The sequence below is a fragment of the Pseudomonas sp. CFBP 8770 genome (genome assembly GCF_014841705.1).
Lineage (GTDB): Bacteria > Pseudomonadota > Gammaproteobacteria > Pseudomonadales > Pseudomonadaceae > Aquipseudomonas.
Window position 1 is genome coordinate 1 of sequence record NZ_JACYUL010000004.1, and the last position, 56,117, is coordinate 56,117.

The 56,117-nt window shown below is 63.1% G+C and carries 53 protein-coding genes and 1 tRNA gene (1 of these 54 running past the window's edge); 30 read left to right on the forward strand and 24 right to left on the reverse strand.

Annotated elements, in window-relative coordinates:
* Positions 1 to 555: 555 nt before the first annotated feature.
* Entirely contained in the window at positions 556 to 930 is a 375-nt protein-coding gene (locus IFT98_RS09635) for a c-type cytochrome (RefSeq protein ID WP_122795191.1), read from the reverse strand.
* A gap of 113 nt (positions 931 to 1,043) precedes the next feature.
* On the opposite strand from IFT98_RS09635, the gene ampC reads away from it, so the two are divergent.
* Positions 1,044 to 2,204 carry a class C beta-lactamase gene (gene ampC / locus IFT98_RS09640; protein ID WP_244650925.1) on the forward strand — a complete coding sequence of 387 codons (1,161 nt, stop codon included), beginning with the start codon at positions 1,044 to 1,046 and terminating at the stop codon, positions 2,202 to 2,204.
* Between the two features lie 73 nt (positions 2,205 to 2,277).
* A complete protein-coding gene (locus IFT98_RS09645; protein ID WP_192048271.1) occupies positions 2,278 to 2,838 on the forward strand; it encodes a hypothetical protein in 561 nt (186 codons plus the stop codon).
* A gap of 250 nt (positions 2,839 to 3,088) precedes the next feature.
* Here the strand turns inward: IFT98_RS09645 and IFT98_RS09650 are convergent, their stop codons facing one another.
* From IFT98_RS09650 to IFT98_RS09685, 8 genes are all read right to left on the reverse strand, one after another.
* Complete coding sequence (locus IFT98_RS09650) at positions 3,089 to 4,381, reverse strand: sensor histidine kinase (protein WP_192048273.1); 1,293 nt, start codon at positions 4,379 to 4,381, stop codon at positions 3,089 to 3,091.
* A 146-nt stretch (positions 4,382 to 4,527) separates the two neighbouring features.
* Positions 4,528 to 4,604, reverse strand: a tRNA-Val gene (locus IFT98_RS09655).
* A gap of 104 nt (positions 4,605 to 4,708) precedes the next feature.
* A complete protein-coding gene (locus tag IFT98_RS09660) occupies positions 4,709 to 5,377 on the reverse strand; it encodes a UPF0149 family protein (protein WP_122714275.1) in 669 nt (222 codons plus the stop codon).
* 80 nt (positions 5,378 to 5,457) lie between these two features.
* A complete protein-coding gene (locus tag IFT98_RS09665; protein ID WP_192048275.1) occupies positions 5,458 to 6,444 on the reverse strand; it encodes an asparaginase in 987 nt (328 codons plus the stop codon).
* Between the two features lie 13 nt (positions 6,445 to 6,457).
* Positions 6,458 to 7,648 carry a hypothetical protein gene (locus IFT98_RS09670; RefSeq protein WP_192048277.1) on the reverse strand — a complete coding sequence of 397 codons (1,191 nt, stop codon included), beginning with the start codon at positions 7,646 to 7,648 and terminating at the stop codon, positions 6,458 to 6,460.
* A 12-nt stretch (positions 7,649 to 7,660) separates the two neighbouring features.
* The gene (locus tag IFT98_RS09675; protein WP_192048279.1) at positions 7,661 to 8,554 is read right to left on the reverse strand and encodes a nitrilase family protein; all 894 of its coding nucleotides are present in this window, start codon (positions 8,552 to 8,554) and stop codon (positions 7,661 to 7,663) included.
* A gap of 129 nt (positions 8,555 to 8,683) precedes the next feature.
* Complete coding sequence (locus tag IFT98_RS09680) at positions 8,684 to 10,624, reverse strand: flavin monoamine oxidase family protein (RefSeq protein WP_192048281.1); 1,941 nt, start codon at positions 10,622 to 10,624, stop codon at positions 8,684 to 8,686.
* 206 nt (positions 10,625 to 10,830) lie between these two features.
* A complete protein-coding gene (locus tag IFT98_RS09685) occupies positions 10,831 to 11,814 on the reverse strand; it encodes a 2-hydroxyacid dehydrogenase (RefSeq protein WP_192048283.1) in 984 nt (327 codons plus the stop codon).
* 218 nt (positions 11,815 to 12,032) lie between these two features.
* Between IFT98_RS09685 and IFT98_RS09690 the strand changes: the two genes are divergently transcribed.
* Both IFT98_RS09690 and IFT98_RS09695 read left to right on the forward strand, forming a co-directional pair.
* Positions 12,033 to 12,914, forward strand: a complete 882-nt coding sequence (locus tag IFT98_RS09690) for an alpha/beta hydrolase (RefSeq protein WP_192048285.1) — start codon at positions 12,033 to 12,035, stop codon at positions 12,912 to 12,914.
* A gap of 104 nt (positions 12,915 to 13,018) precedes the next feature.
* Positions 13,019 to 13,930: a formate/nitrite transporter family protein gene (locus IFT98_RS09695; protein ID WP_192048288.1), complete on the forward strand. Its 912-nt coding sequence runs from the start codon at positions 13,019 to 13,021 to the stop codon at positions 13,928 to 13,930.
* Between the two features lie 12 nt (positions 13,931 to 13,942).
* Here the strand turns inward: IFT98_RS09695 and IFT98_RS09700 are convergent, their stop codons facing one another.
* Positions 13,943 to 15,022, reverse strand: a complete 1,080-nt coding sequence (locus IFT98_RS09700) for an MBL fold metallo-hydrolase (RefSeq protein WP_192048290.1) — start codon at positions 15,020 to 15,022, stop codon at positions 13,943 to 13,945.
* A gap of 186 nt (positions 15,023 to 15,208) precedes the next feature.
* Between IFT98_RS09700 and IFT98_RS09705 the strand changes: the two genes are divergently transcribed.
* From IFT98_RS09705 to IFT98_RS09720, 4 genes are all read left to right on the forward strand, one after another.
* Positions 15,209 to 17,341: a putative bifunctional diguanylate cyclase/phosphodiesterase gene (locus IFT98_RS09705; protein ID WP_192048292.1), complete on the forward strand. Its 2,133-nt coding sequence runs from the start codon at positions 15,209 to 15,211 to the stop codon at positions 17,339 to 17,341.
* A gap of 118 nt (positions 17,342 to 17,459) precedes the next feature.
* Positions 17,460 to 18,650, forward strand: coding sequence for a GAF domain-containing sensor histidine kinase (locus IFT98_RS09710; RefSeq protein WP_192048850.1), 1,191 nt, complete (start codon positions 17,460 to 17,462; stop codon positions 18,648 to 18,650).
* Positions 18,651 to 18,737: 87 nt separating this feature from the next.
* Entirely contained in the window at positions 18,738 to 19,139 is a 402-nt protein-coding gene (locus IFT98_RS09715) for a YidH family protein (protein ID WP_122474951.1), read from the forward strand.
* Positions 19,136 to 19,465 carry a DUF202 domain-containing protein gene (locus tag IFT98_RS09720; RefSeq protein ID WP_192048293.1) on the forward strand — a complete coding sequence of 110 codons (330 nt, stop codon included), beginning with the start codon at positions 19,136 to 19,138 and terminating at the stop codon, positions 19,463 to 19,465. The genes IFT98_RS09715 and IFT98_RS09720 overlap by 4 nt, the downstream gene beginning before the upstream one ends.
* A 4-nt stretch (positions 19,466 to 19,469) precedes the next feature.
* On the opposite strand, the gene IFT98_RS09725 is transcribed toward IFT98_RS09720, so the two are convergent.
* Positions 19,470 to 20,105 carry a DUF998 domain-containing protein gene (locus IFT98_RS09725; RefSeq protein ID WP_192048295.1) on the reverse strand — a complete coding sequence of 212 codons (636 nt, stop codon included), beginning with the start codon at positions 20,103 to 20,105 and terminating at the stop codon, positions 19,470 to 19,472.
* 119 nt (positions 20,106 to 20,224) lie between these two features.
* On the opposite strand from IFT98_RS09725, the gene IFT98_RS09730 reads away from it, so the two are divergent.
* Entirely contained in the window at positions 20,225 to 20,641 is a 417-nt protein-coding gene (locus IFT98_RS09730; protein ID WP_342214148.1) for a GNAT family N-acetyltransferase, read from the forward strand.
* A gap of 7 nt (positions 20,642 to 20,648) precedes the next feature.
* Here IFT98_RS09730 and IFT98_RS09735 read toward each other — a convergent pair whose 3' ends face one another.
* Both IFT98_RS09735 and IFT98_RS09740 read right to left on the reverse strand, forming a co-directional pair.
* Complete coding sequence (locus tag IFT98_RS09735) at positions 20,649 to 21,623, reverse strand: YihY/virulence factor BrkB family protein (RefSeq protein WP_192048297.1); 975 nt, start codon at positions 21,621 to 21,623, stop codon at positions 20,649 to 20,651.
* A 221-nt stretch (positions 21,624 to 21,844) separates the two neighbouring features.
* A complete protein-coding gene (locus IFT98_RS09740) occupies positions 21,845 to 22,036 on the reverse strand; it encodes a CsbD family protein (protein ID WP_122474959.1) in 192 nt (63 codons plus the stop codon).
* Positions 22,037 to 22,253: 217 nt separating this feature from the next.
* Between IFT98_RS09740 and IFT98_RS09745 the strand changes: the two genes are divergently transcribed.
* Positions 22,254 to 22,634 (forward strand): hypothetical protein, encoded by a 381-nt coding sequence (locus IFT98_RS09745; RefSeq protein WP_192048299.1) that lies wholly within the window; start codon positions 22,254 to 22,256, stop codon positions 22,632 to 22,634.
* 21 nt (positions 22,635 to 22,655) lie between these two features.
* On the opposite strand, the gene IFT98_RS09750 is transcribed toward IFT98_RS09745, so the two are convergent.
* Positions 22,656 to 23,492: a CvfB family protein gene (locus IFT98_RS09750; RefSeq protein WP_192048301.1), complete on the reverse strand. Its 837-nt coding sequence runs from the start codon at positions 23,490 to 23,492 to the stop codon at positions 22,656 to 22,658.
* 215 nt (positions 23,493 to 23,707) lie between these two features.
* On the opposite strand from IFT98_RS09750, the gene IFT98_RS09755 reads away from it, so the two are divergent.
* The 3 genes from IFT98_RS09755 to IFT98_RS09765 all read left to right on the forward strand — a co-directional run bounded on the left by IFT98_RS09755 (position 23,708) and on the right by IFT98_RS09765 (position 25,705).
* On the forward strand, positions 23,708 to 23,896 hold the full coding sequence (locus IFT98_RS09755) for a hypothetical protein (protein WP_177327984.1): 189 nt from the start codon (positions 23,708 to 23,710) through the stop codon (positions 23,894 to 23,896).
* A 161-nt stretch (positions 23,897 to 24,057) separates the two neighbouring features.
* Positions 24,058 to 24,777: a TorF family putative porin gene (locus tag IFT98_RS09760; protein ID WP_122795208.1), complete on the forward strand. Its 720-nt coding sequence runs from the start codon at positions 24,058 to 24,060 to the stop codon at positions 24,775 to 24,777.
* A gap of 67 nt (positions 24,778 to 24,844) precedes the next feature.
* Positions 24,845 to 25,705 (forward strand): DUF6279 family lipoprotein, encoded by an 861-nt coding sequence (locus IFT98_RS09765; RefSeq protein ID WP_192048854.1) that lies wholly within the window; start codon positions 24,845 to 24,847, stop codon positions 25,703 to 25,705.
* A 9-nt stretch (positions 25,706 to 25,714) separates the two neighbouring features.
* On the opposite strand, the gene glcC is transcribed toward IFT98_RS09765, so the two are convergent.
* The gene (glcC, locus tag IFT98_RS09770; protein WP_192048303.1) at positions 25,715 to 26,467 is read right to left on the reverse strand and encodes a transcriptional regulator GlcC; all 753 of its coding nucleotides are present in this window, start codon (positions 26,465 to 26,467) and stop codon (positions 25,715 to 25,717) included.
* A 199-nt stretch (positions 26,468 to 26,666) separates the two neighbouring features.
* Between glcC and glcD the strand changes: the two genes are divergently transcribed.
* From glcD to IFT98_RS09805, 7 genes are all read left to right on the forward strand, one after another.
* Positions 26,667 to 28,166, forward strand: a complete 1,500-nt coding sequence (glcD, locus tag IFT98_RS09775; RefSeq protein ID WP_192048306.1) for a glycolate oxidase subunit GlcD — start codon at positions 26,667 to 26,669, stop codon at positions 28,164 to 28,166.
* Entirely contained in the window at positions 28,166 to 29,227 is a 1,062-nt protein-coding gene (gene glcE / locus IFT98_RS09780; protein WP_192048308.1) for a glycolate oxidase subunit GlcE, read from the forward strand. Before glcD ends, glcE begins: the two co-directional genes overlap by 1 nt.
* Positions 29,228 to 29,245: 18 nt before the next feature.
* Positions 29,246 to 30,466: a glycolate oxidase subunit GlcF gene (gene glcF, locus IFT98_RS09785; protein ID WP_192048310.1), complete on the forward strand. Its 1,221-nt coding sequence runs from the start codon at positions 29,246 to 29,248 to the stop codon at positions 30,464 to 30,466.
* Between the two features lie 59 nt (positions 30,467 to 30,525).
* Positions 30,526 to 30,927, forward strand: a complete 402-nt coding sequence (locus IFT98_RS09790) for a heme-binding protein (RefSeq protein WP_122714292.1) — start codon at positions 30,526 to 30,528, stop codon at positions 30,925 to 30,927.
* Between the two features lie 30 nt (positions 30,928 to 30,957).
* Positions 30,958 to 33,138 (forward strand): malate synthase G, encoded by a 2,181-nt coding sequence (locus IFT98_RS09795; protein WP_192048312.1) that lies wholly within the window; start codon positions 30,958 to 30,960, stop codon positions 33,136 to 33,138.
* Positions 33,139 to 33,250: 112 nt separating this feature from the next.
* Entirely contained in the window at positions 33,251 to 33,997 is a 747-nt protein-coding gene (locus IFT98_RS09800; protein ID WP_192048314.1) for a response regulator transcription factor, read from the forward strand.
* 29 nt (positions 33,998 to 34,026) lie between these two features.
* The gene (locus IFT98_RS09805) at positions 34,027 to 35,355 is read left to right on the forward strand and encodes an ATP-binding protein (RefSeq protein WP_192048316.1); all 1,329 of its coding nucleotides are present in this window, start codon (positions 34,027 to 34,029) and stop codon (positions 35,353 to 35,355) included.
* A 13-nt stretch (positions 35,356 to 35,368) separates the two neighbouring features.
* On the opposite strand, the gene IFT98_RS09810 is transcribed toward IFT98_RS09805, so the two are convergent.
* From IFT98_RS09810 to cysK, 3 genes are all read right to left on the reverse strand, one after another.
* Entirely contained in the window at positions 35,369 to 37,321 is a 1,953-nt protein-coding gene (locus tag IFT98_RS09810; protein ID WP_192048318.1) for a TonB-dependent receptor domain-containing protein, read from the reverse strand.
* A gap of 110 nt (positions 37,322 to 37,431) precedes the next feature.
* The gene (locus IFT98_RS09815) at positions 37,432 to 38,370 is read right to left on the reverse strand and encodes an aspartyl/asparaginyl beta-hydroxylase domain-containing protein (protein ID WP_192048320.1); all 939 of its coding nucleotides are present in this window, start codon (positions 38,368 to 38,370) and stop codon (positions 37,432 to 37,434) included.
* Positions 38,371 to 38,589: 219 nt separating this feature from the next.
* Positions 38,590 to 39,564: a cysteine synthase A gene (cysK, locus tag IFT98_RS09820; RefSeq protein ID WP_192048322.1), complete on the reverse strand. Its 975-nt coding sequence runs from the start codon at positions 39,562 to 39,564 to the stop codon at positions 38,590 to 38,592.
* Between the two features lie 123 nt (positions 39,565 to 39,687).
* On the opposite strand from cysK, the gene IFT98_RS09825 reads away from it, so the two are divergent.
* The 3 genes from IFT98_RS09825 (at position 39,688) to IFT98_RS09835 (ending at position 42,988) form a co-directional block, all read left to right on the forward strand.
* On the forward strand, positions 39,688 to 40,764 hold the full coding sequence (locus IFT98_RS09825) for a DUF748 domain-containing protein (RefSeq protein WP_192048324.1): 1,077 nt from the start codon (positions 39,688 to 39,690) through the stop codon (positions 40,762 to 40,764).
* Positions 40,765 to 40,933: 169 nt separating this feature from the next.
* On the forward strand, positions 40,934 to 41,779 hold the full coding sequence (locus IFT98_RS09830) for an AAA family ATPase (protein ID WP_056844259.1): 846 nt from the start codon (positions 40,934 to 40,936) through the stop codon (positions 41,777 to 41,779).
* 30 nt (positions 41,780 to 41,809) lie between these two features.
* Positions 41,810 to 42,988: a vWA domain-containing protein gene (locus IFT98_RS09835; RefSeq protein WP_192048325.1), complete on the forward strand. Its 1,179-nt coding sequence runs from the start codon at positions 41,810 to 41,812 to the stop codon at positions 42,986 to 42,988.
* A 63-nt stretch (positions 42,989 to 43,051) separates the two neighbouring features.
* Here the strand turns inward: IFT98_RS09835 and IFT98_RS09840 are convergent, their stop codons facing one another.
* Genes IFT98_RS09840 through IFT98_RS09850 form a run of 3 tightly spaced genes read right to left on the reverse strand, consistent with a single transcriptional unit; the run spans position 43,052 to position 44,929 of the window.
* Positions 43,052 to 43,591, reverse strand: coding sequence for a DUF2937 family protein (locus tag IFT98_RS09840; RefSeq protein ID WP_192048327.1), 540 nt, complete (start codon positions 43,589 to 43,591; stop codon positions 43,052 to 43,054).
* 42 nt (positions 43,592 to 43,633) lie between these two features.
* Positions 43,634 to 44,416 (reverse strand): class II glutamine amidotransferase, encoded by a 783-nt coding sequence (locus tag IFT98_RS09845; RefSeq protein ID WP_122795224.1) that lies wholly within the window; start codon positions 44,414 to 44,416, stop codon positions 43,634 to 43,636.
* A 30-nt stretch (positions 44,417 to 44,446) separates the two neighbouring features.
* On the reverse strand, positions 44,447 to 44,929 hold the full coding sequence (locus IFT98_RS09850; RefSeq protein ID WP_192048328.1) for an MFS transporter: 483 nt from the start codon (positions 44,927 to 44,929) through the stop codon (positions 44,447 to 44,449).
* Positions 44,930 to 45,049: 120 nt separating this feature from the next.
* On the opposite strand from IFT98_RS09850, the gene IFT98_RS09855 reads away from it, so the two are divergent.
* Entirely contained in the window at positions 45,050 to 47,104 is a 2,055-nt protein-coding gene (locus tag IFT98_RS09855) for a S9 family peptidase (protein ID WP_192048330.1), read from the forward strand.
* Between the two features lie 147 nt (positions 47,105 to 47,251).
* Here the strand turns inward: IFT98_RS09855 and IFT98_RS21235 are convergent, their stop codons facing one another.
* The gene (locus IFT98_RS21235; RefSeq protein WP_442962774.1) at positions 47,252 to 47,380 is read right to left on the reverse strand and encodes a hypothetical protein; all 129 of its coding nucleotides are present in this window, start codon (positions 47,378 to 47,380) and stop codon (positions 47,252 to 47,254) included.
* 234 nt (positions 47,381 to 47,614) lie between these two features.
* On the opposite strand from IFT98_RS21235, the gene IFT98_RS09865 reads away from it, so the two are divergent.
* The 5 genes from IFT98_RS09865 (at position 47,615) to IFT98_RS09885 (ending at position 53,674) form a co-directional block, all read left to right on the forward strand.
* Entirely contained in the window at positions 47,615 to 48,295 is a 681-nt protein-coding gene (locus tag IFT98_RS09865; RefSeq protein ID WP_192048332.1) for a spermidine synthase, read from the forward strand.
* Positions 48,296 to 48,545: 250 nt separating this feature from the next.
* Entirely contained in the window at positions 48,546 to 49,205 is a 660-nt protein-coding gene (locus IFT98_RS09870; RefSeq protein WP_192048333.1) for a DUF1120 domain-containing protein, read from the forward strand.
* Between the two features lie 235 nt (positions 49,206 to 49,440).
* Complete coding sequence (locus IFT98_RS09875; protein ID WP_192048335.1) at positions 49,441 to 50,166, forward strand: fimbria/pilus chaperone family protein; 726 nt, start codon at positions 49,441 to 49,443, stop codon at positions 50,164 to 50,166.
* Positions 50,166 to 52,565 (forward strand): fimbria/pilus outer membrane usher protein, encoded by a 2,400-nt coding sequence (locus IFT98_RS09880; RefSeq protein ID WP_192048337.1) that lies wholly within the window; start codon positions 50,166 to 50,168, stop codon positions 52,563 to 52,565. The genes IFT98_RS09875 and IFT98_RS09880 overlap by 1 nt, the downstream gene beginning before the upstream one ends.
* On the forward strand, positions 52,562 to 53,674 hold the full coding sequence (locus IFT98_RS09885; protein ID WP_192048339.1) for a DUF1120 domain-containing protein: 1,113 nt from the start codon (positions 52,562 to 52,564) through the stop codon (positions 53,672 to 53,674). Before IFT98_RS09880 ends, IFT98_RS09885 begins: the two co-directional genes overlap by 4 nt.
* Before the next feature lie 7 nt (positions 53,675 to 53,681).
* On the opposite strand, the gene IFT98_RS09890 is transcribed toward IFT98_RS09885, so the two are convergent.
* Positions 53,682 to 54,332 carry a DUF1120 domain-containing protein gene (locus IFT98_RS09890; RefSeq protein ID WP_192048341.1) on the reverse strand — a complete coding sequence of 217 codons (651 nt, stop codon included), beginning with the start codon at positions 54,330 to 54,332 and terminating at the stop codon, positions 53,682 to 53,684.
* A 198-nt stretch (positions 54,333 to 54,530) separates the two neighbouring features.
* Positions 54,531 to 55,187 (reverse strand): DUF1120 domain-containing protein, encoded by a 657-nt coding sequence (locus tag IFT98_RS09895; protein WP_192048342.1) that lies wholly within the window; start codon positions 55,185 to 55,187, stop codon positions 54,531 to 54,533.
* A 226-nt stretch (positions 55,188 to 55,413) separates the two neighbouring features.
* On the opposite strand from IFT98_RS09895, the gene dapE reads away from it, so the two are divergent.
* On the forward strand, positions 55,414 to 56,117 hold the 5' portion of the coding sequence (gene dapE / locus IFT98_RS09900; RefSeq protein ID WP_192048344.1) for a succinyl-diaminopimelate desuccinylase. The gene runs 448 nt beyond the window's last position; only the first 704 of its 1,152 coding nucleotides appear in the window; it begins with the start codon at positions 55,414 to 55,416; the stop codon falls past the right edge of the window.

The following is a 56,117-nucleotide window of genomic DNA, read 5'->3' on the forward strand; positions in this document are numbered from 1 at the left end:
ATTCTTTCGTCTCAACCGAGGCGCGCATTCTACGCTAGCCTCACATCCTGTCAAGCGTTTATTTTGAAGTGTTTAGTTAATCTCTAACAACTTCAACCGCTTGCGCTTTCGATTGCTCGTCAGCGGGAGGCGAATATTACTAGATTCTACGGGTGAGTCAACACCTCTTTGCAAAACTTTTCACGCCATCGACACCCTTCACGCCATCGACATAGTGCCGTCATGGACCTGGCAGCGCGCACTCAGGTCGATGGGGCTCGATCTGGCATACGTGCTGCCGCTTGGGATCGCCTATGGGCAGCTCGCGCTGCGAGGCCGGCCCTTTTCGCCAGGGGTCTGGCGAATTCGTGGGGTCTGTCATATAGACACGACTCGAAGCGCATCCCGCCAGACACATCACTATTGCCAATATTACCTTCGACATCCAATGCCCTCTTGAAAAGGGTTGGAGAATACGAAGGCAAACCAGCCCGTCAAAGAGGCTGGTTCCGAGATTATCGTAGGATGCTGCCTTGAGATCCAAACCGCACGTGTGCTGACCGTGTCGCTCCAGCTTCAGGGATTGCTCTTGAGGTACTCAAGAAGGTCGGCCATCTTTTGATCGTTGCCGAACCACCACAGACGCATTTTGGTACCAGGTACCACATCGCTGGGTGCCTCGACGAAGGTAGCGATCTTCTCGGCCGTCCAGACGATGCCCGAGTTCTTCATCTCTGCTGAATAGCTGTAGTCACTGGTGCTTCCCGCCGCGCGGCCGATCACGCCGTTGAGCTGCGGACCGAATGCGGCCTGGGCACCGCGACCTACCTTGTGGCAACCGCCGCAATTCTTGTCGAATGCCGCCTGGCCTGCTACGGCGTCTCCCGCAGCCAGGGCGTTGGCCTGCAGCGGGACCAGTAGCGCGAAAAGCGCGCAGGTTACTGATTTCATGTTTCCTCGGGGGTGTTGTTACAGACGCTCATCATAACGGCTGACACAGCAAAGAGAGATGCCGGGATAATGCAGGGTGATCACTGCCGATAAAAACGGAAAAGGAGTCACTCATGCGCAGATCCAGCACAGCCATGGTCATTGCGGGTTTCGCGGCAATCACGACTGCATGGGCGGGCGACGGCACCTATGCCGCGCAGCCTGCAGTCGAACGCCTGGTAAAGGCTCGGGCCGAATCATTGATGGAGCAATACAACATTCCGGGCATGGCGGTCGCCATCACTGACGGTCGCCAGCAGCTCTTCTTCACCTATGGGCTGGCGTCGCGCGAGACGAAGGCGCCCGTTACCGCAGATACGCTGTTCGAGCTTGGCTCGATCAGCAAGACTTTCACCGCCACCCTCGCTACCTACGCGCAAGCCAATGGGCAGTTGTCCCTGAGCGATCATCCCGGCCAGTATCTGCCTACATTGCGCGGCACACCGCTGAACCAGGCGTCCCTTGCCGACCTGGGCACCCACAGCGCCGGCGGATTCCCTCTGCAACTGCCGGACGACATCCAGAACACTGCACAACTGATGACGTATTTTCGCGACTGGCAGCCCACTTATGCACCGGGTACCCGGCGCAGCTACGCGAACCCCAGCATTGGGTTGCTCGGTATGATCGCAGCCACGAGCATGAAGATGCCGTTCGGCCAAGCCATGCACGACAAACTGCTTCCTGGTTTGGGCCTTGCTCACACTTACCTGAATGTCCCGACTGCGCAGTTGCCGCGCTATGCGCAGGGTTACGACAAGAACGACCAGCCGGTGCGGCTGAACCCTGCGGTATTGGCCGAGGAAGCCTATGGCTTCAAGTCCAGTGCGCGGGACATGCTTCATTATGTTCAGGCACAGATCGGAGCGGTGGCCTTGCCTGCGAAGCTGCGCGAAGCGCTGGACGCCACGCAAAGGGGCTACTTCAAGGTAGGTGGCATGACGCAAGCCCTGATCTGGGAACAGTACGGCTACCCCGTCGCGCTCGATACCCTGGTGCAAGGCAATTCCAATGCAGTAGCCCTGACCACCCAACCCACAAGCCCGCTGGAGCACCTGGACGAGGCATGGGTCAACAAGACCGGGTCCACCAATGGATTTGGCGGGTATGTGGCGTTTGTACCGTCACGTGGAATCGGCGTTGTACTGCTTGCGAACAAGAATTATCCGAACGAAGCGCGGGTCAGGTTCGCCCATGAGCTGGTCCAGGCACTGGACCAGCGACTGGACAAGTAGGGCGTTCACGCACGTTCTCAAGCCCATGGGTCTGGAGTAGGATCCGAGTCCTGACCTTATTGGAGTTTCGTCGATGCGCCGCACTTGCCTGTTTCTCGCTCTCACGCTCGGCCTGGTCAACGTAGCCTGGGCTGCCAAGCCAGCACCGAGCGCCCCGAAAGTGCAGACCGTCAAGACGCTCGACGGCAAGTTCATGTTTACCCTGCCTGCGGGGTACACCGCCAACCCGCTGCCACCTGCCGATCCGAAAAGCGAAGCTGCAGGTGCCAAGGGGATGATGTACATGAATGAAAGGGAAAGACGCGTGGTGGTGACCACTGAGCTGCCCATTCCCAAGGGTGGGCATGCTGCCGACAACGATGATGAGTTCCTGACGGGTGCTACTGCAGGTTTCATCAAGCAACAGGCGACTGCACTGCCTGACTTCAAGAAGACTGCGGAAAAACGCATCACCTTGCGAAAGCTGGGCGTGGAGCAGATCGACAGCACAGCGACCATGGGCGGCGGCGCAACCATGACGACTACCTTCGTGGCCGGCTCGGGACCGACCATGTCGGTTGTCCAGGTGATCTCGCGCGCCAGTGACCAGACGGGTCATGCGGCCATGGTCAAGCATATCGTGACGGGCAAGTAACGGAATCGGCCCACCCTGCCCCGCTGTGGCAGGGGGTTTGCTGTGCGCAGGACAAAACAGCGCCCAACAAAAAACCCGCCGAAGCGGGTTTTTTGTCTAGCCATTCCAACATCCTGTCAGCAGCTTCCTTGCAATGGCCGGTCGTCCCTGACCCTGAGTCGCATCCTTCGTCTCAGTTAGTGAGGCTAGATTACTGTGATGACGGTGATCGCAATAGAGGCGATTGGAGCCACGACGTGTAAGTGATTCGCTATACCGCTGCTGCCCGGCGCAACCAAAGGGTCACAGTGGTGCCCTCCCCCGGCCGGCTCTCGATCCGTGCGATACCGTCTGCGCTCGACGCGAAACCGTACACCTGCGACAACCCAAGCCCCGTACCCTGTCCGGCAGCCTTGGTGGTATAGAACGGTTCGAAGACCTGGGCCAGTACCTCTTCCGGGATGCCCGGCCCGTCGTCCGCAACGCTCAGGCAAAGGTATGTACCGTCGGCCAGTTGGGCGTCACCGCAGACGACACGTTCACAGGTGGCCACGCGGATCTGCCCGGCACCGCGTAGCGCATCGCGCGCATTGACCAGCAGGTTGAGCAACGCAGCGTCCAGTTGATGGGCGTCGCACATCACCGCCTGTGCTGGCGCCTGCAGATCCAGCTGCACCTTCGTCGCCGTACCGAGCGCGCGACCGAACAGGTCACTGTTGTGCTCGATCCGCTCGTCGAGTACGACCGCCTGCACGCTGGGCTCCTCGCGACGGGCGAAGGCGAGCAGGTGATGAATCAATTGCGCGCCCTGCCGAACCGCCTGCAGACCAATTTCGGTAAGGCGTTCGACTTCCAGGGGCTTGCGTGCCTTGAGGCGAGTCATCTGCAGGCTGGCACTGACGGCCTGCAACAGGTTGTTGAAATCGTGGGCGATACCAGCAGTAAGTTGACCCAGCGAGGAAACCCGTTGGGCGTGGCGCAGGGTCTGCAGGGTTTGCTGGTGCTCGCCCAGCACGCTGTCGAGCTGACGGGACAAGGCGAGGGTCTGTTGCTCGCGCTCGGCACTGAGCAGGCGCAACTCCAATTGCGCAGCCGTTTGCCGTGCCAAGGCCTGCAAGGCGCTGCACTGCGCCGCATCCAGCGTACGCGGCACGGTATCGATGACGCATACCGTCCCCAGTGCCAAACCCTGACGCGAGATGATCGGCGCGCCGGCATAGAAGCGGATGTAGGGAGGGCCCAACACGAGCGGACTGCCCATGAAGCGCGGATCCAGGTGAGTGTCGTGCACGATCATCACGGCATCAGGCGCGAGGATGGCATGGGCGCAGAACGCCAGGTCGCGATGGGTTTCGGATACGTCGAGCCCCACACATGCCTTGAACCACTGACGCTCGCGATCCACCAGAGAAACCAGGCCGATGGGCGCCTTGCACAGCTGAGTCGCCAACTGGACGATATCGTCAAAACCCGGCTCCGGGACACTGTCGAGCACACTCAGATGTTCGAGCGCAGCCAGGCGTTCGGACTCGTCGATAGGCGATGGGGCCGGGCTGTGAGACATGCAAAAGGCCAGGTGAAGGAATTGATCGGCGATAATGCGCGCGGTGAGCCATGGCGGCAAGCATGTGCGGGCATATTGCGCATGAACGAAAAAGGGCGACCCTTCCGGATCGCCCTTCTGCACCGCCCAGCAGAGCGGATTTTGTTTGGTAGGCGCGATTGGACTCGAACCAACGACCCCCACCATGTCAAGGTGGTGCTCTAACCAACTGAGCTACGTGCCTGCTGTGGCGCGCAATTTTACGGATTGGTGCGCCACTGTCAACGGCAATTTGCCGTCACTGGTAAAAAAATCGCTCACTTGCAGTGGATGCATTCGATGCGTCCGTCAATGCAGGCAGCATTGCTTGAACTTCTTGCCGCTGCCACACGGGCAGGGATCGTTGCGACCCGTCTTGGTGTCGGCAGTGACGGGCGTCTTGCCCGGACGACGCTCGAACCAGTACTGGTGCAGACGGATGGCGGCCATCTGAATCATTTCCATGGCCTCCTCGGCGTCCAGTTGCTCGCCTGATGCGTCATGCTTCAAGAGGTCGACACCTTGCGTGTGCAGCGTGATCAACGCCAGCAGGTCCTGTTCCTGATCAGGCATGTCGAGCCAGCTGCCACCGACCACGACCCCACGCTCATAGCCATAGCACCAGTCCTCGACACTGACGACGTCTTCGTCGTCGAACAGATTGAAGATCGGCGCGAAGTTTTCGAAGTCTTCCTCCAGCAACATGGCCAACTGATTCATGTGCTGGATGAGGAGGTCGAAGAATTTCTCGAACTGCTTGTCGTCCTTGAAGACCGGCAACTGATCAGGCCCACCCCACAGCGCTGCGTACCAGTCGTCGAAAGCGATTGCCTGAGGGCACGAAACGATAGCTGTGAAAAAGCCATCGAGCTCGGAGATGCTGCCGACCGATTTCTCGCTGGCGTATTGCCCCAGTACGTCTTCTACGTAATCCAGTTGTGCGTCGGTCAGCGCGTCATTGCTGATGTTGTAGGCCATGGTCTGCTCGGTCGGGTCATCAAAAAGAATGCCCGCATTGTAGCCGCCAGCGTGCACGATGTCCCCGGATCTGCTGCTGATCAGTTGTCCGACGGGCTCAGGTAACGCCTGATGTCTTGCTCTTGGCCGCTGCCAACCAACAGCCAGAGCAGGATCCTGCATTTGCGCGGGCAGAGAAAGCCGCCCATCACGGCGCCTTTCGCCTGCAAATCCACCTCGCCGCCTACAAAACCGTAACTGCCGCTGGCCGTTGGCCCACTGCCCGTGCGAGTGGCCACTATGACCGGCATATGCTGGCCAATGACTTGCAGGCTGGCGGCCCAGCACTGCGAGACATGCCCGGCGCCGAAACCGGCAATGACCACGCCCCGATACCCGGCGTCGACGACCCTGTCGAGCAACAAGGTGTCTGCATCCAGTGTGGCCTCCAGCAGCAACACGGTGTGATCGGTTCGGATGGGATACGGCAGGCAGCAGCGCGCTGCAGGCGCGGCGGCGTAGTGCACCCGACCTTCGATCATCAAGCCGATCGGCCCGTAGGGTGCCGAGACGAAGGCATCCATGGCCAGTGCCGCTACCTTGCGCACCCGGGACGCCGAGTGCACCTGATCGTTGATAACTACCAACACCCCACGCCCGCGACTGTGTTCGGCCAGCGCCACCTGACTTGCAGCCAGCAGATTCGCCGGGCCATCGGCACCGCAGTGCGATGCCGCACGCATGGCGCCCGTCAGTACCAGAGGTTCGTCGAGATCCCACAGCAGATCGAGGAAGAAGGCGGCTTCTTCCAGGGTATCGGTGCCTTGGCTCAAGACCACGCCGACGGCTCCGGCCGTGACACAGCCACGGGCCCATTCCAGGGCCTCGAGCAAGGCCTGGAAACTCAAGGAGGCGCTGGGCAGCAGGCTCAGTGTGTGCACCTGAACCTCGGCCAGCGACGTCAACTCGGGCAGCAGATCCACCATGCCCTGCCCGCTCAAGCTGGGCTGCACACCCACCCCAGTGGCCTGGGTCTGCATGCTGATGGTGCCGCCCAGGGCACCTACGGAAATTCTGGGTAGAGCCATGGGCGGTACTCCGTCAAAGGTTCGAGCTGCCGATGATCAGGCCGATCAGCGGAAGGATGAGCACGGTGCTGATTGCCATGGACAGCACGTTGCCGATGTAGCCATGCATGTAAGAAGGCAGCCGCTGGCTGATGGCCACGGCAAGCGGCGGGGCCAGCAGTGCGCCCAACGCGGCACTGAGGATGATCACGGACAGGCTGCCACCATGGACGAGAATGGCGGCGGGGGCTACCGAGACGACAGGAATGTAGGTCGGATACCAGCCGCGGGCAATCCATTGGTGGCGCCAGATCAGCACTCCCAGCGCTGAAGCCAGGGTTTGCGCCGCCAACAGTTGCAACAGCCAACCGGAACCGTAGAACGGACTGGCCGGATTCAGCATCAGCGCCAGCAGCGCGCCCAGCACCAACCCCAGGCTTGCCCATTCATTGCCGAAAAACGGTGCCTCGGAGAAGTCCGCAAGAATGCGGCGCAAGGTCCAGCGCACACCGTAATCCGGCGTCGGAGTCATTACCGGTGGCGCTGTCGCCGGTGCCGCATCGGGCCTGACCAGCACCGGGAAACGCTTGCACAGCAGGAAGCCGATCACGCTGCCCACTGCCATGCCGGTGACATTGCCGATCACCACTGGCAATGCCAGCGGGGTACACACGTACTTGACCATCAGCAGGCAGGCCGGGGTGATCAGCACGGCGCCCATGACGGCTCCGGTGAGCGCCACGCGCCAGCCACGCCCGAACAACAGCACCGTGGCTGCTGGCATGGACACGAAAGCGACGAAGGTCGGCTGCCAGGTATCGGCCGACAGCGTCCAGCCCCAGAGCAGATTGCCCAGACCCAGGCCGAGCAGCGAGCTGGTCACCACCCACGGCCATAATCCGGTGCCGTAGCAGATGGCGAAGCCCTGCCAGCGCTTGCCGGTGCGATTGGCCCACCAGCCCAGCCCTGCACCCGCAAGCAGGCCGATGGAGGCGAACTCATGTTTGTAGAACGCGACTTCGCTGATATCACCCACCACCCAGCGCCACCAGGCCGCGGGATGGTGCAGATTAGCCATCATGTCGCCATAGCTGGGCCATAGCGCATCGACGGCCAGCAGCTTGCCGCTGATCACGGTCAGGGTAATGGCCAGCGACAGTATCAACAGGCCAGTGAGGGTTCCGCTGGATGTGCGGGCTTGCGTGTCGTGCAGAGAAGTTTGCATGGCCAGACCTCCTCAGCGCGGCAGCGCGGCGTGACGGTCATAGCCCAGCATCGAGCCATAGAGGTCGACCCGGCGGTCACGCGGCAGATCGTTGAGGCTGTTCCAGATCGGTGCACTACGTGCAGAGACGAGGTCGATGTCGGCATAAAGGATGGTTTCCTCTTCGGCCCCGGCCACCGCGCTGAGCGGCCAACCGTTGGTTCCGGCGATCAACGAACAGCCGAGGAAGCGATCGCCGCGGTCGGTGCCAATGCGATTGGCCGCAGCGATGAAGGTATTGTTGACGTGTGCTGCAGTGATGGTCAGGTACGACGCCATGCATTTGCCGGTTTCGTCGAACAGGGGCGGCGGTGTCCACACCCAGTTGTTCAGGCTGCAGATGATGTCGGCACCCTGCAGGCTGAGCAGGCGTGGCACTTCCGGAAACCAGACGTCCCAGCAGATCATCAGCGCGATGCGCCCGATGGGCGTTTCGAACACCGGAAAACCGAGGTTGCCGGGACTGAACCAGAGTTTTTCAAGGTTCCAGAGATGTGCCTTGCGGTACTTGCCGATGAAACCTTCGGGGCCCACCAGCACAGCGCAGTCGTAAAGCTTGTGACCATCGCGTTCCGCCAAGCCGGCGGCGAGATAGACCTGATGTTCGCGCGCGAAGTCGATCCAGGCCTGCGCGCTGGGGCCTTCAGGCACGGCCTCGGCCAGCGCGAAGGCTTCTTCGCGGTTGCGATAGGCGTAGCCGGTGTTGGCCAGCTCCGGCAGCACGATCAGTTGGGCGCCCCCTGCAACGGCGCGCTGGGCCAGGTGAAGGCTATGGGACAGGTTGAACGAGCAATGTTCGAGGCCACATTGTGGATCGAACTGAACGACAGCGACCCGCACGGGGCTGATAGCGGAAGCGGAGGACATGGAGGCACCTTTTTGTTGTTTTTGGATTGCCTCCGCATGAAAACGCATTCGTTTAGATGATAAAACCGGACGCTTCCCAAGCATCTGTAGGATTAATCCGGCAAGTAGTGCCAAGGAGTACCAGGTCGTTCAGGACTCGGTGCCATACCGAGGGTAATGGGACAGATCGAATCCGCCGTTGAACGTGGCACCCTGGTTGGCGCAGAGGTTGATCACCGCATCCACGGCGCCGCGCAGGGCCGGTTCGGTCCAGCCGGCGTCGACCGAAAAAGACTCACCCGCGAAGTACAGCCCGGACAGGCTGCTGTAGTCGCGGTTGTAGCTCATCAGCCCGACCGCATCCTGGTAGGCGCCGGCGCGGTAGAGCTTGGCGCAGCCCAGCGCATTGCGGTCCGTGACCCAGCGCTGCACACGTGCGTTGGTGGTGTCGATGAACGGAGAAATGCGCGAGCCGACATTGCTGCAGCGCAGCAGGATGCGGTCCAGCTCGCGCACACAGTTGTCGACCAGCTCGGCATCGCTGAACGCCGCCAGCTTGGTCGCATCGTCCTCCCAGGTGTAGCTGAGCAGGATGCAGTCATAGGCATAGCTGTCGTTGTAGCGATAGGCGTAAACGTCGTGCACGAAACTGTCGGTGATGAGTATCTGCGGTATGTCACGCCTGGCCGAGAGAAAGGTTTTCTTCAGCGGCGCGTAGACTTTGCAGCTGGTTTCCCAGTGTGCGGTCTTGTAGGCATTGATGGTGGGCTGGGGCAGCATGGCCGGGGTGAAACCTGCCACCTGGATGCGCGTTTCGAGGATCCAGGAGGGCACCGTGACGATGACCGAGTCGAACCTCTGCTTCACTTGCCGGCTGGCCAGTGCGTCGCTTTGATGCCAGCGGTAACCCACTTCAATGCGGCCGTCGGCCAGTCGCGTGAGGCTGTTCACGGGACTGTCGGTGATCAGGCCCGCAGGCTGCTCGCGCAATCGCTCGTAGGGCGAGCGAGCGCCCTCCTCCAGGGGCATGAACATCAGGCACTCATCCAATGCGGCCAGACCCAGATAGCGAGGTGTGGCGAACGACACGCCCTTGGAGTCGGTCACGGCTTGCTCCGTGAGGAACGGAGCGGCCAGCGGCTTGCCCTGGCCATCGACGCGACCATGAACCAGTTGCAGATGGCTGCTGAAGCCGAAGATCGCGGTGCGCAGTGGATAAAGGCTGCACACGTCGTAGAAAGCGCCCCAGCTGCCGTCGCCTATGCCGATGGCGTAGAAGATCGAAGATTCGTCGGCCGACATGCCCAGGCCACCGAAGTCTCCTGGCTGGTCGGGATCCCAGAGAGCGATGGCTGGAGAGCGAACCAGTTCGCGGAATGGTACATGCTGGTAGCGCGTGACAATGGCAGACCACAGGGCCGGCCACTCTTCACTGCCGAACACGGCGGCGACCTGGGTCGCCATGCGCTCGGCGAACAGCTTCCATTTCCGGTAGACGGCTTGCAGCACTGCGGTCGGCGGCGCCGTGCTGCCGTCAGGGTTGTTCCAGATCAGCAACTGAGGTTCGGTCTGCCCTTCAAGTTGACCTTCGCGCAGATAGATACCGGTGGAGCGTACGAAGGGCGTGCCGGGATTGGGGAAGTCTGAGGTCTTGAGGTCGTAGAGGCCAGCGTAGTAGGCCATCAATGAGCGGCCGTCTACAGGCGCCTCGCCAGTGCGATTGAAAAAGGGCATGCGCATGGCGCCCATTTCGAAAGGCGTCGAGGGCGCCGTGGATTGAGGGCTGTCGACCTGCACGGTGAGGTGACGTCCGCCGAGGCGACGCGACTGCTCGATCAAGGTGATGCGTTCGAAGCCACAGCGCAGCAGTTCGCGGGCTGCCACCAACCCTGCGACGCCCGCGCCGATGATGCAGATGCGGTGGTGTGCGTTACCTGCGTGCGCAATGCCGCCGGGTTGTTCGAGCAGGCGGCGATAGTCGAAGCATAGATCCGGAGGGTTGGGAAAGCGGGCGGCCCACGGCAGGCTGGCGGGGTTTTGCACGGCGGCCGCGATGTCGGCGGGATGGTTGTGGGATGAGCCAATGGTCATGAATGACAGTCCTTGTCGATCGGATTGAGGAGGCGTCAGTGTGCGAAGCCGTGGTGCGTCCAGGCAGAGGGATTGGGGGGCAGCGGTGTAGGAAGGATTTGGGGCGTATGTGGGAAGCAGGTGCGGTGGTTCAGGGAAGTTGCGGTATGGCCGGACGCGGCTCGCGCCGCTGCTACAGGGGGCCGGGTGTGTCGCCGCGTCGGGTGTTAGACGGGACGGGGGTTTGTAACGACGTTCTGGAGGGGCTGGCCTTGGTGCAGCCGGTTGATGTTGGCGGCTATGAAGGCGTATCGGCGTTCGAACAGGCCGTGGGTCCAGCCGGAAGCGTGGGGGGTGCAGTAGGCGTTGGGGAGGTCTTCGAAGCGGTATTCGGCTGGTGCGACCGGGTCGGTGTCGCCGCTGGGGTAGCGGTACCACACATCCAGATAAGCCTTGGCGATGCGGCTGTCACGCAAGCTCTGGTAGAGCGCGTGAGGGTCGACCACGGCGGCGCGGGCGATGTTGATCAGGACGGCATCCTGGCGCATTGCGGCAAACTGCGCAGCGCCGAACGAGCCGCGGGTGCGCGCGTTCAATGGGCAGGTGAGGATGACGAAATCGGCGCGCGTGAGTGCCTGGTCGAGCTCACCGGGTGGGTACGCTTCATCCATGGGGCCTTCGACACGCCCGCCTTCGGCGCGTGCGGAAATGGCGATGACGTTCAGGCCGAAGGCCTGGGCGCGGCTGGCAACAGCCTGGCCGATACGGCCGAAGCCGACGATGACCACGGTCTTGCCGAACAGCTCGCCGCGCGGCTGACGCTTCAGGTAGGCGCCCGTCCAGTGTTCGGTACTGAAGCGCGCACGCAGAACCGCCAATTCCACCTGGTGTTCGAGCATGCAGGCCAAGGCGTATTCAGCCATGGGAATTTCATGCTCGAACACATTGCAGACAGTGGCACCGGGGGGCAGCGCGGCGAAGTCGATGCCATCCAGGCCGGCGCCGGGTACGTGCAACAGGCGGAACGCCGGTGCGGGGCCAGTGCGCTGGAAACGCATCGAGACCAGCACGTCGGCGCCTTCGATCTGCGCATCCCAGGCAGCCGATTCCTGTGCCTCACGGGGCAGCGCGACGAATTGCGCCGGGTAGCTCAAGCCAGCGGAGAGTTCCTCGCGGTGTGTCGCGGCCTCTCCCACCATCACGATTTTCATGTGCGTCCTCTTGTGGCGTAGCGCTGCGGGCAATGGTAGCGCAAACATCGGTAGTGGGCGGACAGTAGAATATCGGCTCGGCGATGGCAATAGAGCGTGCGCAATGCGCACCGGACAACCGCCCCGAGCGACCCCTGACACCGCTTGAAATCAATTTGCAATGAACAGCCTCTGGTGCGTTCCTGTCCAGTACACAGAACCGTTTGGAGTTTGCATGCATGGTGACACCTACCACCGCGCCACGTCGTCGGCGTTGGCTGCCCTTTCTGCTGCTGGCTTTGGCTATCGGCGTAGGCTTGCCGTATGGCTGTTCGCAACTGGCTTATAAAGAGCGGCAGTTGCTGTTCAACATCGAACCGGGTACAGCCAGCTGGTACTCGGGATTGCCTTCCGGGGTAACCGAACTACAGATTCCGGTCGAGAAGGCCTTGAGCAGCACCCAGTACCTGCATGCATGGTGGTGGCCAGCGCCCCGCGCCGATGCGCCGGCGGTGCTGTATCTGCACGGCACTCGTTGGAACCTGACGGCACAAGTGCGGCGCATCAGTCAGTTGCGGGAGCTGGGCTTCTCGGTGCTGGCCATCGACTACCGCGGTTTCGGCGAAAGCCCTGGCGAGCTGCCGTCGGAGCGCACCGTGTACCAGGACGCCCAGGCTGCCTGGGCCCGACTGGTGCAGCTGCAGCCCGACGCCGAGCGACGATTCATCTATGGCCATTCGCTAGGCGGTGCCATCGCGGTGGACCTGGCAGAGCATCTGGCCGAGGGTGACGAACCCAAGGCCGCCGGGCTGATCGTGGAGTCCACTTTCACCGACCTGGCCGCCGCTGCAGCGGCTGTGGCCAATACGTCCCTGCCCGTACGCTGGATCATGTCGGAGAAATTCGACTCCATCGACAAGATCGGCGACATCGGCATCCCGGTGCTGATCGTTCATGGTCTGGATGACCGCTATGTGCCGGCGCGTTTCAGCCAGGAGCTGTTCGACGCCGCTGCCGAACCCAAGCGGTTGCTGCTGGTACCCGGAGGTACGCACAACAACAGCATGACCCTGGGCAGCCAGGCGTACGCCAAGGCGCTGCGCGAGGTATTCGGGCTGTAGCCGACGCCTGGCGGGCAGTGACGCAACTTATTCAGCGCCGCGAAGGTCTGTGCTGTGGCAGCCGTGCACCGGGCACGCGCGCCACCGCATTCGCAGGAACCTCCATGGAAAAGCACGAACCCAGCCTTGATGCTTCTGAAGCAGACGGCAAGACCCCTGGCCTGTCGGCCGACGAAAAAGCCGAGGTCCATGAAAACCAGCCGCCCCGCGCGGCGGTGCTGCATGAAACCATTCGCATACAGGGTGACCACGAACTCGAACGCACGGTAGCCGCCTTGTGGTGGTCTGCCTTGGCTGCCGGGCTGACCATGGGACTGTCGCTGATGGCCATGGGGCTGTTCAATTCGCGCCTGCCCGATGGCGAAACCAGCAAGGTCATCGCCAGCCTGGGCTACTCGGCTGGCTTTCTTGCGGTGATTCTGGCACGCCAGCAATTGTTCACCGAAAACACCCTGACGGCCGTCTTGCCGATCATGAGCAAGCCGAGCCTGCGCAACTTCGGCCGGCTGTTCAAGCTGTGGGGCGTGGTCCTGGCAGGTAACCTGGCGGGGACCTTGCTGGTGTCCTACGTCATGCTGCATTTGCCGATCTTCGATGCCAAGACCGATGTGGCCTTTCTGGAAATTGGCCGCAAGGTGATGGAAAACGACCTGTCGCAGATGTTTTCCAAAGGCATCATCTCGGGCTGGATGATCGCCACCATGGTGTGGATGATCCCTTCGCAGGAAAGCGCCAAGATGTGGATCATCATCCTGGTCACCTACCTGATGGCACTGGGCGACTTCACCCACATCGTCGTGGGCTCGGCGGAGGTCTCCTACCTGGTGTGGGCAGGCGAACTGGACTGGAAAGCCTTCTGGCTCGACTTTGCCGCACCGACGCTGGCCGGCAACATCATCGGCGGCAGCTTCATTTTCGCCCTGATCAGCCATGCGCAGATCAGAAGCGAAAGCGGCCTGCCGCCCAAGGACGATGGCCAAGGCAAGGCGCGCAAGGAACCCAACGCCGACGCTTGAGCTCGTGCCGCATCAGGGCGTCGCCACGGGGGCCGGTGAATCGACCTGCTCCCACCAGTGCACACCGGCCTGGGGATTGCGCATGTCGACGCGTTCCCCCATCCGCGGGGTGCTCAACGGCACGCTCTTGGCCTGCGCCAGTGCGCTGATGCGATCGAAAGGTTCGTGCCAATCGTGTATCGAAAGGTCAAAGGTCCCATTGTGGATCGGCAGCAGCGTCTTGCCGCGCAGATCCAGGTGCGCCTGCAGGGATTCTTCGGGCTGCATGTGCACGTTCGGCCAGGCGACGTTGTAGGCGCCGGTTTCCATCAGGGTAAGGTCGAAGGGGCCGAACCGCTCGCCGATCTGCTTGAAGCCTGGGAAGTAACCGGTATCGCCGCTGAAGAACAGCCGGAAGTCCTTGTCGATGACCACCCACGATGCCCATAGGGTGCTGTTGCTGTCGAACAGGCTGCGCCCGGAAAAATGCTGCGAAGGGGTTGCCGCCAGACGCAATCCGCCCACTTCTGTTTCCTGCCACCAGTCCAACTGGCGCACCTTGCTGGCAGGCACGCCCCAGTCGAGCAGGCGGTCGCCCACGCCCAGAGTGGTCAGGAAGTATTCGGTCTTGTCTGCCAGCGCCTTGATCGCGTGCTCGTCCAGATGGTCGTAGTGGTCGTGGGAAAGGATGACGGCCTTGATTGGCGGCAGGTCGGCGATGCTGATCGGCGGCTGGTGGAAGCGCAACGGGCCCGCCCACTGGACAGGCGAGGCGCGCTCGGAAAAGACCGGGTCGGTCATCAGGAACTGGCCATTCATCTTCAGCAGCACGGTCGAGTGCCCCAACCGCCACAGGCTGTAGTCCGGCGCCGCCAGCAGTTGCTGGCGAGACAGGCGCTCGACTGGCAACGCTGCCTGCGGACGGGTTCCTGGCGGCTTGCTCAACAGTAGGTACTTGATGCCGATGCGCAGCTTCTTCATGAAGCCGTCCTTGGGCAGGACCACCTGATTGCGATACTGGCCGTCCTCGCGCAACGAGGTTGGCAGTTCTTCGGCGTTAGGTGAAAACGACGTCATAAGCGCAAGCACTCCGAAAAGCAGTGGAATATTCATGCAGCCCTCTGGCTGGAAGATGCGTGCTACAGCATACGCTTTCGGCCTGGCGTGAGAAGCCCGTGCCCGGCCCCGAGCGCCGGGACGGTGACTGCATCCGGCGCTTGGTCGCCCATCGGGAACCATGTCGCGGGCGCAACCGTCCAGATGAGCTCAAGAAACGTCTGTTCGCAAGGACCGCTGCTCATGAATGTTGTTGATGCCGCCAACCCTTCCCGCTATTCACGCCGCGCACGGCTTCTGGTGCTGGCGTTCGTGCTGCCCATCCTTGCCAGCGTGCTGATTGCCGGCGGCGCCGTGCTCGGCGTTCCCGGCTCGGTGGATCGCGCCGGCAACCCATCGGCAGAAACGGTCGCTGCGGACAGTGTGAGTGGCGAGCGCGATCTGGGCGAAAACAGTGGTCGGCCGCTGATCTCTCTAGAAGATACCGGCACAGGACTGCCTCTCCAGACGCCACCACCAGGTAGCGAACCGCTCTGGGCCATGTCGCCGTCGACGATTGCCGCATTGTTGCTCGTCGTGCTGATCGTCTCCGGCGGGCTGTTGCTCAGGACGTTGCGCAGCTTGCGCGACATCGACCAGGACCATGCGCGGTTGCAGAACGAACATAGAGCCCTGCAATCGAGCGAAGAGCGCCTGCGAGACCTGACCAGCGCCAGTTCGGACTGGATATGGGAGACCGACGAGTTCCTGCGGGTCAGTTATCTGTCCTCGGAATTCACCGCCTCCACCGGGTTTGCTGATGATGCCTGGCTGGGCCAGCCTATTGAACTGCTGCTGCAGTGCGAAACCCTGCCTCCGGGCCAATGGCTGCAACAGCTGGGTAACACCAGCGCAGCAGCAGGGGCTGGTCAGTTGCGTTGCAGCTACCGCGACAGCGCCGGGCAGATGCGCCACAGCCGCATCGCCGCGCGGCCCATCGTGCGTGAATCACGCGTGGTCGGTTATCGCGGCACGCTGGTCGACATCACCGACCAGGTCAGCGCCCAGGCTCAGCTGGCCCACCGCTCGACCCACGATGCGGTAACAGGTCTGGGGGATGAGCATGCCCTGACGCGGTTCCTTGACCAGACCCTCGCCGATCGCCTGCGTCCGTTGCCATTGACCTTGCTGTTGCTGGATCTGGAAGGGTTCGACGAACTGCAGGAATCCCTGGACAAGCCTGCACGCGAATGTGTTCTGCGCACGGTTGCCAGCCGCCTGCGCGACAGCACACGCAGCAATGATCTGGTGACACGACTGCATGCCGGGCAGTTCATGCTCGTACTGGCCAGCATCGACGAGATGATCGAGATCGAGCATTTCTGCCAGCGCCTGATCAACAACATCCAGCGTCCGATCGTGCATGGCATCAAACAGCTACAGGTGGGCGTGAACATCGGCGTGGTGCATGAGCAGCCCGCACGTGGCGATGCCAACGAGTGGATTCGCTGCGCAGACGTTGCCTTGCGTCAGGCCAAGGCCCGGGGCGTCGGAAGCTGGCAGCATTTTGCGCCCGCCCTGGACCGGCAGAACCAGCTCAGGCAACTGGAAAACGATCTGGCATCAGCCATACGCCACGAACAGCTGCTGCTGCACTTTCAGCCCAGGTTCAGCGCCGACGCCGACCAAGTGGTCGCCGTCGAGGCACTGCTGCGCTGGCAGCACCCGGTCGAAGGCTTGCTCACCTCGGATGTTTTCCTGCCCTTGGCCGAGCGCAGCGACTTGATCGTAGCGATCGGCCGCTGGATGTTGGGCGAGGCCTGCAAGGCCGCACGCCACTGGCCACAGTCGATTGCCGTGTCGCTGAGCCTGGCACCGGCGCATTTCAGCCGCGGCGATGTTGCGCGTGATGTTCGTGACGCGCTGGCCGATGCCCGCTTGCCTGCCAGCCGTCTGCAGGTGCAGGTCGCCGAGCAAGTGATGCTGGGCTGTGCAGATGGTGCCGTCGGTGCGCTGACCGCTCTGAAGGAGTTGGGTACAGGTCTGATTCTCGATGAGTTCGGCAGTGGCTATTGCTCCCTGGGGTATCTGCGTCTGTATCCCTTCAATGGGTTGAAGATCGAACGACGCTTCGTTGCCGGCATGGCTGACAACGCGCAGGACCGCGCAATGGTGCGCGGAATGATTGACTTGGGCGAGGCCATGGGGGTGCGTGTGATCGGCGCCGGTGTCGACACCGTGCAACGGCTGCTCGGCCTGCAGCATGAGAGATGCGTGGAGCTGCAAGGCGATCATCTGAGCAAGGCCCTGGATCAGGCGACGCTGGGGCCCTTGCTCAAGCAGCAGAGCGCCGCGCGCAAGTCTCACTCGCTGCCGCAGGCGGGTGAGTACAGCTGATATGCGCTGTGCGGACTCAAGATTTTTTTACAGGCTCGAACGGCATCGCTAGAATCGGTGCACCGTCCGGACACGACCAGGCAATGGTTCCGGCATGCGCAACCACAATGGGCACTCCATGGGCACGACTGCAGCAGCCGACATAGCCACCCTCGCGCGTATCGACGCGGTTCCGGCAATCCTGCAGGTCATCTGCGAAACCACCGGGATGCGTTTCGCCGCAGTCGCCAGGGTCACCGACGACTCGTGGACCACCTGCGCGGTGCTCGACAACATCGGCTTTGGCCTGCAGGTTGGCGACGAACTGGACGTGACCACTACCTTGTGTCACGAAATACGCGCCACCCGCCAGACCATCATCATCGACAAGGTGAGCGAGGACGAGGTGTACTGCGACCATCACACGCCGCGCATCTACCAGTTCGAGAGCTATATATCGACGCCTATCTTCCGTGCCGACGGCAGTTTCTTCGGCACCATCTGTGCACTCGATCCGCGGCCGGCCTGTTTGAAAGGCAGCGCCATCGAGCCAATGATGGCATCGTTCTCGCGTTTGCTGGCGGTGCAGATGGAAAATGAAGAGCGGCACCAGCGCACGGCCACCGCGCTGCTGGAAGAACGTGAAATGGCCGATCTGCGTGATCAGTTCATTGCGGTGCTCGGCCATGATCTGCGCAATCCGCTGTTTGCCATCAATGCCGGCTCTGAACTGTTGCAGCGACGCGTCACCGATGAGCGCAGCCTGGGCATCGTCAAGCATATCCAGACCAGCGCACGTCGCGCCTCGCAGCTGATCGAGGATGTGCTGGATTTTGCCCGAGGACGCCTCGGTGCCGGCATCGTGGTGGACCTGCAGCCCGATGCCGACCTGACGCGGAGCCTTGAGCATGTGGTCTCGGAGCTGCAGCGCATCCATCCCGACCGGGTCATAACGATGGATGTCGACGACCTTCGGGGCGTGCTCTGCGACAAGGAGCGCATTGGCCAACTGCTTTCCAACCTGGTGTCCAACGCCATCATCCACGGTGCTGCGGACAGCGAGGTGCGCGTGTGCGGCCGGCTGTCCGATCAGGCATTCATGCTGTCGGTGCATAACCGTGGGCCGGCGATCGGCGAGAACGTGCGCTCGCAGTTGTTCAAGCCCTTTGCCCGGCCCAGCGTGCGCAGCCCGCGCGGTGGCCTTGGGCTGGGCCTGTACATTGCCTACCAGATCGCGCTGGCCCACGACGGCCGACTGGAAGTCACCTCAAGCGATGAAGACGGCACGCAGTTCAGCTTCCACCTGCCCCTGACCACCGGCGACGCCTGAGGCCGGGCCGACACGTGCGGAAAGTGGACGGCACGACGGCCGGCGATGGTAGCATCGCCTTACCTTCACACCCTGCCTGGCAAACACATGGCGAGACCTGACCCCGGGATCCCCCCCACCCATGGACAACGCAGCGCGCGGCAGCTGAAGCTGCTCACGGGCGGCAGCGAGCCCGACCCGCGCTTCACTCTGGCCAACGAGCGCACGTTTCTGGCCTGGATTCGCACGGCGCTGGCCTTGATGGCCGGCGGCATCGCCGTCGAAGCGTTCACTGCAGACGTGTTCGCACCCGAGTTTCGCAAGAGTCTGGCGGTCATCCTGCTGCTGCTGGGCATGCTGCTCAGCGCCAGTGCGAGCCTGCGCTGGCTGAACGTGGAACGGGCGATGCGTCACAAGCAGCCCTTGCCCATCCCGTTGCTGGTGCCGCTGCTGTCCATTGGCGGTGCGTTGGTCACTGCAGCGTTGATAGCCTTCGTCGTATTGCGATGAGCGTGCCGCAGGCGGGGCATCAGGACGAAGGGCTGCAGCCTGAACGGACGTTGCTGGCGTGGGGGCGAACCCTGTTGGCCATGCTGGTGGCGAGTTTGTTCTTTCTGCGCTGGATGCCCCACCACGGCCGCTTCGCCGGCGGCCTGATCGCATTGACTCTGCTGGGGGCGTTGCTGATCTGGCTGAGCCAGCGGCGCCGATACCAGTGCAGGGTCGAAGGGATCAGCCGCGCGTGCTTCCCGGCCGACGTGACCGGCGTACTCGGGCTGGGCAGCATGGTGACCGTAATCGGCGGCGCGGCCATCTGGATCACCTTGATGGCGTGACGCCTCAGGCGTACTCGTTGCGCTCGGACTTGAGCAATGCCCAGGCCAGCCCGGCGACCCACAGCAGCGAGGCGAAGTAGTTGACTCGCTGGAACAGGCCGAAGCCACGGCCAACGTCCATGGCCGCTGCCATCCACGGCAGGCAGCCCAGCGCAAACAGACTGCAGATCAGGGACAACCAGACCAAACCCTTGCGGCCCTCGCGGCGTGCCACGACAATCCACAGCGCACTGGCGAGCAACAGGCTTGCCGACATGATCACGCTGGCGATGGTATGCAGGTTCTGCTGCGTCGAAGGGTATTGCAGGGAACAGCCGACGTCGCAGGTGAAGTACCCAGCCGCCAGGCTTGCCAGACCGTGCACGATGATGAGCGAGGCGCTCAGCCGCGCCAGGCGAAGATGGGCATGGCCCGCGTAGAGGCCAACACCGAACGCTATCGACAGCAGACCGAGCGGGTAGTGACCGAGCCAGGCCCAGAGGGCGTGGGTGGGTGCATCGGTGGCGCCCAACAGACCCATAGCCTGATCGATGTGGCTGTACCCGTCATACAGGCTGCCGGTCACGATGAGGCTTGCGGCCAGCCATAGCGGGCTGATCAGGCCAGCCAGGTAGAGTAATTTGCGAATCGGCTGCTGCACAGCGCATCTCCGTCATAAAAAAGAGGCCCGGACCTTACTACAGCGTCGGTGCCGTCACGAAGCAATTTTTCCCGCCATGGAGCAAACCCGGCGCTTTGGCAATAACAGGATACATTTACGTGGAATTCATCGAACTGCCGCCCTGTGCGCGACCGCTGCTGGACAAGTTCTACAAGTCCCACGGCAGTCGCATGCGCACTGCGGGCAATGCGCGCTGGTGGGTGGCACGCGACGGCGAAATCGTTGCAGGGTGCAACCTCGTACCCATGGCCAAAGGTCATTGGTTGACCGGCCTTTATGTGGCACCCGATCAGCGAAACCAGGGTTTGGGGCGGAATTTACTCGATGACGCGCAGGGCACTACGGGTGGTCCAATGTGGCTGTTCTGCGAACCTGAGCTGCGCGAGTTCTATGCACGCGCAGGGTTCGACGATGCAGCCACGCTGCCTGCCGAACTCGCCCAGCGCCTGGAACGCTACAGGGCCAGCAAAGACTTGCTGGCCCTGGTACGGTTGGCTGTCAAAGACGCTCGATAAACCGGGTTCAAGGCTGCGGGCGGACGTTCAGCGGCGAAGGCGTGTGATCGTTGCGCAGGTCTTTTTCACCGGTTGGCTCGGGCTCGGTGCGGTCCACTGCTGGCACGTCCTCCTCCGGATCCTTGGCACCCTTGTCCTTGCCCTCGGCCGACATGTGTTCGATCACTGCATTCATCTCGGCGCCCAGCAACAACACGGCAGACGAGATATAGAAATACAGCAGTAACACGATGATCGCGCCGATGCTGCCGTACATCGCGTTGTAGTCGGCGAACGTCTTCACGTAGTAGGCAAAGCCCAGCGATGCGACGATCCAGACCACCACGGCGAGCATCGAACCGGGCGTGATGAAGCGAAATTCCTGCTTCACGTCAGGCATGACGTAGTAGATCACCGCGACGGCGATCATCAACAGGATGACGATCAGCGGCCAGCGCAGGATGGTCCACAGGGTGACGATGAAATCTTCCATGCCGATCTGCCCGGCCAGCCACTGCATGACCTGGGGACCGGTGACCATCAAGGCCGCTACGCACAACAGCATGCCGGCAAGGCCGATGGTGTACAGGATCGACAAGGGAATGCGCTTCCAGGCCGGACGCTCTTCGACCACATCATAGGCGGCGTTCATTGCGCTCATGGTCAAGCGCACGCCTGCCGAGGCGGTCCACAGGGCGACTACGATACCAATGGAGAGCAAACCCCCTTTGGATTGCTGCAACTGGTCGATCACAGGATTGACCTGTTCCAGCGCCTGTGGCGGCAGCACCAACTCGGACTGCAGACGCATCCACGAGAAGAAATCCGGCAGATGCAGAAAACCGATCAGGGCGATCAGGAAAAGCAGAAAGGGGAATAGCGAGAACAACATCTGGTAGGCCAATGCCGAAGCATAGGTAGGCATTTCGTCGTCGACGAATTCCTTGACCGTGCGAACCATGACCTTCATGAAAGGCAGGTTGTTCATGTGGGGAAATAACATAGCGTCTCCTTGCGCCACTCGACTTTCGAATACACTGCCTGGGTGGATGCGCAACCCAGCTGAGTCAGGCAGTCGCGGCAGGCCTATAGCGGCACGCTTTCTACCGTAAAGCTGCAGGAAAAACGACAATCAGAGTATGTACGTCCGTGTCCGCCCAATAGCACAACGGCCATCGTTTGATGACCGTTGGCGAACTTCACTCAGGCAGGAAACACGCTGCCTCAGGGTTTTTTTACAGCGTCTTTCACAGTGTTTTTGACTTCGCCTTCGACTTGCTGGGCTTCGCCTTTCTTCTCTTGCACTGCACCTTTGACCTGCAGTTCTTCGTTACCGGTGACTTTGCCCACGCCTTGCTTGACGTTGCCGACCGCTTCGTTGGCCATGCCTTTGATCTTGTCTGAAGTGCCGCTCATGGTATGTCTCCTGGTCATGTAGGAATGTCTTGTCTCGACACAGGAATTGACCGGCACCGGCCATCCAGAGTTTCAAATTATTTTGCGCGGCAAAAGACGCCGTGGTCGCGCGGCAGGCACGTGCGGTCTGCCGACGCTTTATGTTCGGCTGATTTGCCCGCAGAATGCCGGTCGGGTTCGGCCAATGCGCCGAAGCGTCATATCTGTAGGAATTTTCATGAAACTCGACAAACCCCAAGCCATCGCCCGTCGCAACAAGGAACTGGGTGGCGCGGTGCTCGGCGTCAACAACTGCCATTTCACCGTGCTGGACGCCAAACGCAACATCTGGTGGTTCGACATCCCTGTGGCACGCCTGCAGATCGGCCAGTACGAATGGATTCACCTGCTGCTGCATACCCCTTCCAGTGATCAGCTGCTGCACCTGAAAGTGACCACGGCGTTCTTGCGTGAGCACATGGAAGGACTGGTGGTGCGCAACGCCGGCAAACGCAAGTCGACGGTCAGCCTCGAGCTGAGCGCCGACAAGGACTCGTTCCTCAGGGATGTGCGCCCCACCGGCAGCGGCGTCGGCTTCGCGCCGTTCCTGCAGGCCTGATACCGGCCTGCGTGACGGGCCTCAGACCAGTTCGATACGGTCGGCGTGGATGACGATCTGACCGTCCTTGTACAGCGCGCCGATGGCTTTCTTGAAGTTGCCCTTGCTGACACCGAACAAGTCGCTGATCACCTGCGGATCGCTCTTGTCGCTGACCGCGAGGGTGCCCTGGTTGGCGCGCAGCTTGTCGAGGATCCGCGCATTAAGGCTGTTGGCCAACTGGGCGCCGATCGGCTGCAGGCTCAAGGCGATCTTGCCGTCGCTGCGCAGCTCCTTGATGTAGCCCTTCTCCTGCTTGCCGGAACGCAGGAACTTGAACACTTCGTTCTTGTGGATCAGGCCCCAGTGGGCGTTGTTGATGATGGCCTTGAAGCCCATGTCGGTTTCTTCGACCACCAGCAGATCGACTTCCTGACCCACCTGATAGGCAGGCGGCGATTTGTCCAGGTAGCGATCCAGGCGCGCAGTGGCCGTGATGCGGCGCGTGCGTTTGTCGAGGTACACGTGCACCACGCAATACTCGCCCGCTTTCATCTGGCGTTTTTCTTCGGAGAACGGCAGCAGCAGATCCTTGGGCAGCCCCCAGTCGAGGAAGACGCCAATGCTGTTGATTTCGACGACCTTGAGGCTGGCGAACTCACCCACCTGGACCTTGGGCTTTTCAGTGGTGGCCAGCAGTTTGTCTTCGCTGTCCAGATACACGAAAACGTTCAGCCAGTCTTCGTCTTCGCTGGGAGTATCCTTGGGGATGTAGCGATTGGGCAGGAGGATCTCGCCGTCTGCGCCGCCATCCAGATACAGCCCGAAGTCTGTATGTTTTACCACTTGCAATGCGTTGTAGCGCCCGACTAAAGCCATTTCGAATATTCCTCGTCACCTGGCTCGGCATTCTACCCGAGAACCTTGCGGTTGGCTGCGCAAGGCGCCTTGCGCGACAGGTATTGGAACGCCAGAACCTTGCAGGTGAGAACCTTGATTGCCGGGGGTCACAGCGTCACCGCTGGTCCATATAGCCCAGCCGGGAGAGGATAAATCGTGTACAATGCCTGGCCATATTAATTTTTGACAGGTTAATGGCAGCCATGCGCGTTAAAGCATCCAACAGCAAAGTCAAACCCGCTCCAGCCGTAGAAACCAGCGAGTCGATCAACGAGCAGATTGCCGCGTTTCTCAAGTCCGGTGGCGAGATCCAGCAGATTGCCAAGGGCGTGAGCGGCCAGACCTTCACCCCGTCCAAGCACATCAGCCTGGGCAAGAAGTAAGTTTGCGGCCCGGCCATCGCGCCGGGCAAAACTTCAGCGTCGTGTTACTCCCCGCATCACCCTCATCCCCCTTGAATCGACGAATGGCAGCGTCGCGCCGCCCATGAGCGGTATGCTTGCACCCTTCTAGATCGGGCCGTCCAGGCTTACTGGAGGTAGGTATGTTCAGACCCAGCTGGTTATTGATAGCCGGACTCGTGGTCCCCCCTTCCCTGTGCGCCCAGGTCATTCAACGTGACATCGGCGATTTCAACCTCAAGCTCGGCACCACACCGTCGCGCAGCATGGCCGTGGGCCTGGTGCAGCCGAGCACCGGCAGTTCCTTCCACGGCGGGCTGGACCTGACTCACGACAGTGGGCTGTATTTCGGCCAATGGTCGCCCAACATGGGCCTCGCCTCCTCCAGCAATCTGGAGGTGGATTCCTATATGGGCTACAAGCACCCGTTCGACAATTCGCTGGGCTATGAAGTGGGCGTGATCCAGTACAGCTACCCGGAGCTGGATGCGCCGTCGACTCATGCGTTCTACGCCGGCCTGCGCGTGCTGGACCGGCGCTTCGGCGCAGCGTTCAACAACACGCCCGACGGCCAGAACAGCACGCTGTTCGCTGACCTGGGCGGCCTGCCCTTGCTGGATGTGGGCTTTACCATGAAGGTCAGCAACCATCAGCTCACCACCCCTTTCACCATCGGCGAGGGGCAGGAAGTGCGCGCATTCAACGACTGGTCGCTGCAGATGTCACGGCCGATCGGTAGCTTCGACCTGGATTTCATCTACAGTGGCTCGGACCTCAGTGGTGCCAATTGTGCGGCCTATTCAGGCCAGAACGGCCAGTGTGACAGCATGTTCATGCTCAAGGCCCAGCACGCGTTTTTCTGAACCGCACGCACCGGCATGGCTCTATAACCACAACAACGCCATCGCACGGACCGCTGCCATGAATCCTCTGTTTCGTCGCTTGTCGCATTGCGTGCTGCTCGTGGGCCTGTGCCTGGTGTTCAGTGGCTGCACGCGAGTGGACCTGGCCTATCGCAATCTGGACGTGATCATTCCCTGGTCGATGAACGACTACCTGGACATGAACCGCGAACAGAAAAGCTGGTTCGACGAACGCCTCAAGGAACACCTGCGCTGGCACTGCACCACGCAACTGGCAGACAACCTGCAGTGGCTGGACAAAATCCAGCAAATGGTCGCCGAGCAGCAGGTGACGGCGCCAGCGCTGCGGGAACGCACCGCCGAAGCCAAGCAGGCGATCTCCGCCATCGCCGTGCAGGTCACACCCTCGGCGGTCGAGTTGCTGCAGGGGCTGGACGACAACCAGGTGCGGGCCCTGCAGCAGACGCTCAACGAGGATCTGGTCAAACGTCGCAAGGAATACGTGGAGCCGCCACTGCAGGCGCAGATCGACGAACGTGCCAAGCGCATGAGCAAGCGCCTGACACCCTGGTTCGGCAAGCTTACCGACACGCAACAGCAGCGTGTGCAGGGCTGGTCTCAAAGCCTGGGCGAACAGAATCGTGAATGGATCGACAACCGCGAGCACTGGCAGGCACAGTTCATGGCTGCCTTGCAGCAACGCCAGTCGGCCGAGTTCCCCGCGCGGATCGCGCAATTGCTGCAACAGCGCGAAGCGGTGTGGACCCCGCAATACAAGCTGGCCTATGCACGCACCGAGCAGGCAGCCATCGACCTGATGACAGGGCTGGCGGCCGACAGTACACCTGAGCAACGTGTGCGCATCGAGCGCAAGCTGGGTGAACTGCGTGAAGACTTCGCCAACCTCAAGTGCTTGAAGAACGCCTGATCCGGGGCTTCAGGCCCAGCCTTCCAGACGCAGGGTGGCACGCACCAGACGCTGCTCTTCGCCTTCGATTTCCCGCAGGTTGGCGCAGATGCTTTCGATATGGGCAACGGCCGCCTTGCGTGCCTGTTCGGGCTGGCGATTGATCACTGCGGCGTAGAGCCTGGCATGCTGCTTGTCGATCTGTTGTTTCTGCGGCTGGCGGTGGTACAGGTTGTTCACGCAGGCAAACACCGAGTTGAGCAGCAGGTCAGTCAACGAGCGCAGGGTCTGTACCAGCACCGGATTGTGCGAGGCGTCGCAGATCGCCAGGTGGAAGGCATGGTCCAGGTGTGCATGGCGGGTGGCGTCCAGCGTTTGGTCATGGGCGGCCAGCAATGCCTGATAGCTGCGCTCGATCAAGACGAAATCAGCCTGGGTACCGCGCAGTGCGGCCAGCCGTGCCGACTCGCCTTCGAGCAGTGAACGCACTTCGAACAGGTCGTAGAGCGTGCGCGGCTGGGAACTGAACAGGTGCATCAAGGGTGTGGCGTCGTTGGCGGGAGACAATGACGCCACGAACGAGCCGCGGCCCTGCTCGGTGGCGATGATGCCCCGGGCGCGCAACAGCTTGAGGCCCTCGCGCAGCGCGTTGCGCGACACACCGAGTTTTTCCACCAGTCGCCGTTCCGAGGGCAGCGGTTGTCCGGTCTTGAGAACGCCATCGACGATGAGCCGCTCGATGCGCTCGCACACTACATCGGCGACTTGAGGTTTGTTGTGCATGCCATGCCTGCTGGTAGGACCATCGCCCGAGACTGTCGTCAAACATTCGACCACCACCCGAAAATAAGCCAGTAGAGGCTTCGATAGAAGCCCCCCCGACCAAAAGAACTGGTCCTACCAGTGGTTCGGACCATAGACAGGCCTGGTGTTTGCGACCACTGTTGAGCGCATAAGAACGACAAGCCGGTGGCCTGCGCCCATGAACATCCTCTACGACGAACGCATCGACGGCGTCCTGCCCAAGGTCGACAAGGCCGCGCTGGTGCAGGCATTGCAATCCCGCATCCCCGACCTTGCCGTACTGCATCGCGCCGAAGACCTGCGCCCCTACGAATGCGACGGACTCAGTGCCTATCGCACCGTACCGCTGCTGGTGGTGTTGCCCGAGCGTGTCGAGCAGGTCGAGGCTCTGCTCAGGTTGTGCCATGCGCAAAAGGTACCCGTCGTCGCACGCGGGGCAGGTACCGGACTGTCGGGGGGTGCCCTGCCACTCGAGCAGGGTGTTTTGCTGGTGATGGCGCGCTTCAAGCAGATTCTCGAGATCGACCCCGCCGGACGCTGGGCGCGTGTGCAGCCCGGCGTGCGCAATCTGGCGATCTCCCAGGCGGCAGCGCCGTTCGGCTTGTATTACGCCCCTGACCCCTCGTCACAGATCGCCTGCTCGATCGGCGGCAACGTTGCGGAAAACGCCGGCGGCGTGCACTGCCTCAAGTACGGTTTGACCGTGCACAACCTGCTCAAGGTGCAGATGCTGACCATCGAGGGTGAGCGCCTGACCCTGGGCAGCGATGCCCTCGACTCGCCCGGTTTCGATCTGCTGGCGCTGTTCACCGGTTCCGAAGGCATGCTCGGCATCATCACCGAGGTGACCGTCAAGCTGCTGCCCAAGCCGCAGGTGGCCAAGGTGCTGCTGGCCAGCTTCGACTCGGTGGAAAAGGCCGGGGCGGCCGTGGCCGACATCATCGCTGCGGGGATCATTCCCGGTGGCCTGGAAATGATGGACAACCTGGCCATTCGCGCTGCCGAAGACTTCATCCATGCCGGCTATCCGGTGGACGCCGAAGCGATCCTGCTGTGCGAGCTCGATGGCGTGGAAGCCGATGTGCACGACGACTGCCAGCGCGTCTACCAGGTGCTGACGGAGGCCGGCGCGACCGAGGTCCGCCAGGCCCGCGACGAGGCCGAACGCCTGCGTTTCTGGGCCGGGCGCAAGAATGCGTTTCCTGCCGTGGGCCGACTCTCGCCCGACTACTACTGCATGGACGGCACCATTCCGCGTCGCGCCCTGCCGGGCGTGCTCAAGGGCATCGCCGAACTGTCCGAGCAATACAGCCTGCGCGTGGCCAATGTGTTTCATGCCGGGGACGGCAACATGCACCCGTTGATTCTGTTCGATGCCAACCAGGCCGGTGAGCTCGAACGCGCCGAAGCACTCGGCGGGCAGATCCTGGAGCTGTGCGTGGCGGTGGGCGGCAGCATCACCGGCGAACACGGTGTCGGCCGGGAAAAGATCAATCAGATGTGCGCCCAGTTCAACAGCGACGAGCTGACCCTGTTCCATGCGGTAAAGGCCGCGTTCGACCCCGATCGCCTGCTCAATCCCGGCAAGAACATTCCGACCCTGCAGCGCTGTGCCGAGTTTGGCGCCATGCATATCCACCATGGGCAACTGCCATTCCCTGAACTGGAGCGCTTCTGATGGCCGACCGCGATTTCGACGCCAGCGAGCAACTGCTGGATCAGGTTCGGCAGGCGCTGGCCGACGACCGTCCGCTGTGCATTCAGGGCGGCAACAGCAAGGTATTCCTGGGACGCATCAGTGCCGGCGAGCGCCTCGATACGCGGGCACACTGCGGCATTGTCAGTTACGACCCTACGGAGCTGGTGATCACCGCGCGGGCCGGCACGCCCTTGCAGACCCTGCGCGCCGCCGTCGAGCAGGCCGGGCAGATGTTGCCTTTCGAGCCACCGGCCTATGGCGAGCAAGCCACCCTGGGCGGCACGGTTGCGGCCGGATTGTCGGGGCCGCGTCGCCCCTGGGCCGGTTCCGCTCGCGACTACGTACTGGGCACGCGGGTCATCACCGGGCTGGGCAAGCACCTGCGCTTTGGCGGCGAGGTGATGAAGAACGTCGCTGGCTACGACCTGTCCCGGTTGCTGACCGGCAGCTTCGGCACGCTGGGCGTGCTGACCGAGGTGTCGCTCAAGGTACTGCCCAAGCCACGCGCCTGCTTCAGCATCAAGTTGACCTGCGACGCCGAGCGCGCCTTGCTCAAGCTCGCCGAATGGGGCCAGCAGCCGATGCCGATCAGTGCCGCCTGCCACAGCGATGGCGTTCTCTATCTGCGCCTGGAGGGCGGCGAAGGCTCGGTGGCCGCCGCCCACGAGCGCATCGGCGGCGAGCCCATCGACTCCGCGTTCTGGGATGACCTGAACGAGCATCGGCTGCCCTTCTTCGCGCAGCCTGAAGCACTCTGGCGGTTGTCGCTGCCCAACAACACCGCCGCCTTGCAGCTACCGGGCGAACAATTGATCGACTGGGGCGGTGCCCAGCGCTGGCTGAAATCGACCGCCAGCGCCGCGTCGATTCGCCAGGTGGTCGAGGCAGTCGGCGGGCACGCCACCTGCTACACCACAGGCGTTACCCCCGAGCCGTTTCAACCCCTGCCCGAGCTGCTGCTGCGCTACCACCGCCAGCTCAAGACGCAGTTGGACCCACAGGGCATCTTCAACCCCGGCCGCCTCTACGCGCAGCTGTGAACCAGGAGCCGTGAACCCATGCAGACCCAATTGAGTGATCAGGCCCGCCTGCTGCCGCGCGCCGAGGAAGCCGAGCGTATTCTGCGCAGCTGCGTGCACTGCGGCTTCTGCAATGCCACCTGCCCCACCTATCAACTGCTGGGCGACGAACTGGACGGCCCGCGCGGGCGCATCTACCTGATCAAGCAGGTGCTCGAAGGCCACGAGGTGACGGCGCACACGCAGCAGCACCTCGATCGCTGCCTGAGCTGCCGCAACTGCGAGACCACCTGCCCTTCGGGAGTGGACTACCACAACCTGCTGGACATCGGCCGTGCAGTGGTGGACCAGGCGGTGCCGCGGCCGGTCGAGCAACGCTGGCTGCGCGGCGGTCTGCGCGCGCTGGCCCCGCACCCGAGCGCTTTCAAGGCGCTGATCCAACTGGGCCAGACCTTTCGTCCACTGTTGCCGCAACGTCTCAAGGACAAGCTGCCGCGTCAGGTGCATGCTGCCGTGTCGCGGCCCGCGACGCAGCACGCCCGTCGCGTCTTGATGCTCGAAGGCTGCGTGCAGCCCGGGCTGTCGCCCAACACCAATGCCGCCGCCGCGCGCGTCCTGGACCGTTTGGGAATCACCGTTGCGGCGGTTCGCCAGGCCGGTTGCTGCGGCGCGGTGGATTACCACCTGGACGATCAGGCCCGTGGCCTGCAGCGCGCCCGACACAATATCGACGCCTGGTGGCCTGCAATCGAAGCGGGCGCCGAAGCCATCGTGCAGACCGCCAGCGGCTGTGGTGCGTTCATCAAGGACTATGGACACCTGCTGGAACAAGATCCGACCTACGCCGACAAGGCTCGAACCGTCAGCCGCCTGGCCAAGGATCTGGTCGAGGTGTTGCGCGACGAGCCGGTGGAACAATTGGCTGTTCATACCGACCTGCGCCTGGCCTTTCACTGCCCGTGTACCTTGCAGCATGCGCAGAAGCTGGGCGGCGTGACCGAACACCTGTTGCGCCGGTTGGGCTTTCATTTGACCGACGTACCGGACGGCCACCTGTGCTGCGGTTCCGCCGGTACCTACTCGGTGACTCAGCCGGTGTTGTCGCGGCAATTGCGCGACAATCGCCTCAATGCCCTGGAAAGCGGCGCCCCCCAGGTGATCGCCACCGCCAACATCGGTTGCCAGAACCACTTGGATGGGGCCGCGCGCACCCCGGTACGGCACTGGATCGAACTGGTCGAACAGGCCATGGCCGATTGACCCTGTATTTTTGAATGCACTGCACTTTGAACCTCTCGACAATAGAACTGGAGAAGCCCATGCAAAGCAAAGCGATTCTTGGCCACGAAGACGTTACCCGCATCCTCGCCGCAGCACGCGCCGAGGCGCAGAAGAACAACTGGGCGGTGGGCATTGCCGTGGTCGACGACGGCGGTCATCTGCTGGCGTTCGAACGCCTGGACGGCGCCGCCGCCAGCACCGCCTACATCGCACCGGGCAAGGCGCGTACCTCGGCCCTGGGGCGCAAGGAATCGGTGGTGTTCGAAGAGATGGTCAACAACGGACGTACCGCGTTCCTGTCGGGTAACCTCATGACGTGCCTGGAAGGTGCCGTGCCGCTGATCCACGAAGGCCAGGTCATCGGTGCGGTCGGCGTGTCCGGAGTCAAGCCCGGTGAGGACGCGCAGGTCGCCAAGGCCGGCGCCGCTGCCCTGGTCTGAATTCCCGCCCCCGTATTCGAGGAGACTGCAATGAAGCACCGCATGAGAGCCCAGCGTCTGCAGGTCGACGCCACCCTGTACGATTTCATCGAGAACGAAGTACTGCCTGGCAGCGGGCTGGAGTCCGAAGCGTTCTGGACCGGCTTCGACGCTCTGGTCCATGAATTCGCACCGCAGAACCGCGTGTTGCTGGCCGAACGCGACCGTTTGCAGACCGAACTGGACAACTGGCACCGTGCCCACCCCGGACCGATCCAGGACCCGGCTGCCTACCGCAGCTTCCTGCAGTCCATCGGCTACCTGCTGCCACAGCCCGACCGCGTAGAAATCAGCACCTGCGATGTCGATGACGAGATCGCCCGGGTGGCCGGCCCGCAACTGGTGGTGCCGTCGACCAATGCCCGCTATGCCCTGAACGCGGCGAACGCTCGTTGGGGCTCGCTGTACGACGCGCTGTATGGCACCGACGCGATTCCCGAAAGCGACGGCGCGACCAAGGGCCAAGGCTACAACCAGGTTCGCGGCGACCGCGTGATTGCCTTCGCCCGCGCCCTGCTCGACCAGAGCACCCCGCTGGCCAACGGATCGCACCGCGATGCCAACGGCTACCGGATCGAGGGTGGCCAGTTGCAGGTGAGTCTGACCGACGGCAGCGTCAGCGCCTTGGCCGATCCAGCTCAGTTCGTCGGCTATCAAGGCGATGCGCAGCAACCGGTTGCCGTGCTGCTCAAGCACCATGGCCTGCACATCGAGATCCAGATCGACGCGACCTCGCCGATCGGCCGTACCGACGCGGCGGGTGTGAAGGACCTGCTGCTCGAAGCGGCCCTGTCGACCATCATCGACTGCGAAGACTCGGTGGCGGCGGTGGACGCCAGCGACAAGGTGGCGATCTACCGCAACTGGCTGGGCCTGATGCGCGGCGATCTGACCGAGCAATTGGAGAAAGGCGGCCAGCGCATCACCCGCCGGCTCAATCCGGACCGTCAGTACCACACGCCGGCCGGCGGCGGGTTGACCCTGCACGGCCGTTCGCTGCTGTTGATCCGCAACGTCGGGCACTTGATGACCAATCCGGCGATCCTCGACGATGAAGGCCGCGAGATCCCCGAGGGCATTCTGGACGGCGTGGTCACCAGCCTGATCGGACGCTACGACCTGGAGCGCAAGGGCAACTCGCGCACCGGCAGCCTTTACATCGTCAAGCCGAAGATGCACGGCCCGGCCGAGGTGGCCTTCGCGGACAAGCTGTTCGCCGCCATCGAAGACCTGCTCGAGCTTTCGCGCAATACCCTGAAGATCGGCATCATGGACGAGGAGCGCCGCACCTCGGTGAACCTCAAAGCCTGCATTGGCGCAGCATCGACCCGCGTGGCGTTCATCAACACCGGCTTCCTCGACCGCACCGGCGACGAGATCCACAGCGCCATGCAGGCCGGGCCGATGATGCGCAAGGGTGACATGAAGGGCAGTGCCTGGATTGCCGCGTACGAGCGTAACAACATGCTCACCGGGCTGGCGTGCGGCTTGCGCGGCAAGGCGCAGATCGGCAAGGGCATGTGGGCGATGCCCGACCTGATGGCCGACATGCTGGTGCAGAAGATCGGCCACCCCAAGGCCGGTGCGAACACCGCGTGGGTGCCCTCGCCCACTGCGGCCACGTTGCACGCCCTGCACTATCACCAGGTGAACGTCAGCGAGGTGCAGCAGACCCTGGAACAGATCGACGCAGCAGGCGAGCACGACGCTCTGCTGGACAACCTGCTGACCATCCCGGTGGTGGCCAATGCGCAATGGAGCGCCGACGAGATCCGTCAGGAACTGGACAACAATGCCCAAGGCTTGCTGGGCTATGTGGTGCGTTGGGTCGAACAGGGCATCGGTTGCTCCAAGGTGCCGGACATCCACGACGTCGGGCTGATGGAAGACCGCGCAACCCTGCGTATTTCCAGCCAGCACCTGGCCAACTGGCTGCTGCACGGCGTGGTCAGCCGCGAGCAGATCGTCGAAACCCTGGAGCGCATGGCCAAGGTGGTCGACCAGCAGAATGCCGGTGATCCGTCGTACCGGCCCATGGCGGCGGATTTCCAGGCATCGGTGGCGTTCACTGCCGCCAGTGCGCTGGTGTTCCAGGGCTGCGAGCAGCCCAGTGGCTACACCGAGCCGTTGCTGCACCGGTTCCGCCTGGCATTCAAGAACGCCCAGGCGTGACATCGGCCGGGATGGGAAGGTTGTCGCCGACCTGTCCCGGCACTGCTGCGGCGGTTTCCCGCTTGCTGTAGTATCGCGTTCCGAATGAGAATCATCCGCGAACGCAATCATCATGAATCCTTCCTCTCCTCGCTTGCTGGTGGTCGATGACCACCGCAAGATCCGCGAGCCGCTGGCCATCTACCTGCGCCGCTTCGGTTTCGACGTGCGCACCACCGAAGACGCTGCCGGCATGTGGGCGCTGCTCAAGCAGGACGTGTTCGACGTACTGATCCTCGATGTGATGCTGCCCGACGGCGATGGGTTCGAGCTGTGTCGCGCGCTGGCGCACAAGTCCACGGCGGCGGTCATCCTGTTGACCGCGCGCGATGCCTGCGCCGACCGCGTTCAGGGCCTGGATGCCGGTGCCGATGACTACGTGGTCAAGCCCTTCGAGCCGCGTGAACTGGTAGCGCGCATCCACAGCGTGCTGCGCCGGCGTGGCACCTTGGGCACAACGGTGACGGCCGTGCCGGCAGCCCTGCCAGCGCCCTTGCGCTGCTACCACTTCGCCGACCTGAGCTTTCGCAGCGGCTGCAACACACTGACCCGCCGAGACCGCAGCGAGGTGCGCTTGAGCACCGTGGAGGGCCGCTTGCTGGAAGTCTTCCTGGATCATCCCAATACCGTGCTGGGTCGCGAACGCTTGATCGAGCTGACCTCGCGCCCCGGCAGCGACCTGTTCGATCGCGCCATCGACCGGCAGATCAGCCGCCTGCGCCGCAAGCTGGACGACAGCGCCCTGCAGCCTCTGTTGCTGCAAACGGTGTGGGGTGGCGGCTATCGCCTGGCGGCCAACGTCGCCCAGCAGCCGGCATGAGGGGGCTGTGCAAAGCATGGCCTCAGACCATGGCGCGCCAACTGGCGGTCCTGCTGCTGCTGGCACTGCTGGCGTCCAACCTGATTGCCGTACTGCTGCTGCAACGCACCGGTTCGCTGGTGCACCCGCTGTCGCGCACGCTGGTGGTCGAGCGGCTGGCCAGCGCCTACCACGCCGCCCGCGATCTGCCCCCTGACGCTGCGCAGCACTTGCTCGAGGCCATGACCACTGCCGATACACGTTTCTGGATCGCCCCCGACGCCGAGGTGCAGCCGTTCGTCATGCACAGTGAAGAACAGCGCCTGGCCACGGCCGTACGCCAGCGTCTGGGGTTGCAGCAAGACACCGTGGTCGTCCTGCAACTGGAACGGCGCAATGGCGGCCCGGCCCGTGAGCACCTGTTCAAGCGCGCCGGTTGGGAGGCGCTGCGCCTGCGCAGCTCGATAAGCCTGCCCAACGGTGCACAGCTCAATGCCGAGCAGGCACCGGCCGGTGCCTATGAGTGGGGCCGACTGCTGGCCTACAGCGTGCCGGTCAGCACCATCCCGGTATTGTTGATCGTGGCTTTCTTCATGCGCCGGGTGGTCGCGCCCGTCAAGCGCCTGGCGCTGGCCACCGAGCGGGTCAGCCGTGGCGAATGGATCACGCCGCTGCCGCTGTCCGGCCCGCGCGAGGCCCGCGAACTGACACTGGCGTTCAATGTGATGCAGGCGCGGATCGCCCGTCATGTCGAAGGCCGCACGCGCATGCTGGCCGCCCTCAGCCACGACCTCAACACGCCCATCACCGAGCTGCGCCTGCAGGTCGAGTTGCTGGAAGACCCTACCCTGCGCGGAGACATGCTCGATAGCCTCGACGAGTTGCGGGCGATGGTCAGTGAAACGCTGAATTTCGTGCGCGGCGATGCGGTGCAGGAGGCTACTACCGAGGTGTCGCTGAGTGATTTGCTGGAAGACCTGGCGCGGCGCTACCAGACCTTGGGCACGCCCGTCGAGTGGGCGGGCTCGCCCCCCATGACGTGTCGCTGCCGGCCACTGGCGTTGAAGCGCGCCCTGACCAACCTGATCGACAACGCCTTGCGCCATGGCGGCGATGCGCAATTGCGCCTGTACCGCGAAGATGCGGGCGGACTGTGCATCGAGATCCGCGACCACGGGCCGGGGATCGACGCTGCCTGGTTGCAACAGGTGTTCGAGCCGTTCGTGCAACTGGGCAAAGGCGGTGCCGACCCCAGCCAGGGAGGCGGGTTGGGCCTGGGCCTGGCGATTGCCCGCGCCTGCGTGCAGGCCCACGGCGGGGAACTGTTACTGGAAAACCGCGCACCGGGCCTGGCAGCCCTGGTGCGCCTGCCAGTCTGAACGTCGGCGGGTATCAGAAGCGCAGCGTGGTACCCATCCAGAAGGTCCGACCGTAATTGACCGTGCCGTAGGTGTCGTCGTCCAGGCGCTTGTCGGCGACGTTGTACACCGCGGCCTTGAGGGTGATGTCGCGGGTCAGCTCGTACGAGCCGCCGACGTCGGCGGTGGTATAGGCCGGCGCAGGTTCGCCGCTCAAGGTAGTGCCGTATTCCTGCCCGTAGTAGTTGACTGACGCCCAGGCCTGGGCGCGGTCAGACAGGGTCCAGTCGGCGCTGATATTGGCCTTGTGCTCGGGTGTCAGCGACAGCGGTGCGCCGGCATTGCTGCCGCTCTTCTGCTCCGAGTCGGTGTAGGTGTAGTTGCCCTTCAGCGCCACCGCGCGGGTGATGTCCCAGCGTCCGTTGAGCTCGGCACCGGTGATCGTCGCTTCATCGACGTTGATGCGGTCCTGGACGATGTAGCCGTTCCAGCGCCGCGCGGTGTTTTCCGTGGACAGTTTGTCCTTGAAGACATTATGGAACACCGTGGCCCCGGCCGACAGGTCGTTGCGATTGGACCACAGCGCCGACAGCTCGTAGTTGGTGCTGGTTTCCGGCTTGAGGTCCGGGTTGCCGAGATTGACGTAGGTGTTGCGGCGAATGGTGGCGTAGCCGGGCACCACGGCGCGAATCTCCGGTGCCTGGAAGCCGCGCGCTACGCCACCTTTGAACGTCCAGTCCGGGGTGGCGCGCCATACTCCGTAGATCCGTGGGCTGACGTGGGTGCCGTATTGCTCGTGCTCGTCCACCCGGGCACCGGTGGTCAGGGCAAAATCGTCGGTCACCGACCATTCGTTCTCGGCGAACAGCGCTTTCTGGGTCACCGAAAACTCGTAGTCGCGGCCGTCCATCAAGCCCTGGTTCCAGTCGGTCAGCTTGGCGCGGTTCCATTGCAACCCGGTGGTGGTGATGTTGTAGGCCGTAGGGATGACCAGCTTGGCATCGAGCACAGTGTTTTCCACCACTGGCTTGCGTCCGAGAATCTCCGGCTGGTTGGCCGCCGCCTTGCCTTCGCGGCTGGCCTTTTCATAGGCCAGGGACACGTCCGAGGTGGCCCAGCCCCAGCGGCCCTGGTGCGAAAGGGAATAGTGATCGCGGTTGTTTTCCTGCTCGCGGGTGGCCCAGTTGACGCTGGTACCGTCGCCGTTCTTCAGGCGCGTGGCGCCACCTTCCAGGAGAATGTCGTGATCCTCGGTGGGCGTGAAGGCCAGGCGTGCGGTGAGGTCCTTGTGGTCGGCCTTGGTGAAACCGTTGGTGAGTTCCACGTCGTCATCGGCCTGGCGGTCGAGGTAACGGCCCCAGACCTGCACGCCTAGGTATTTCTCCACCAGCGGGCCGTTGAGGTAGAACTGGGTCTGCCGCGAATTGCCCTGGTCGCTGTGCTGACGCGCGGCGTAATCGTAGGAAACCGAGCCGCCCCACTGCGTGGAGACCTTGCGGATGATGATGTTGATCACGCCGCCGATGGCGTCCGAGCCGTACAGCGAAGACATTGGTCCGCGGACCACTTCGATGCGCTCGATGGCTTCGGCCGGTGGGACGAAACTCTGCTCGTAGCCACGGTTGCCGTTGACCCGGGTTTCACGGCTGCTCTGGCGTTTGCCATCGACCAGAATCAGGGTGTAGTCCGGTGGCATGCCGCGGATGGAGATATCGGTTTCATTGGCGCTGCCATTGACGACCACCCCCTCGATGTTGCGCACGGCGTCGCCGAGGTCGTTGTAGGATTTTTTGCGCAGTTCATCGCCGGTGATGATGGTGACGGAGGCCGGGGCGTCCTCCACGCTTTGCTCGAAGCCTGATGCTGTGACCACGACCTCGTCGAGGACGGTCGGTGCAGCCAGTTCGATCGGTTCGGCTTGCGCCAGCCCGGCAGCGGCCAGGGCGATCATTGCGGCCAAGGGCCGCAAGGAAAGTGGAGGATGCATGGAACTTCCCTACGATTCTGTTGTAAAAGCGAATCGTATGCATCCTCAGGCGCGAAGGTTGGACAAGGTGTGACAGGGCAGGATTTGCGGTGTCAGGGCTGGCCGAGCGGTCAGCCGAACAGCCAGTAACCTAGCGCCGTCAGCACCACCACTGCCAGCACCGGGCGCAGCACGCGGTAGGCCTTGGGATTGGCTCGCTTGAACTGCTTGACCTTGCCGCTGAAGCGATCGCTGAAGGTCTTGCTCCAGGCATAGGCCTGGTTGATGCCGCCCACGCGTTCGTCGTCCAGGTTCTGCGGTGCGGTGGCACGTCCCAGAAAGGCGCTCACGCGCTTGTTCAGGCTCGCCATGAAGCGGTTGCTCAGCGGCCGTTCGATGTCGCAGAACAGGATGACCCGGGTGTGCTCGGTTTCGTTCTTGACCCAATGCACGTAGGTTTCGTCGAACATCACGTCGTCGCCATCGCGCCAGGCGTACTCCTCACCGTCCACGAAAATGCGGCAGGCATCGGAGTTTGGCGTCGACAGGCCCAAGTGGTAGCGCAGCGAACCGGCGAAGGGGTCGCGATGCGGGTTCAGATGGCTGCCGCCGGGCAACAGGGCGAACATGGCGCCTTTGACGTTGGGAATGCTGTTGACCAGTTCGACGGTGCGCGGGCACAGCGTGTTTGCCGACGGCAGGGACTTGTCGTACCACTTGAGGTAGAAACGCTTCCAGCCTTTCTTGAAGAACGAGCCGAAACCGGCATCGTTGTTCTTTTCGGCGGCGCGGATGTAGCCCTCGTCGAACAGGTGCATGGCCTCGTCGCGGATGACCTGCCAGTTATCCTTGAGCACATCCAGCTCCGGGAACTTGCTGCGGTCCAGATAGGGCTTGGACGGTACGCTGGAGAACAGGTACATCAAGGCGTTGTAGGGGGCGAACAGAGCCGAATGGTTGACGAACTGGCGCAACACCGGCAGACGCGCCTTGCCCCGCAGGTGCACGTAGAGCGTGCTGCCGATGAACAGCAGCAACACGGCAGCCTTGGCGGCGAAGGAAAGGGTCATGGAGCGGATCCTCGAGTGGGCAGTGCGTCATGATAAACCCTGGTGGCCCGACTGGAAATGAAAGGCGTTGGACGGTGGTCGGGCTGCGCGAAGGGAGCGCGGTGTGTAAGGGGTACCGCGGCGCGGCTTTCGCGGCCGCGGACCGCTCCCACAGAAAGCCAGCCGGACCCGTGGGAGCGGTCATCGGCCGCGAAGGCGTCAGCCGTCACACCAGAGCGATCAAGCCTGCAGCTCGGTCTCGGTGAACAGGTCGCTGAACAGCATGCTCGACAGATAACGTTCGCCCGAATCGGGCAGGATCACCACGATGGTCTTGCCCTGCATTTCCGGCTTTTCCGCCAGCTTGGCCGCAGCCGCCATCGCCGCGCCACAGGAAATACCGCAGAGGATGCCCTCCTCCTGCATCAGGCGCCGCGCCATGGCCTTGGCTTCGTCGTCACTGACCAGCTCGACCCGATCCACCAGCGACAGGTCGAGGTTTTTCGGAATGAAGCCGGCGCCGATGCCCTGGATCTTGTGGGGTGCCGGGCTGATTTCCTGGCCAGCCATGGCCTGGGTAATGATCGGCGAGCCCAGCGGCTCGACCGCAACGCTGAGGATCGACTTGCCCTGCACCTGCTTGATGTAACGCGAGATACCGGTGATGGTACCGCCGGTACCCACGCCCGCCACCAGCACGTCGACGGCGCCGTCGGTGTCGTTCCAGATCTCCGGCCCGGTGGTCTTCTCATGAATCGCCGGATTGGCCGGGTTGTCGAACTGCTGGGGCATGAAATACAGCTCGGGATCACTGGCGACGATCTCCCCTGCCTTTTCGATGGCGCCCTTCATGCCCCTGGCCGGCTCGGTCAGCACCAGTTCGGCACCCAGCGCCTTGAGCACCTTGCGGCGCTCCAGGCTCATGGACGCGGGCATGGTCAGCATGAGCTTGTAGCCGCGCGCAGCGGCCACGAATGCCAGGCCGATGCCGGTATTGCCCGACGTCGGCTCGACGATGGTCATGCCCGGCTTGAGCTTGCCCGAGCTTTCAGCGTCCCAGATCATGCTCGCGCCAATGCGGCACTTGACCGAGTAACCGGGGTTGCGCCCCTCGATCTTGGCCAGCAGGGTCACCCCGCGCGGGCCGATGCGGTTGATCTGCACCAACGGCGTATTGCCGATGGAATGGGCGTTGTCGGCGTAAATGCGGCTCATGGCGTAAGGGTCCTTGTGCTGCAGCAGGAAAAATCCAAGGTTAAGCCCGCGATGGGGGCGAGTCCAGCGAACGGATGAGACTGTGGACAGTCAATCGCTAACTATCGTTCTGGAGAGTCTGCCATGAAACGTCGCTACAGCTGGCCGCTATGGACCGTGACCGGCCTGGTCGTATTGGTGCTGGGGCTGCACATCGCCCTGCCCTATCTGGTGCGCGACTACCTGAACGACAAGCTGGCCGACATGGGCGACTACAAGGGCCGCGTCAGCGATGTGGACCTGGCCTGGTGGCGCGGCGCCTATCAGATCAACGGCCTGCAGATCGTCAAGACCTCCGGCAAAGTGCCCGTACCGCTGCTCGACGCACCGGTGATCGACATCGCGGTGAGCTGGCACGCCCTGTGGAACAAGCATGCTGTGGTCGCACATGTGGAATTCCTGCGCCCCGAGCTCAACTTCGTCGACGGCGGCGCCAACAAGCAGGCCACCCAGACCGGTGCCGGCACCGACTGGCGCGACCAGATGAACAAGCTGCTGCCGATCACCTTGAACGAAGTGCGGGTCAACGATGGCAAGATCAGCTTCCGCAATTTCTCGTCCAAACCGCAGGTCAACCTCAGCGCCACCCAGGTCAACGCCAGCCTGTACAACCTGACCAATGTCGAGGACCTCGAAGGCAAGCGCGATGCGCGTTTCGAAGGCCGCGCCAAGCTGTTCGGCCAGGCCCCCATTGAAAGCACGGCTACGTTCGATCCGTTCAGCAACTTCGAAGACTTCGAATTCCGCTTGCGCGCCACCGGCATCGAGTTGCGTCGGCTCAACGATTTCTCGGGTGCCTATGGCAAGTTCGATTTCAACGCCGGCAGTGGTGACATCGTGATCGAGGCCGACGCCGACAACGCCCGCCTGAGCGGTTACATCAAACCGCTGTTGCACAATGTCGACGTGTTCAACTGGCAACAGGACGTCGAGAACAAGGACAAGGGTTTCTTCCGTTCCATCTGGGAGGCCGTGGTCGGTGGGACCGAGACGGTGCTCAAGAACCAGTCGCAGAACCAGTTCGCGACCCGGGTCGAACTCAGCGGCAATGTGCATCGTCAGGACATCAGCCCATTGCAGGCGTTCTGGCAGATCTTGCGCAACGGATTCGTGCAGGCTTTCAATGCACGCTATGAACAAGCGCCGCCCAAGCAGGAATGATGTGAGTGGCCCGGCCGACGTCTTCGCGGGCAGAGACCCGCTCCCACAAGGTTGGCTCGGACCTTGTGGGAGCGGGTCTCTGCCCGCGAAGAGGCCCTACCTGACACACCACAAACACCTTACCGCGCTATATAGTCGGCCACTACTTTTGATCACCGAGGACAGCCCCATGAAGTTCGAAGGCACTCCCGCCTATGTCGCCACCGACGACCTCAAGCTGGCGGTCAATGCCGCGATCACCCTGCAACGACCCCTGCTGGTCAAGGGCGAACCGGGCACTGGCAAAACCATGCTGGCCGAACAACTGGCCGAGTCGTTCGGCGCGCGCCTGATCACCTGGCACATCAAATCCACGACCAAGGCCCACCAGGGGCTGTACGAGTACGATGCGGTCAGCCGCCTGCGCGACTCGCAACTGGGTGTGGACAAGGTCCACGATGTGCGCAACTACCTGAAGAAAGGCAAGCTGTGGGAGGCGTTCGAGGCGGACGAGCGGGTCATCCTGCTGATCGATGAAATCGACAAGGCCGACATCGAGTTCCCCAACGACCTGCTGCAGGAACTCGACAAGATGGAGTTCTATGTCTACGAGACCAACGAAACCATCAAGGCCCGTCACCGCCCGATCATCATCATTACCTCCAACAACGAAAAGGAGCTGCCCGACGCATTCCTGCGTCGCTGCTTCTTCCACTACATCGCCTTTCCCGACCGCACGACCCTGCAACGCATCGTCGACGTGCACTACCCCGACATCAAGAAAACCCTGGTGGCCGAAGCCCTGGACGTGTTCTTCGATGTGCGCAAGGTGCCCGGTTTGAAAAAGAAGCCTTCCACCTCCGAGCTGGTCGACTGGCTAAAGCTGCTGATGGCCGACAACATTGGCGAAGCCGTGCTGCGCGAGCGTGATCCGACCAAGGCCATTCCACCGCTGGCCGGTGCACTGGTCAAGAATGAACAGGACGTGCAATTGCTCGAACGCCTGGCGTTCATGAGCCGGCGCGGCAATCGCTGATCCCCTTTTTCGACTGCGAGGGCGTGCGCCATGCTGCTCAACCTGTTCAATGAAATGCGCGCGGCCAAGGTACCGGTGTCACTGCGTGAGCTGCTCGACCTGATCAATGCCCTGGAACAGCGGGTGACGTTCGCCGACATGGACGAATTCTACTTTCTGGCGAGGACAATCCTGGTCAAGGACGAACGTCATTTCGACAAGTTCGACCGGGCATTTTCAGCCTACTTCAATGGTCTGCAGAACCTCGATCAACACCTCGAAGCGCTGATCCCGGAAGAATGGCTGCGCAAGGAGTTCGAGCGCTCGCTGAGCGCCGAGGAGCGCGCGCAGATCCAGTCCCTGGGCGGCCTGGACAAACTGATCGAAGCCTTCAAGCAGCGCCTGGAAGAACAGAAAGGCCGGCATGCCGGCGGCAGCAAGTGGATCGGCACCGGCGGCACCAGTCCGTTCGGCTCGGGTGGCTATCACCCCGAGGGCATTCGCGTGGGCGATGCCGGCGAGCGCCAGGGCAAGGCGGTGAAGGTGTGGGACCAGCGCGAGTACCGCAACCTGGACGACGGTGTGGAACTGGGTACGCGCAACATCAAGGTGGCACTGCGTCGATTGCGTAAGTTCGCCCGGCAAGGGGCGGCCGAAGAGCTGGACATCGACGGCACCATCGATCACACCGCACGCGATGGCGGGCTGCTCAACATCCAGTTGCGTCCCGAGCGGCGCAACAACGTGAAGCTGTTGCTGCTGTTCGATATCGGCGGTTCGATGGACGCCCACGTGAAGGTCTGCGAGGAGCTGTTCTCGGCCTGCCGTACCGAGTTCAAGCACCTCGAGTATTTCTACTTCCACAACTGTGTCTACGAGACGGTCTGGAAGGACAACCAGCGGCGCAACGCCGAGCGCATCAGCACCCACGACCTGCTGCACAAGTACGGCCCCGACTACAAGGTGGTGTTCATCGGCGATGCGGCGATGGCACCTTACGAGATCACTCATCCGGGCGGCAGCGTCGAGCACTGGAACGAGGAAGCGGGGCTGGTGTGGTTGCAGCGGTTCATGCAGACCTACCGCAAACTGATCTGGATCAATCCCTACCCCGAGAGCACCTGGGGGTACACGGCGTCGACGCACATCATTCGCGATCTGGTGGAACAGCGGATGTACCCGCTGACCCTGAGTGGCCTGGAAGACGGGATGCGCTACTTGGCCAAGTGAGAGGTATTGCGTGAGGTTGTTCGCGGCCACTGACCGCTCCTACGGTGAAGGTAGGAGCACGCTCTAGCGTTCGCGGCGTACCAGAGGCTCGTCCACCGGTTTGGCGCGGCGACGGCCGAACCACAGGGTCCAGCCGATGAACAGGATGATGCATTCCACCACCCAGGCCAACAGCAGGGCACAGGCGATGCCCCAGGCAATTGCCTCAGGCGCCAGCAGCACCTGATAGCTGTAGCCATTCAAGGTTTCCTCGCGCAATTGCGGATCGGCCTTGGCCAGCACATGCCAGGCTTTGGCATACCAGGGCCCTTGCAGCGCTAGCCACTCGCGTTCCAGCAACTGATTGCGGGCCAGCAGTGCGCCGATGCTGTCGGCGTCGCTGCGGAACACCGGGTCCTCGCTGGCACGGTAGTGCGCCACCAGCGCCTGCAGGTCGCCATTGAAGAAGCGCTGCGCGGTCTCGCTGAAACCACGCAGGCTCTGCTGCGCTTCGAGCCGATGGGCCTCGACCCGCTGGCTGTAGTCGTTGATCAGGCCGGGCACTTGCACACCCACCAGCAGGCCGACGGCAAACAGCACAAGTCGCAGGTAGCTTCGCAGCATGAACGTCCTCTCAGTCAAAGGTGGCAGGGCCACGGTGGGGTGTCAGGCAGGCTGCGCCTGTCCAGTGGCCACGCACTCGCCCTGGCGCCACAGGCCCCAGTTGCCGGGCGCGTAGCGGTTCCAGGTTTCGTTCTCGGTCAGCGGCTCGGTGGCGATCACCGTCACCACATCGTCGGGCGTGGTCTCGGCCTGGAAATCGACGATCACGTCCACGTCTTTGAGGCGTGCCGGACCGAAAGGTGCCCGCCGGGTGATGTGCACCAGCTTGGTCGAACAGAAGCAGAACAGCCAGTCGCCATCGCTGAGCAGGCAGTTGAATACACCCTGGCCACGGTACTGCTCGCAGGCCTGCACCAGAATAGGCAGCAGGCGCTCGAACTCGACCGGTTCGGGAAAGGATTCGCGGACGCGGTTGAGCAGGTCGCAGAACGCCGCTTCGCTGTCGGTATCACCCACCGGACGATAGAAATCGGCGCGCGGGTCGAAATCGGCCAACTGGCCATTGTGGGCGAAGCACCAGTTGCGTCCCCACAGCTCACGCACGAAGGGGTGAGTATTGGCCAGGCAGACCTTGCCGACGTTGGCCTGGCGAATGTGGCCGATGACCACTTCGCTCTTGATCGGATAGCGCTGCACCAGCTGCGCCACTTCCGACTCGCTGCTGGCGGTCGGGTCCTGAAACAGGCGCAGGCCGCGGCCCTCATAGAAGGCGATACCCCAGCCGTCGCGGTGGGGGCCGGTTCGGCCGCCGCGCTGCATCAGGCCCGTGAAGCTGAAAACGATATCGGTCGGTACGTTGGCACTCATGCCCAGAAGTTCACACATGCACGGTACTCGAGACGATGGAACGTGGATTCAGATGCGCGGTTCGACCCGCAGGTTGTCCCGTGGCGGCGTGGGCACGGGGCGCTCTTCGCGTTCTTCAACGCCACGTGCGCGGCTTCGATCGTCGCCCTCGCGCTGCGCGGCGGCGTCTACCTCGGCCTGCGCCAGGCGCCGGGCCTGGGCCTTGCGCAGGAACGGCAGGCGCACCAGGGCGAAAATCACGTACACGCCCAGGGCAATCACTGCGGCCATGGCCAGGTCGGAAATCGCACCCCAGGCACTGCCGCCCATCTTGAACAACAGCTCCAGGGCGCTGATGGCCACGGCCGGCGCCAGCAGGTCGCGAGCCGGGTCGACCACGGTGGGCGTCAGCAGCAGCACCACGCCCAGCAGGCGCAATGGCTCGCGCAGGTAGCGCCACATCCAGCGGGTGATACGAAACCACACCAGAATGCAGCCCAGGGCGGCGAAGGCGTAGATACCCCAGGCGAGGAAATAGTCGTTCTCGGTCATGGTGTCCGTGGCATGGCAGGCAAATAGGCGCTTATGATAACGGCTTTTCGCCTGCCCGGCGCTGCTGTTGTCGTGCCCCCGGGGCACGCACCGGCAGCGCCCGCGCCAAGAGAGCCGCTCATGTCCCAGCCTATCGTCGCCCCCATCGCCCATGTCGCCGCCGGTGACGACCCCTACGCCTGGCTGCAGGCGCGCGACCACGCCGATGTGCTCGACTACCTCAAGGCCGAGAACGCCTGGCAGGAGGCACAGCTGGCCGACCAGGCCGAGCTGCGCGAGCAGTTGTTCGAGGAAATAAAGGGGCGCATTCGCGAAACCGACCTGTCCCTCGCCTCGCCGTGGGGGCCATGGCTGTACTACACCCGCACCACCGCCGGCGACGAGTACCCGCGGCACTATCGCTGCGCACGTCCCGACGACGGCACAACCCAGGTCGACGAGCTCTCCGAGCAGTTGCTGCTGGACCCCAACGTGCTGGCCAAGGGCGGCTTCCTGTCGATGGGTGCATTCAACATCAGCCCCGACCACCAGCGCCTGGCCTACAGCCTGGACACCAGTGGCGACGAAATCTACCGCCTGTTCGTCAAGGAACTGGCCACCGATGCGGTGGTGGAACTGCCCTTCGACGACTGCGACGGCAGCATGACCTGGGCCAATGACAGCCAGACCCTGTTCTTCGGTGAACTGGACGAGACCCACCGCCCTCACCGGCTGCACCGCCATACCTTGGGCAGCGATGGCGCCGAGCAGGTGTTCGAGGAGAACGACGGGCGCTTTTTCCTGCACTGCTACCGTTCCAGCTCCGAGCGCCAGCTGATCCTGCTGCTCAACAGCAAGACCACCAGCGAAGCCTGGGTGCTGGATGCCGACCAGCCTGCAGGGGATTTCACCTGCCTGGCGCCAAGGGTCGAGGACCATGAATACTATCCGGATCACGGCCAACTCGACGGTGCCTGGACCTGGTTCATCCGCAGCAACCAGTCGGGCATGAACTTCGCCCTTTACCAGGCTGCCGACACCGGCGCGGCGCCGACTCGCGAGCAGTGGCGAACGCTGATCGCGCACCGTGACGATGTGATGCTCGAAGGGGTTACCCTCAATGCCGCTGCCTTCACCTTGAGCCTGCGGGCACGCGGCCTGCCGATCATCGAGGTACATGCCCAGGGTCTGGCGCCCTACCCTGTGCAACTGCCGGATGCCGCATACAGCCTGTATGTGTCCGACAGCCTGGAATTTGCCAGCGAGCAGATTCGCTTGCGCTACGAGGCCTTGAACCGGCCTGGCCAGGTTCGTCAACTGAACCTGCGCGACGGTGCCCAGGTGGTGCTCAAGCAGACCCCGGTGCTGGGTCGGTTCGATGCCGACGACTATGTCAGCCAGCGCCTCTGGGCTACCGCCGCTGACGGCACTCAGGTGCCGATCAGCCTGGTGATGAAGAAAGCATTCGTTGGGCAGGCCACGCCGCTGTACCTGTACGGCTACGGCGCCTACGGCGAGAGCCTGGACCCGTGGTTTTCCCACGCGCGGTTGAGCCTGCTGGACCGCGGCATCGCCTTTGCCATCGCCCATGTGCGCGGCGGCGGCGAGTTGGGCGAGGCATGGTATCGGGCGGGCAAGCAGGAACACAAAGGCAATACTTTCGGCGATTTCATCGCTTGCGCCGAACACTTGATCGAGCAAGGGCTGACCCGCGCCGAGCAGCTGGTCATCAGTGGTGGCAGCGCGGGCGGCCTGTTGATCGGCGCCGTGTTGAACCAGCGTCCGGAGCTGTTCCAGGCGGCGGTGGCGGAGGTGCCGTTCGTCGATGTGCTCAACACCATGCTCGACCCCGACCTGCCGCTGACCGTGACCGAATACGACGAGTGGGGCAACCCGCAGGAGCCCGAGGTGCATGCGCGCATCAAGGCTTACGCGCCGTACGAGAACGTCACGGCGCAGGCGTATCCGCACGTGCTGGTAATCGCCGGCTACAACGACAGCCGTGTGCAGTACTGGGAAGCGGCAAAATGGGTTGCGCGCTTGCGCGCGCACAAGACCGACGACAACCTGCTGTTGCTCAAGACCGAACTGGGCGCCGGCCACGGCGGCATGAGCGGCCGTTACCAGGGCCTGCGCGACGTGGCGTTGGAATACGCCTTCGTGCTCAAGGCCCTGGGCACACCCAAACAATCTTGATGTGGCGTGTCTGAAGGAACGCGGTGAACCCGGACGCGGCTTGCGCCGCTGCTACAGGGGGCGCGGGGTTTCAGGCGGCTTGTGACCGCCTGTAGCAGCGGCGCGAGCCGCGTCGGCGGTGAATGCGGTATGCCGGGGAAAACGCGATCAACCGCCGGGGGACTTGGGCTTGACCGGGGTTGGCGGCGTGTCCTGACGCTCGGGTTCGGGGACGTTCTCGGCCTTCGGTGGTGCAGGCAACGGTATGGGCGGCAGCAACGGCGGCGAATTGCTCATGCCCTCGCCGCCATGGGTCGACGGCACGGTAACCTGTGGATAGGGGGTTGGCGTGGGTGTACCCGGCGATCCCGGGGGCAGCGACGAGGCCGATGCGACACCGGCACACAGGGCAACACATGCAAAGACCGATACACTGCGCAACTTCATTGAACACCCCAAGGCCTGACTGCCTGTTCCGATGACACAGGCTACTACCATGGCACTACCTTGTCCTCCTTCCGAGATTGACCGATGAAACGCTTCGTACTGCTCGACACCACACCGATCCCCGACAACGGCGGTGCGCTCTGCCTGTTCGAGTACGGCGAAGACTTCGTCATCAAGATCCAGGGCGGTGACGGCGGGCAACTGATGAACAGCCGCATGCACGGTTCCGAAGACGCCCTGGCCGAGATCCCCTGCCGCAAAGTGGCCGGGCGGCCGAATTCGCGGGTGCTGATCGGCGGGTTGGGCATGGGTTTCACCCTGGCTTCGGCGCTCAAGCACCTGGGCAAGACCGCCGAGGTGGTGGTCGCCGAACTGGTCCCGGGCGTGGTCGAATGGAACCGCGGGCCGCTGGGCGAAAAAGCCGGCAATCCACTGGCCGATCCGCGCACCGTTATCCGCCTGGAGGATGTCGCCAAGGTACTGCAGGCCGAGCCGGCCGGCTTCGATGCCATCATGCTGGACGTCGACAACGGCCCCGAAGGCCTGACCCAGAAGGCCAACAGCTGGCTTTATTCGAGTGGCGGCTTGGCGGCCTGCGCCAAGGCGCTGAGATCCAAGGGCGTACTGGCTGTGTGGTCGGCCAGCGCCGACCGCCAGTTCAGCGACAAACTGCGCAAGGCCGGCTTCAAGGCAGAGGAAGTACAGGTGTTCGCCCACGGCAACAAGGGCACCCGCCATACCATCTGGATCGCCCAGAAGATCTGACCCACCTGCGCCGTAGGAGCGGTCCGTGGCCGCGAAGGACGCACCGCGGTCCGCCAGACGCACCGCGGCGCCCGCTTCGCGGCCGATGACCGCTCCTACGGTGAGAGGCGAATTCGTGTCTGGCTGTGGAAATCAGCTAGGAAGTTTCACTGCAAACTTCTGAAACAGCTCACTGACGGTATGCCCTGCCCCCTTCTAGAGTCGGCGATGTTGCGTTGTGCAACGACCTTTAGCCAACCTGGAAGCCTTCATGAATCTATTATCCCGCCTGATGAGCGGTGCCGCTGTGCTGGCCGTATTGCCGGTTGCCATGGCAGCATCGACAGTTGATTTCACTGTTACCGGAACGATCGTGCCGGCAGCGTGTACGCCCGTCTTGAGTACCAGCGAGTTCAACCACGGCCGCATTTCCAAAGCGGATCTGAACCAGGATCAATACACGAGTTTTTCCGGAAAAGGAAAAACGGGCACGCTGTCCATTACCTGTACAGCACCAACGGTTTACGCGATCAAGGGTATCGACAACCGAGCGGACTCTGCTGTGCGCTACTCCAATGTGGTCTCGCCGTATGGCATTGGATTTACACCGATGAATGAAAAGATCGGCGCGCACTATCTGGAGATATCCGTACGCGGATCGACGCTTGACGGCGGCGCCGCACTGCTGATGACCGCAGCATCACTTGGCTCCCCATGGAGCGCGCCGGCGACCTCCGAGAAAAACATTCGCAACGATGGACGGTTGATCGGGCTGGCGAAGACGGTGGATACCCGCGACAGTCCCAGCGCTGTCGAAGTCGCCGTGCTCACCCTGCGTTCCTATCTGGAAATCGCACCGGCCAAGGGGCTGACGCTCACCGATGAGGTTGCCCTCGACGGCGCCGCCACCGTCGAAGTCGTCTACCTCTAACAGGATGGCGCTGCGGTGGTTCCGAGATCCGCCGAGCCGCACTTTCCATCAATCCTACGGTACTCGCCAACCTTTCCCCTGCCCAACACGGAAGGGTCCGAGTCGCAGCCTGGCGGATTGCTTTTAGAGTACCGCAGCCTCCGCGCAGCCCCATCGCCCCACAAGATCTTCCCGGCACTGCGGTGCCGAGGAAGGCGTGGCCGTCTTCCTTGCATCTTCCTGCCTGGAGTGCCTGATGAATCGTCGCCTCACCCGCCCCCTACCTCGATGCGCGTGCATCGCCGCCCTGCTGACCTGCAGCCCTGGGCTTTTCGCCGACGGCATGATCCCGGAAACCTCGGTGGTCATCGTTTACGAAGGCAAAGCCGAGGCCGCCATCAAAGTGACCAATAGCGACCAGAATCCAGCGCTGCTGCACGTCACCCTGGAACACATCCCCGAAGACAAGGCATCGTTGCTGTTCGTTACCCCACCCATTGCACGGGTCGAGGCGGGAGAATCGCAGTTGGTGCGCTTCATCCTGTCCAACCCCGAGCCGCTGACCACCCAGCGCCTGAAAAGGGTGATCTTCGAAGGCCTGGCACAGAGCACTCAGCCGGCTCCCCCTGGAGAGGCACGGGTGTCGGTGAACGTGCGGCAGAACCTCCCGGTGATTCTCCATCCCAAGGGTCTGGCGAAGAACGCCGAGCCCTGGAAAGGCCTGCACTGGTCGCTGCACGACGGCCAGTTGACGGTTGCCAACCCCACCCCCTATGTCGTGCGCCTGTCCCAGGAACTGCACAGCCTGCCAAGCCAGACCCCGTGGCAACTGCCGCGCAGCTACGTTTTGCCCGGCGACACCTTGACCCTGCCCGGCAAGGCGTCGGCGGCCGCCGATGGGCAGATCCGTTTCACCCCCGCCACCGTGTACGGTTTTGCCGTAGGCACCCATGAGGCAACCCTGAACCAAGGCGCGCCTTGATGACTGCGGTCAGACGCAGCACCCTGTCCGCGCTGACGTTGGCGCTGTATACCCAGGCGGCACACGCGACGCCATTCGACAGCGAAACCCTGCGCCTGCGGGGCATCGACCCTAGCCTGGCCGCCTATTTGAGCCAGACCGCGCGATTCACCGAAGGCGTGCACGCCGTGCGCCTTTGGGTCAACGGCCAGCCCAAAGGCATCGTCCAGGCCCGCTTCGACGCGGCAGGCGCCCTGTGTATCGACCAGGCCGTGCGCGACGCGGGTGAACTGATCGACACCGGGCCCACCTGCAGCGATTTCCTCGGGCAATTTCCGCAGACCCTGATCGAGCTGATGCCACAAGCCGGCGAGGTCAGGCTGTTGGTACCTGCACCCGCGTTGCGCAGCGCATCTGCCGACCTCCCGGCCTTTACCCGAGGTGGGGTTGCCGGCCTGCTCAACTATGACGTGCAGGGCCTGTACAACCAGTTCAACGGTCAACGTAGCCGGTTTCTTTCGGCCAACACCGAGGCCGGCGTCAATGCAGGCGATTGGATCCTGCGCAGCCGTCAGTTCTACAGCTCGGTGCAGGGCAAGGCGAGCCTGCAGCACATGGAAGCCTATGCGCAGCGCACCTTCAGCGACCAGCAGGCGATGCTGCAGTTGGGCCAGATCAACCTGAGCAACCCGGTGCTCGCCGGGGCGCGCGTCACCGGCGCGCAGTGGATGAGCGAACCAGCCTTGAGCGTCGGCGCCAGTGGCGCTCGGGTGCAGGGCATTGCGGCTACCCAGGCGCGGGTGGACGTTCGCCAGAGCGGCGTGCTGATCTATTCAACCGTGGTGTCGGCCGGGCCTTTCGAGTTGAGCGATATTCCCCAACTTGACCGGCGCAGAGACCTGGAGGTCACGGTGATCGAGGCCGATGGCGAACGTCGCACCTTTACCGTCCTGGCCGCCACCTTGGGCCTGGAGTTGCCCTCACAAGGCTTTGCTGTGGGCATCGGACAGCTGCGCAACAGCGGGCGCAGCGCTCGGGAACCCTGGGTGTTGAGCGCCGGAGGCAGCTACCCACTGGCGCCGGCTGCCAGTATCAGTGGCGGTGCCCTCATCGGCCAAGGCTACAACGCCGGCGGCGCCGGGCTCAACCTGGAACCGTGGCCCGGCTCGCGAGCGCAGGGCCTGTTACAGGCCGCGCATGCCAGCGAATCGGACGACCAGGGGGTGCAGGGCAGCATCAGTCTCAATCAGCAGCTCGGCGATCGCTGGTCAGCCTTGCTCAGTGCCGGTCGGCAGACAGTCGGCTATCGTGAGTTGATCGACAGCGGGTGGAATCAGCTCGCTGACCAGCGAAGCCGAGTGCGTGATCAGTACGCCTTCGGCCTGGGCTGGACCCATCCCTGGACGGGCAGCCTGAGCGGCACGTGGTCCACCGCCACGGCGTTCGACGGGCAACGCTCCAGTCGAGCCCAGGTCAATTGGGGGCGACGGCTCGGGCCCGTGTCCCTGACCGCTACCGGGCAATGGCAGCTGGCCGGCGACGGTGGCCTGGGCAATGCCTTGTATTTCAGCGCCAGCCTGCCCCTGGGTGACGGTTTGAACTGGCGTTCGACCGCCCGCAACGACAGCACCGGCATCCGCCTGGGCAGCGGTGTGCAAGGCCGCTGGGACGAGCGCACGCAGTACCGAGTCGCCGCCGAGCGCGCCAGTCGCACTGGCGCGGTGAGCTACAACGGCGGCGTATCGCGGCTGACCCAAGCCAGTCAACTGGACGTCGGCTATGCCAACTACGGCAGCGACAGCCATGGCTACAGTGGCGCTGCACGAGGCGCCGTGGTGCTCCACGAAGATGGCTTCACCTTGTCGCCCTACCCGTTGCAGGACACCTTCGGCCTGTTGACCCTGGAAAATGTCGCAAACGTGCAGATCGATACCCCCGGCGGCAGCGTGTGGACCGACCGCAAGGGCCGCGCCGTGTTGCCGCAACTGGCACCGTTCGGTCGCAGCAACGTGCAGGTGGCTACCGCCTCGTTACCGCGTAACGTCGACGTGCACCAAGGCGCCGCTACCCTCCAGGTCTCGCGTGGCGCCGTGCCGCGGATCACGTTTGGCGTGGAGGTCACGCGACGCCTGCTGCTCCAGGTGCAGGACGAGGCCGGGCGGCGCCTCGACCGCGGCACGGGCGTCACCGATGCACAGGGCCAACTGGTGACGCTGGTGCAGGAAGACGGCGCGGTCTTCGTGCCCAATGTCCACGCGAGCCCGCAATTGTGGAGCCGCACGGTGGACGAGCAGCCCTGCCGTTTGCAGTTCGAGCTGCCGGCCAGCGCCGATACCCAGGCCTATTACGAGCAGAGCGTGGCGCAGTGCCGCGTCGAGCAGAGCGTGGCGCAGTGCCGCGTCGAGGAGCGCGAATCATGAACCGTCGCATCAGCCTGGCAGGGCTGCTGGCCATCGCCTTGGCAGCGCCGTTGCAGGCATTGGCGCAGGCATGCAGCCTGTCGCTCAGCCCGACCGACATCGACCTGGGTCAATTCAATCGCACGACCGTGCAGCTGGAGTCCGGCGAGTTGCCGCTGCCGCCACGTCGACTCAGCCTGAGCGTACTGTGTGAAACCGAACAGGATCTGACGCTTGCCTATCGGGCCAGCCCGTTCTCGAACCAAGGCTATGCCTTGGGTTCGCAAGGTGCCTACCGTCTGAGCGTGCTGCAGGCATCGGTCGACGATCAGCCCGTGCAGTGGGGCCAGGTCGCGGCCGCTGTACCACCGGCTGCAACCCGCACCGGCGCGGCGGCGCTGGAAGGCGACCGGTCACTGCAGCCGCTGCGGGGCGGCCGCGCGGTCAGGGGCAAACACCTGCAGGCGCAGATCGAACTGCAGGCCACGCTGGCCCCCACCGTGCTGGCCGCCAGCGACGCCCATGAGCTGTCGGCCAGCGGCAGTTTCGACATTGTCGGTCAGCAAAAGCCATTGCTGGTGAGGGCCGGGTTCGCTCCAGCGGCGTGTCGGCCCTCCCTGGGGGGCAACGCGAACGTGAACTTCGGTCGCATTGGCATGGCCGACCTGCGGCGCGAATCGGTCACCACGTTCAGCCGGCAAACGGTGCTGGAAGTGGACTGCGACGCACCGACGCGCTTCGCTATCCGCGCGCTGGATAACCGGGCCGGCTCCGTCAGCGACCAGCTCCTGGCTGCCGCTCCGACGTTGTTCGGCATCGGCCGCACGGCGGACGGTCAGGCCTTGGGCGGTTTCACTGCTCGGCTGGGCGCGGGGATCGGTCGTGACGGCAGCAGTGCTTACCCCTTGCTCGGAGATGCTTCTGCCCAAACCTGGCGACCGCACCCCGATGGATGGCTGCGCAGTGACGGCCAGCCCACCGCACTCGGGCGACAAGCGACACCCGGCGCCTGGTCTGGACTGTCATTGCCGCTGACCGTCGAACTGCACCTGGCTCCAGCCCGAGGGCTGGACGTACGCCAGGAAACCCCGATCGACGGCTCGGCCACACTGGAGATCATCTACCTGTAGCGCATGCTTACAGGTAGACCAGCTCCACGGTGACGTGTCCGTCCAAGGGCACGGCATCGGTCAAGGTCAGGCTGCGCGCAGGAGCGATAACGCCATGGGCGCGGATGCCCAGCTGGGCCGTTCGTACCACTACGGCACCGGTGTCTACGCCGACACGGTCGACCAGCCCCAATAAACTGCCGTCGGTAGGCAGCGCCATCGGCTGGGCGGTAGAAGTGCTCCACAGGCTGCCGGTACGATCGCCGAGGCTGAGAAATACACGACGGCCATCGACGGTCGAACGTGCTGGATCGACTTGCAGATAATACGCTCCAATCTGCTCATCCGCCGCCGTGCGGCCCATACCCAGTCGACCAGCAATGCCGGAGTCGTAGGCTGAACCGGCGCGGTTATCCACCAGGCGCAGACCATACAAGGTCGGTGTGCCGCACTGAATCGTCAGGTTCGGCGTGTGCTCGATCATCGCGGTAGGTCGCTCGGGGTGCAGGTCGGCCGAACTCACGGTGCCGAAGTGCAGCGTGCTGACACTCAGGATGGGCGTGCAAGCGCTGGGAACGAGCGTTCCGGTGACTTGAATATCCACAGTGGAAGCGCAGAAAGCAGGCGTGGTGAAGCCGAGCGCCAGCACGGCGGTCAGCGTCCGAAAGCCAGGATGCATGATGTTGTCCCTCACTGTCCGATGAGCTGACCGGCACGGGGAACCGGTCACGCTCTTCAGGCTGAAGGGGAAGTTTCCCCTTTGAAAGAGGAAATTTCTGATGAAAAGTAAATCTGTTCCTACGAAAGATCTTGGTACAGGTAGATCTGACTGCACCTAGTTCTTCCTGCACGTAGTTCTTTTTGCACCTAGCTCTTCCTACAAGTAGAACAACTCAAGGGTAGCGGCACCGGCCAAGGGCACTTCAGCGTCCAACGTCAAACTGTCGGTCGGCGCGATGGTCAGGTAGGACACCAAGGTCAGCACTGCGTCCTTTGCCGGCATGGGTCCGCCGCCATCGATTTTTCGGCTGGCCAGACCAATGAGCTGACCATCGTTGCGCAAACTGCGCGCACGCCGTTCGGCGGCAGACCAGGCATTGCCCGTGGGGCTGCCTATCAGCAGCAGAAGCGGTTCGCCATCCAGGCTCGAGCCTTCAGGATCGATGCGTAGCCTGTAGGAGCCGATTTTCTCGTTCTTGCTGGTCAAGCCCAGCCCGAAACGGCTGCCGTCGTTGTTTTCCAGGACTGAATCGGCGCGATTGTCCACCGCACGAAGCGCGTAAGCGGTAGCGGCTTCGCAATTTATGTTCAACGTTGAGGTGCGGGCACGATCGAGCAGGACGGTGGGCGCTGAAGCAAGCAGGTCGCGGGTATACAACCGCCCATGATCGAAAAGCGCGTTGCTCAGGGTGGGTGTGCAGCCACCCGGCACGATCGAACCGGTGACGGTAATGTCCACCGACGGCGCGGCGACGGCCGTGGCAAGGGAGGTGAGCAGCGTGGCAAGCACGGTGATGCGGGTAACGGGGTTCATATTGTTCTCTCAGGCTATGCACTCGCGGGAAGGGGTGACGCCTGCGGCATGGTGATGGCCAAGCGCGGGTCAAGACATGAGAGATCGGTTGCCGTACCCAACGAACGCGCGCGCCGCGATGTAGGTCTCGGGACGCGAAAGTGCCGCCAGCGGGCGTGCGGTGTTGGCCCATGCGTTTTTGCTTTACCATATCGCCCCTTTGCCCGCCCCTGCTTCCGGAGTTTCCATGACGGCCGCCGCCGACCTTTCGCCCACGCTGCAGCTCGCCTGCGACCTGATCCGCCGCCCTTCGGTCACGCCCCTGGACGCCGATTGTCAAAAGCTGATGATGCAGCGCCTGGGGCAGGCTGGCTTCGCGCTGGAGCCGATGCGTATCGAAGAGGTGGATAACTTCTGGGCCACTCACGGTACCCAGGACGGTCCGGTGCTGTGCTTCGCCGGGCATACCGACGTGGTACCCACCGGCCCCACCCAGGCCTGGCAGATCGCTCCGTTCGAGGCCGTGATCGACGCGCAGGGCATGCTCCACGGGCGCGGCGCGGCCGACATGAAGGGCAGTCTGGCGGCCATGCTGGTAGCCGCCGAGCGCTTCGTCGGCGACCATCCAAACCATCGCGGCTCAGTGGCCTTTTTGATCACCAGCGATGAAGAAGGCCCGGCCCATCACGGTACCAAGGCGGTGGTCGAGCGCCTGGCCGCGCGCAACGAGCGTCTGGACTGGTGCATCGTCGGCGAGCCGTCGAGCACTGCTCTGGTTGGCGATGTGGTCAAGAACGGCCGTCGCGGCTCACTCGGCGCGACCTTGACCGTGCGCGGCGTGCAGGGCCATGTGGCGTATCCTCATCTGGCCCGCAATCCGATCCATCTGGCGGCCCCGGCGCTGGCCGAGCTTGCCGCCGAGCATTGGGACGACGGCAACGCGTTCTTCCC

Excerpts from the sequence above, each read along its gene's own strand:
- IFT98_RS09635 (WP_122795191.1), bottom strand. The coding sequence starts at position 930 with ATGAAATCAGTAACCTGCGCGCTTTTCGCGCTACTGGTCCCGCTGCAG.
- ampC (WP_244650925.1), top strand. The coding sequence starts at position 1,044 with ATGCGCAGATCCAGCACAGCCATGGTCATTGCGGGTTTCGCGGCAATC.
- IFT98_RS09645 (WP_192048271.1), top strand. The coding sequence starts at position 2,278 with ATGCGCCGCACTTGCCTGTTTCTCGCTCTCACGCTCGGCCTGGTCAAC.
- IFT98_RS09650 (WP_192048273.1), bottom strand. The coding sequence starts at position 4,381 with ATGTCTCACAGCCCGGCCCCATCGCCTATCGACGAGTCCGAACGCCTG.
- IFT98_RS09660 (WP_122714275.1), bottom strand. The coding sequence starts at position 5,377 with ATGGCCTACAACATCAGCAATGACGCGCTGACCGACGCACAACTGGAT.
- IFT98_RS09665 (WP_192048275.1), bottom strand. The coding sequence starts at position 6,444 with ATGGCTCTACCCAGAATTTCCGTAGGTGCCCTGGGCGGCACCATCAGC.
- IFT98_RS09670 (WP_192048277.1), bottom strand. The coding sequence starts at position 7,648 with ATGCAAACTTCTCTGCACGACACGCAAGCCCGCACATCCAGCGGAACC.
- IFT98_RS09675 (WP_192048279.1), bottom strand. The coding sequence starts at position 8,554 with ATGTCCTCCGCTTCCGCTATCAGCCCCGTGCGGGTCGCTGTCGTTCAG.
- IFT98_RS09680 (WP_192048281.1), bottom strand. The coding sequence starts at position 10,624 with ATGACCATTGGCTCATCCCACAACCATCCCGCCGACATCGCGGCCGCC.
- IFT98_RS09685 (WP_192048283.1), bottom strand. The coding sequence starts at position 11,814 with ATGAAAATCGTGATGGTGGGAGAGGCCGCGACACACCGCGAGGAACTC.
- IFT98_RS09690 (WP_192048285.1), top strand. The coding sequence starts at position 12,033 with ATGGTGACACCTACCACCGCGCCACGTCGTCGGCGTTGGCTGCCCTTT.
- IFT98_RS09695 (WP_192048288.1), top strand. The coding sequence starts at position 13,019 with ATGGAAAAGCACGAACCCAGCCTTGATGCTTCTGAAGCAGACGGCAAG.
- IFT98_RS09700 (WP_192048290.1), bottom strand. The coding sequence starts at position 15,022 with ATGAATATTCCACTGCTTTTCGGAGTGCTTGCGCTTATGACGTCGTTT.
- IFT98_RS09705 (WP_192048292.1), top strand. The coding sequence starts at position 15,209 with ATGAATGTTGTTGATGCCGCCAACCCTTCCCGCTATTCACGCCGCGCA.
- IFT98_RS09710 (WP_192048850.1), top strand. The coding sequence starts at position 17,460 with ATGGGCACGACTGCAGCAGCCGACATAGCCACCCTCGCGCGTATCGAC.
- IFT98_RS09715 (WP_122474951.1), top strand. The coding sequence starts at position 18,738 with ATGGCGAGACCTGACCCCGGGATCCCCCCCACCCATGGACAACGCAGC.
- IFT98_RS09720 (WP_192048293.1), top strand. The coding sequence starts at position 19,136 with ATGAGCGTGCCGCAGGCGGGGCATCAGGACGAAGGGCTGCAGCCTGAA.
- IFT98_RS09735 (WP_192048297.1), bottom strand. The coding sequence starts at position 21,623 with ATGTTATTTCCCCACATGAACAACCTGCCTTTCATGAAGGTCATGGTT.
- IFT98_RS09740 (WP_122474959.1), bottom strand. The coding sequence starts at position 22,036 with ATGAGCGGCACTTCAGACAAGATCAAAGGCATGGCCAACGAAGCGGTC.
- IFT98_RS09745 (WP_192048299.1), top strand. The coding sequence starts at position 22,254 with ATGAAACTCGACAAACCCCAAGCCATCGCCCGTCGCAACAAGGAACTG.
- IFT98_RS09750 (WP_192048301.1), bottom strand. The coding sequence starts at position 23,492 with ATGGCTTTAGTCGGGCGCTACAACGCATTGCAAGTGGTAAAACATACA.
- IFT98_RS09755 (WP_177327984.1), top strand. The coding sequence starts at position 23,708 with ATGGCAGCCATGCGCGTTAAAGCATCCAACAGCAAAGTCAAACCCGCT.
- IFT98_RS09760 (WP_122795208.1), top strand. The coding sequence starts at position 24,058 with ATGTTCAGACCCAGCTGGTTATTGATAGCCGGACTCGTGGTCCCCCCT.
- glcC (WP_192048303.1), bottom strand. The coding sequence starts at position 26,467 with ATGCACAACAAACCTCAAGTCGCCGATGTAGTGTGCGAGCGCATCGAG.
- glcD (WP_192048306.1), top strand. The coding sequence starts at position 26,667 with ATGAACATCCTCTACGACGAACGCATCGACGGCGTCCTGCCCAAGGTC.
- glcE (WP_192048308.1), top strand. The coding sequence starts at position 28,166 with ATGGCCGACCGCGATTTCGACGCCAGCGAGCAACTGCTGGATCAGGTT.
- glcF (WP_192048310.1), top strand. The coding sequence starts at position 29,246 with ATGCAGACCCAATTGAGTGATCAGGCCCGCCTGCTGCCGCGCGCCGAG.
- IFT98_RS09790 (WP_122714292.1), top strand. The coding sequence starts at position 30,526 with ATGCAAAGCAAAGCGATTCTTGGCCACGAAGACGTTACCCGCATCCTC.
- IFT98_RS09795 (WP_192048312.1), top strand. The coding sequence starts at position 30,958 with ATGAAGCACCGCATGAGAGCCCAGCGTCTGCAGGTCGACGCCACCCTG.
- IFT98_RS09800 (WP_192048314.1), top strand. The coding sequence starts at position 33,251 with ATGAATCCTTCCTCTCCTCGCTTGCTGGTGGTCGATGACCACCGCAAG.
- IFT98_RS09805 (WP_192048316.1), top strand. The coding sequence starts at position 34,027 with ATGGCGCGCCAACTGGCGGTCCTGCTGCTGCTGGCACTGCTGGCGTCC.
- IFT98_RS09810 (WP_192048318.1), bottom strand. The coding sequence starts at position 37,321 with ATGCATCCTCCACTTTCCTTGCGGCCCTTGGCCGCAATGATCGCCCTG.
- IFT98_RS09815 (WP_192048320.1), bottom strand. The coding sequence starts at position 38,370 with ATGACCCTTTCCTTCGCCGCCAAGGCTGCCGTGTTGCTGCTGTTCATC.
- cysK (WP_192048322.1), bottom strand. The coding sequence starts at position 39,564 with ATGAGCCGCATTTACGCCGACAACGCCCATTCCATCGGCAATACGCCG.
- IFT98_RS09825 (WP_192048324.1), top strand. The coding sequence starts at position 39,688 with ATGAAACGTCGCTACAGCTGGCCGCTATGGACCGTGACCGGCCTGGTC.
- IFT98_RS09830 (WP_056844259.1), top strand. The coding sequence starts at position 40,934 with ATGAAGTTCGAAGGCACTCCCGCCTATGTCGCCACCGACGACCTCAAG.
- IFT98_RS09835 (WP_192048325.1), top strand. The coding sequence starts at position 41,810 with ATGCTGCTCAACCTGTTCAATGAAATGCGCGCGGCCAAGGTACCGGTG.
- IFT98_RS09840 (WP_192048327.1), bottom strand. The coding sequence starts at position 43,591 with ATGCTGCGAAGCTACCTGCGACTTGTGCTGTTTGCCGTCGGCCTGCTG.
- IFT98_RS09845 (WP_122795224.1), bottom strand. The coding sequence starts at position 44,416 with ATGTGTGAACTTCTGGGCATGAGTGCCAACGTACCGACCGATATCGTT.
- IFT98_RS09850 (WP_192048328.1), bottom strand. The coding sequence starts at position 44,929 with ATGACCGAGAACGACTATTTCCTCGCCTGGGGTATCTACGCCTTCGCC.
- IFT98_RS09855 (WP_192048330.1), top strand. The coding sequence starts at position 45,050 with ATGTCCCAGCCTATCGTCGCCCCCATCGCCCATGTCGCCGCCGGTGAC.
- IFT98_RS21235 (WP_442962774.1), bottom strand. The coding sequence starts at position 47,380 with ATGAGCAATTCGCCGCCGTTGCTGCCGCCCATACCGTTGCCTGCACCA.
- IFT98_RS09865 (WP_192048332.1), top strand. The coding sequence starts at position 47,615 with ATGAAACGCTTCGTACTGCTCGACACCACACCGATCCCCGACAACGGC.
- IFT98_RS09870 (WP_192048333.1), top strand. The coding sequence starts at position 48,546 with ATGAATCTATTATCCCGCCTGATGAGCGGTGCCGCTGTGCTGGCCGTA.
- IFT98_RS09875 (WP_192048335.1), top strand. The coding sequence starts at position 49,441 with ATGAATCGTCGCCTCACCCGCCCCCTACCTCGATGCGCGTGCATCGCC.
- IFT98_RS09880 (WP_192048337.1), top strand. The coding sequence starts at position 50,166 with ATGACTGCGGTCAGACGCAGCACCCTGTCCGCGCTGACGTTGGCGCTG.
- IFT98_RS09885 (WP_192048339.1), top strand. The coding sequence starts at position 52,562 with ATGAACCGTCGCATCAGCCTGGCAGGGCTGCTGGCCATCGCCTTGGCA.
- IFT98_RS09890 (WP_192048341.1), bottom strand. The coding sequence starts at position 54,332 with ATGCATCCTGGCTTTCGGACGCTGACCGCCGTGCTGGCGCTCGGCTTC.
- IFT98_RS09895 (WP_192048342.1), bottom strand. The coding sequence starts at position 55,187 with ATGAACCCCGTTACCCGCATCACCGTGCTTGCCACGCTGCTCACCTCC.